40 protein-coding genes and 2 pseudogenes (2 of these 42 cut by a window edge) are annotated in these 57671 nt (G+C 41.7%); 19 read left to right on the top strand and 23 right to left on the bottom strand.

Annotated elements, in window-relative coordinates; genetic code table 11:
• The 4 genes in view from NI389_RS17015 to NI389_RS17000 are tightly spaced (at most 3 nt apart) and all read left to right on the top strand, a layout consistent with a single transcriptional unit that may run on beyond the window.
• Nucleotides 1–149 carry the 3' portion of a PepSY domain-containing protein gene (locus NI389_RS17015; RefSeq protein WP_244369500.1) on the top strand. The gene continues 103 nt to the left of window position 1, outside the view, so the window shows 149 of its 252 coding nt (coding positions 104–252); its start codon lies beyond the left edge, outside the window; the stop codon is at nucleotides 147–149.
• A gap of 3 nt (nucleotides 150–152) precedes the next feature.
• Entirely contained in the window at nucleotides 153–827 is a 675-nt protein-coding gene (locus tag NI389_RS17010) for a response regulator transcription factor (protein ID WP_308360999.1), read from the top strand.
• Nucleotides 821–2161 carry an ATP-binding protein gene (locus NI389_RS17005; RefSeq protein WP_308360998.1) on the top strand — a complete coding sequence of 447 codons (1341 nt, stop codon included), beginning with the start codon at nucleotides 821–823 and terminating at the stop codon, nucleotides 2159–2161. The genes NI389_RS17010 and NI389_RS17005 overlap by 7 nt, the downstream gene beginning before the upstream one ends.
• The gene (locus NI389_RS17000; RefSeq protein ID WP_308360997.1) at nucleotides 2148–2552 is read left to right on the top strand and encodes a hypothetical protein; all 405 of its coding nucleotides are present in this window, start codon (nucleotides 2148–2150) and stop codon (nucleotides 2550–2552) included. The genes NI389_RS17005 and NI389_RS17000 overlap by 14 nt, the downstream gene beginning before the upstream one ends.
• Here NI389_RS17000 and NI389_RS16995 read toward each other — a convergent pair.
• Nucleotides 2549–3586, bottom strand: a complete 1038-nt coding sequence (locus NI389_RS16995; RefSeq protein ID WP_308360996.1) for an AI-2E family transporter — start codon at nucleotides 3584–3586, stop codon at nucleotides 2549–2551. The genes NI389_RS17000 and NI389_RS16995 overlap by 4 nt on opposite strands.
• 129 nt (nucleotides 3587–3715) lie before the next feature.
• Between NI389_RS16995 and NI389_RS16990 the strand changes: the two are divergent.
• Nucleotides 3716–4602: pseudogene (locus NI389_RS16990) on the top strand (TIGR01777 family oxidoreductase).
• A 73-nt stretch (nucleotides 4603–4675) separates the two neighbouring features.
• Here NI389_RS16990 and NI389_RS16985 read toward each other — a convergent pair.
• Together NI389_RS16985 and NI389_RS16980 are read right to left on the bottom strand one after the other, a co-directional pair.
• Complete coding sequence (locus NI389_RS16985; RefSeq protein ID WP_308360995.1) at nucleotides 4676–5071, bottom strand: hypothetical protein; 396 nt, start codon at nucleotides 5069–5071, stop codon at nucleotides 4676–4678.
• Nucleotides 5061–5300 carry a hypothetical protein gene (locus NI389_RS16980; protein WP_308360994.1) on the bottom strand — a complete coding sequence of 80 codons (240 nt, stop codon included), beginning with the start codon at nucleotides 5298–5300 and terminating at the stop codon, nucleotides 5061–5063. The genes NI389_RS16985 and NI389_RS16980 overlap by 11 nt, the downstream gene beginning before the upstream one ends.
• Here NI389_RS16980 and NI389_RS16975 point away from each other — a divergent pair.
• From NI389_RS16975 to NI389_RS16965, 3 genes are all read left to right on the top strand, one after another.
• Nucleotides 5299–6162, top strand: coding sequence for a hypothetical protein (locus NI389_RS16975; protein ID WP_308360993.1), 864 nt, complete (start codon nucleotides 5299–5301; stop codon nucleotides 6160–6162). The two genes, NI389_RS16980 and NI389_RS16975, sit on opposite strands and share 2 nt — an antisense overlap.
• A gap of 213 nt (nucleotides 6163–6375) precedes the next feature.
• Nucleotides 6376–6786, top strand: coding sequence for a hypothetical protein (locus tag NI389_RS16970; RefSeq protein ID WP_308360992.1), 411 nt, complete (start codon nucleotides 6376–6378; stop codon nucleotides 6784–6786).
• A gap of 81 nt (nucleotides 6787–6867) precedes the next feature.
• Nucleotides 6868–7782: a M14 family metallopeptidase gene (locus NI389_RS16965; protein WP_308360991.1), complete on the top strand. Its 915-nt coding sequence runs from the start codon at nucleotides 6868–6870 to the stop codon at nucleotides 7780–7782.
• 75 nt (nucleotides 7783–7857) lie between these two features.
• On the opposite strand, the gene NI389_RS16960 is transcribed toward NI389_RS16965, so the two are convergent.
• Nucleotides 7858–8448, bottom strand: a complete 591-nt coding sequence (locus tag NI389_RS16960; RefSeq protein WP_208841705.1) for a CBS domain-containing protein — start codon at nucleotides 8446–8448, stop codon at nucleotides 7858–7860.
• Between the two features lie 317 nt (nucleotides 8449–8765).
• Here NI389_RS16960 and NI389_RS16955 point away from each other — a divergent pair, with 317 nt between their 5' ends.
• Nucleotides 8766–9722, top strand: coding sequence for an FHA domain-containing protein (locus NI389_RS16955; RefSeq protein ID WP_308360990.1), 957 nt, complete (start codon nucleotides 8766–8768; stop codon nucleotides 9720–9722).
• Between the two features lie 71 nt (nucleotides 9723–9793).
• Here the strand turns inward: NI389_RS16955 and NI389_RS16950 are convergent, their stop codons facing one another.
• Nucleotides 9794–10306: an Mpo1 family 2-hydroxy fatty acid dioxygenase gene (locus tag NI389_RS16950; RefSeq protein ID WP_308360989.1), complete on the bottom strand. Its 513-nt coding sequence runs from the start codon at nucleotides 10304–10306 to the stop codon at nucleotides 9794–9796.
• 366 nt (nucleotides 10307–10672) lie between these two features.
• A complete protein-coding gene (locus tag NI389_RS16945; RefSeq protein ID WP_308360988.1) occupies nucleotides 10673–11272 on the bottom strand; it encodes a hypothetical protein in 600 nt (199 codons plus the stop codon).
• A 1084-nt stretch (nucleotides 11273–12356) separates the two neighbouring features.
• On the opposite strand from NI389_RS16945, the gene NI389_RS16935 reads away from it, so the two are divergent.
• The gene (locus NI389_RS16935) at nucleotides 12357–13643 is read left to right on the top strand and encodes an amidohydrolase (RefSeq protein ID WP_308360987.1); all 1287 of its coding nucleotides are present in this window, start codon (nucleotides 12357–12359) and stop codon (nucleotides 13641–13643) included.
• Nucleotides 13644–13705: 62 nt separating this feature from the next.
• Here NI389_RS16935 and recD read toward each other — a convergent pair whose 3' ends face one another.
• From recD to NI389_RS16905, 6 genes and pseudogenes are all read right to left on the bottom strand, one after another.
• Nucleotides 13706–15595, bottom strand: a complete 1890-nt coding sequence (gene recD / locus NI389_RS16930; protein ID WP_308360986.1) for an exodeoxyribonuclease V subunit alpha — start codon at nucleotides 15593–15595, stop codon at nucleotides 13706–13708.
• Between the two features lie 2 nt (nucleotides 15596–15597).
• The gene (gene recB, locus NI389_RS16925; RefSeq protein WP_308360985.1) at nucleotides 15598–19146 is read right to left on the bottom strand and encodes an exodeoxyribonuclease V subunit beta; all 3549 of its coding nucleotides are present in this window, start codon (nucleotides 19144–19146) and stop codon (nucleotides 15598–15600) included.
• Nucleotides 19133–22398 (bottom strand): annotated as a pseudogene (recC, locus tag NI389_RS16920) (exodeoxyribonuclease V subunit gamma). Before recC ends, recB begins: the two are co-directional and overlap by 14 nt.
• A gap of 66 nt (nucleotides 22399–22464) precedes the next feature.
• Nucleotides 22465–23490 (bottom strand): GGDEF domain-containing protein, encoded by a 1026-nt coding sequence (locus tag NI389_RS16915; protein ID WP_308360984.1) that lies wholly within the window; start codon nucleotides 23488–23490, stop codon nucleotides 22465–22467.
• A 179-nt stretch (nucleotides 23491–23669) separates the two neighbouring features.
• Nucleotides 23670–25715 carry an EAL domain-containing protein gene (locus tag NI389_RS16910; protein WP_308360983.1) on the bottom strand — a complete coding sequence of 682 codons (2046 nt, stop codon included), beginning with the start codon at nucleotides 25713–25715 and terminating at the stop codon, nucleotides 23670–23672.
• A gap of 191 nt (nucleotides 25716–25906) precedes the next feature.
• Entirely contained in the window at nucleotides 25907–26944 is a 1038-nt protein-coding gene (locus NI389_RS16905) for an alkene reductase (protein WP_308360982.1), read from the bottom strand.
• 133 nt (nucleotides 26945–27077) lie between these two features.
• On the opposite strand from NI389_RS16905, the gene NI389_RS16900 reads away from it, so the two are divergent.
• Nucleotides 27078–27668 (top strand): TetR/AcrR family transcriptional regulator, encoded by a 591-nt coding sequence (locus tag NI389_RS16900; protein ID WP_308360981.1) that lies wholly within the window; start codon nucleotides 27078–27080, stop codon nucleotides 27666–27668.
• A 206-nt stretch (nucleotides 27669–27874) separates the two neighbouring features.
• Here the strand turns inward: NI389_RS16900 and NI389_RS16895 are convergent, their stop codons facing one another.
• From NI389_RS16895 to NI389_RS16875, 5 genes are all read right to left on the bottom strand, one after another.
• Complete coding sequence (locus tag NI389_RS16895; RefSeq protein WP_308360980.1) at nucleotides 27875–28129, bottom strand: hypothetical protein; 255 nt, start codon at nucleotides 28127–28129, stop codon at nucleotides 27875–27877.
• A gap of 58 nt (nucleotides 28130–28187) precedes the next feature.
• The gene (locus NI389_RS16890) at nucleotides 28188–31001 is read right to left on the bottom strand and encodes a TonB-dependent receptor (RefSeq protein WP_308360979.1); all 2814 of its coding nucleotides are present in this window, start codon (nucleotides 30999–31001) and stop codon (nucleotides 28188–28190) included.
• Between the two features lie 995 nt (nucleotides 31002–31996).
• Nucleotides 31997–32257, bottom strand: a complete 261-nt coding sequence (locus NI389_RS16885) for a hypothetical protein (protein WP_308360978.1) — start codon at nucleotides 32255–32257, stop codon at nucleotides 31997–31999.
• 498 nt (nucleotides 32258–32755) lie between these two features.
• Entirely contained in the window at nucleotides 32756–35590 is a 2835-nt protein-coding gene (locus tag NI389_RS16880) for a TonB-dependent receptor (protein ID WP_308360977.1), read from the bottom strand.
• 220 nt (nucleotides 35591–35810) lie between these two features.
• A complete protein-coding gene (locus tag NI389_RS16875; protein WP_308360976.1) occupies nucleotides 35811–38150 on the bottom strand; it encodes a DNA polymerase II in 2340 nt (779 codons plus the stop codon).
• Between the two features lie 72 nt (nucleotides 38151–38222).
• On the opposite strand from NI389_RS16875, the gene dinG reads away from it, so the two are divergent.
• Genes dinG through NI389_RS16845 form a run of 6 tightly spaced genes read left to right on the top strand, consistent with a single transcriptional unit; the run spans nucleotide 38223 to nucleotide 43044 of the window.
• Nucleotides 38223–40292, top strand: a complete 2070-nt coding sequence (gene dinG / locus NI389_RS16870) for an ATP-dependent DNA helicase DinG (protein WP_308360975.1) — start codon at nucleotides 38223–38225, stop codon at nucleotides 40290–40292.
• On the top strand, nucleotides 40292–41068 hold the full coding sequence (locus NI389_RS16865) for a TSUP family transporter (protein WP_308360974.1): 777 nt from the start codon (nucleotides 40292–40294) through the stop codon (nucleotides 41066–41068). The genes dinG and NI389_RS16865 overlap by 1 nt, the downstream gene beginning before the upstream one ends.
• Nucleotides 41069–41665 carry a primosomal replication protein gene (locus NI389_RS16860; protein ID WP_308360973.1) on the top strand — a complete coding sequence of 199 codons (597 nt, stop codon included), beginning with the start codon at nucleotides 41069–41071 and terminating at the stop codon, nucleotides 41663–41665.
• Nucleotides 41662–42567, top strand: coding sequence for a histone deacetylase family protein (locus tag NI389_RS16855; protein ID WP_308360972.1), 906 nt, complete (start codon nucleotides 41662–41664; stop codon nucleotides 42565–42567). The genes NI389_RS16860 and NI389_RS16855 overlap by 4 nt, the downstream gene beginning before the upstream one ends.
• Before the next feature lie 37 nt (nucleotides 42568–42604).
• Entirely contained in the window at nucleotides 42605–42880 is a 276-nt protein-coding gene (locus NI389_RS16850) for a late competence development ComFB family protein (RefSeq protein WP_208843060.1), read from the top strand.
• Complete coding sequence (locus NI389_RS16845) at nucleotides 42877–43044, top strand: DUF2496 domain-containing protein (protein WP_308360971.1); 168 nt, start codon at nucleotides 42877–42879, stop codon at nucleotides 43042–43044. The genes NI389_RS16850 and NI389_RS16845 overlap by 4 nt, the downstream gene beginning before the upstream one ends.
• Here the strand turns inward: NI389_RS16845 and NI389_RS16840 are convergent.
• Nucleotides 43041–43475 carry a hypothetical protein gene (locus NI389_RS16840; protein WP_308360970.1) on the bottom strand — a complete coding sequence of 145 codons (435 nt, stop codon included), beginning with the start codon at nucleotides 43473–43475 and terminating at the stop codon, nucleotides 43041–43043. The genes NI389_RS16845 and NI389_RS16840 overlap by 4 nt on opposite strands.
• A gap of 430 nt (nucleotides 43476–43905) precedes the next feature.
• On the opposite strand from NI389_RS16840, the gene NI389_RS16835 reads away from it, so the two are divergent.
• Together NI389_RS16835 and NI389_RS16830 are read left to right on the top strand one after the other, a co-directional pair.
• On the top strand, nucleotides 43906–46359 hold the full coding sequence (locus tag NI389_RS16835; protein WP_308360969.1) for a TonB-dependent receptor: 2454 nt from the start codon (nucleotides 43906–43908) through the stop codon (nucleotides 46357–46359).
• A 29-nt stretch (nucleotides 46360–46388) separates the two neighbouring features.
• Complete coding sequence (locus tag NI389_RS16830) at nucleotides 46389–47888, top strand: tetratricopeptide repeat-containing sulfotransferase family protein (RefSeq protein ID WP_308360968.1); 1500 nt, start codon at nucleotides 46389–46391, stop codon at nucleotides 47886–47888.
• Nucleotides 47889–47954: 66 nt separating this feature from the next.
• Here NI389_RS16830 and NI389_RS16825 read toward each other — a convergent pair whose 3' ends face one another.
• The 5 genes from NI389_RS16825 to NI389_RS16805 form a co-directional block, all read right to left on the bottom strand.
• The gene (locus NI389_RS16825) at nucleotides 47955–49490 is read right to left on the bottom strand and encodes a tryptophan halogenase family protein (RefSeq protein ID WP_308360967.1); all 1536 of its coding nucleotides are present in this window, start codon (nucleotides 49488–49490) and stop codon (nucleotides 47955–47957) included.
• A gap of 3 nt (nucleotides 49491–49493) precedes the next feature.
• Nucleotides 49494–51053, bottom strand: coding sequence for a tryptophan halogenase family protein (locus NI389_RS16820; protein WP_308360966.1), 1560 nt, complete (start codon nucleotides 51051–51053; stop codon nucleotides 49494–49496).
• 213 nt (nucleotides 51054–51266) lie between these two features.
• On the bottom strand, nucleotides 51267–53837 hold the full coding sequence (locus NI389_RS16815) for a TonB-dependent receptor (RefSeq protein ID WP_308360965.1): 2571 nt from the start codon (nucleotides 53835–53837) through the stop codon (nucleotides 51267–51269).
• A 288-nt stretch (nucleotides 53838–54125) separates the two neighbouring features.
• The gene (locus NI389_RS16810) at nucleotides 54126–55646 is read right to left on the bottom strand and encodes a tryptophan halogenase family protein (RefSeq protein WP_308360964.1); all 1521 of its coding nucleotides are present in this window, start codon (nucleotides 55644–55646) and stop codon (nucleotides 54126–54128) included.
• 61 nt (nucleotides 55647–55707) lie between these two features.
• Nucleotides 55708–57671, bottom strand: the 3' portion of a protein-coding gene (locus NI389_RS16805) for a TonB-dependent receptor (RefSeq protein WP_308360963.1). Its footprint extends 688 nt past the window's final position; only the last 1964 of its 2652 coding nucleotides appear in the window; its start codon lies beyond the right edge, outside the window — the gene reads right to left on this strand; the stop codon is at nucleotides 55708–55710.

Below are 57671 nucleotides of genomic sequence, written 5' to 3'. Positions count from 1 at the left end.
CCGTTGAATTAGCACTTAAGGAATACAGCGGTAAAACACTAAAAATTACAGATCAAGGCTCGTACTACATCATTCGAATTCTCGGTTCAAATGGCCGGGTACTTGATGTACAAGTAGACAAGAAGACAGGCGCTGTGCGTAAGGACTAAACCATGCGAATTTTGGTAATTGAAGACGATTTGCATTTGGCAGACAACCTGCGAAATGCTCTAGAAAAAGAAAAATACAGTGTTGATGTTTGCCATGATGGTGAGTCTGGCTTATTCCATATTAAAGAATACCCGCTCGACATGGCGGTTATCGATTTAGGTTTACCTAAACTGGATGGTATTGAACTTATAAAAAAAGCACGAGCGGCAGAAGTTGATATCCCAATCCTGATTTTAACGGCTCGTGACAGATGGCAAGACAAAGTAGAAGGTCTCGACGCTGGCGCTGACGATTACTTAACGAAACCATTCCATGTAGAAGAATTGATTGCCCGCTGTAATGCGCTTATTCGTCGCAGCGCAGGCCAAGCAAACCCTGAAATCATAATCGGCCCAATTAAACTCAATACCCGTTCACAACAAGTTTGGGTGAACGAAGAAGAAATGAGCTTAACGGCATACGAGTACAAAGTACTTGAATACATGATGGTAAACCCACAAAAGGTTATTTCTAAGGCTGAGCTCACTGAACATATCTATGATCAAGACTTCGATTTAGATTCTAATGTTATCGAAGTTTTCGTCCTACGCCTTCGTAAGAAACTTGACCCATCAGGCGAACTTAACCCGGTTGAGACGCTTCGCGGTAGAGGATATAGGTTAAAAACACAGTGGTAATTGGACCGCAAATATCCCTAAAAATAAGACAAGGATTTATCCTTGTCTTTGTTTTAGTTGTTGCTTTACCTTCGCTTTTCTTTTCGATTGGTCGTGCTTATTACGATTCTCTGGTCGAAGCCACGCGCAATACACTTGAAGCACACTTATATTCGCTCATCTCGGAAGTTGAATTTTTGGATGAAGGAATAGGCATGCCCAGAAGCATCTTGGCACCCGAACTCAATCGCCTCAACTCAGATACTTACGCGCTTATTTATCAAGGTAATGAACTTATTTGGTATTCCGAATCAGCTGTAAATCTTTCCGTCTCCCCCGAATTTAGTGACGCACAGGCTGGAAATTCGGATTTTAGGCGCGTTGAATATCAAGGTGTCGCCTATTGGCAACTCAGCTTGACCGTTATCCTTGGCAATGCAGAGCATTCACAGCAAGCCCGCTTTATCTTACTAAAACAAAACTCTGCTCTACTTGCTCAAATGGGTCGCTTTAGGGATACACTCGTCACGTGGATGCTGATAATGGGAATTGTGATTGCAGGACTTATGGCGCTTGGCTTTATCTGGAATGCGCGACCACTACAACGGCTCGATAAAGAGATCAAAGAAATTGAGGCCGGTAATCGAGAACGCGTGTCTGGACTTTACCCTGTCGAACTTCGTAATATCAAACTCGACTTGAACCTTCTCCTGGAATCTCAACAACGCCAGAAAGAGCGCTATCGAGCCTCTTTAAGTGACCTCGCTCATGCGTTAAAAACACCGTTAGCGGTTTTAAAATCGAGCCCTTTAGCAAACGATGTAGACGCTCAAGAGCAGCTCGACCGTATAAACGCGATGATTGAACATCAATTAAAACGAGCAGCAACAGGTGCTTCAGATGCTTGGAAAAAGCAAACTGAAATTGAACCTATTGTACAGTCTATACTTAATGCAATGAGAAAGGTTTATCACCAGAAAGACATTGAATTTACGTTTTCATGTGAAGAGAAAGCCGCATTTCTTGGTGACAAAACAGACTTAATGGAAATATTTGGCAATTTAATTGATAACGCCTGTAAAGCTTGTGCGTCCAAAGTCGATATAACAGTGACTCGTTTGCAAAACAAAGGTGTACGCTTATCCGTTAGTGATGATGGGCCCGGTGTCCCAGAAGACAAACGAGAAGATCTTTTGACCCGAGGCAAACGGCTAGACACATATGAAGCAGGACATGGCGTAGGTATGGCGATTGTGTCTGACTTGGTCAACTCCTATCACGGTAATTTAGTGATTGATCAATCTGGGCTCGGCGGCGCGGAATTTGTGGTAGAATTTAAAAATGAAAAGAACTAATTTAATAGCATTGAGTTTACTTTTAGCGCCTTCTGTACATGCTTTAGACAACTTGCGCGATTGCAGTACTCTCGAAAGTGATCATCCTGAGAAAGCCAAAAAGTATATCCAATGTTTAGATCAAAATATCGAGCTTCTAAAGTCGTCGGAACAGACTTGGTTCCAAAAGCTTAAGTTAGACATTGAAAAAATACAGGAAGATACAGGCAATACTCAACTGCTGCCTATCATTAAACGAGCTGCCAATAATCAAGTTAATTATATGGAAGACACTTGTCGATGGCGTTATTTGCATAAAATGCCCAATCCAACAAAAGCGGCTATTGCCTATAAAACCTGCGAAATTAATTTACGCAAACAAAATTTAGAAACGCTCAAGATGCCCTATTAATGGGCATCTTTGTTTTCATCAACGTTCCCGAGCAGCACAGCAAGCCACTTTCCTTTCTCTGTATTCTCTAATCCTATCTTAACAACCATAGTGAGAGGCACAGATAGCAACATACCGACCGTACCAAGTAGCCATCCCCAAAAAATGAGTGATAGGAAAACAACCAGCGTTGATAGCCCAAGCCCCTTTCCCATAAATTTCGGTTCGATGATATTACCCATCACTGTATTAATGACGACATAACCAATTGCTACAATTCCAGATTCCAATGGTCCGAGTGTAACAAGTGCGAGTAATACTGCCGGTACGGCGGCGATGATTGAACCAATGTTTGGAATGTAATTCAAAAAGAAAGCTATCACGCCCCATAACAGAAAATAATCCAACCCTAGGATCCAGAGGAAAACACTCACCAACACACCAGTGGCAAGCGAAACAAGCGTTTTTATGGCAAGATAACTGTTGATAGACTCTAAGAATCGGTCAATTGCTTTCATTTTCATTTCTGGGTCATCTAATGCGAGATGCACTTTTTGACTTAGTGTAGGTGCCTCGAAAAGCATAAAAATGACAGTTAACATAATAAGAAATATGTTCGCCATCACCCCGCCTAAACTCGACAACGTATTCGTCGCAACATCAAATACTTGGCCTGGATCAAAGAGCTTGATTAGTTGCTGCTTATCAACAGGTACGCCATAGGTAGCCGCGATATTAATCAACCAGACAAACTTGTCTTGCAACTGAGCCTTGTAACTTGGAAGCTGTTTAGAAAAATCCGTTACAGATTGCCCAACCAATCCAGCTAAACTCACACCGATACCAACCACTATGGCGATAATAAGCAAAATAGAAATGCCTTTAGGAATATGAAACCGGGCAAAGAAATGAAGCATTGGGCTACAAATAATGGCGATAAATGCTGCCAATATAAATGGAATAACTATGCTACTAGCAAGCTTAATTCCGGCAAAAACGATAACCAGACAAGCGAGTATTACTAATGTGCGATGTGCAGGTGAAACTTGAGGCATCTATTTCCCTTTCAAACGGTTGTGACACGCGAAGAACACAACGTGTTTCAAATGAATTCGCGAGGCTCGCGCTAATCTAAACCATCCACTATACCGTATATAGAGTATATTTCAGTCGCATAAACTTCTATGAATATATTGATAACGGGTGGAACTGGGTTAATCGGTAGCATGCTTTGTGCTCAATTACACGCACACACGCTTTTTGTGTTAACTCGAAACGTTGACAATCAGCAAATCAACGACTCAAATCATATCACTGCAATCACGCACATTGAAGATGTTGATTTTAATACTATTGATGCAGTCATTAATTTGGCTGGTGAACCTATCGCTGAAAAGCGTTGGCGTGAAAAGCAAAAAAAGTTAATCGTGCAAAGCCGACTTGGAATAACAAAGTCACTTGTTTCGAAAATAAATAGCTGTGAGACCCCCCCAACTGTTTTTATCTCTGGTAGTGCGATTGGCTACTACGGCAGGCAGTCGCCAAATAAGCTGATAGATGAAACATTTGAAGAAGCCTATATCGAGTTTTCGCATGAGCTATGCTCAAAATGGGAACATGAAGCACTTAAGGTCAACCAGAATACTCGCGTCTGCATACTTAGAACTGGCATTGTTTTAAGCGCAAACGGGGGGCGTTAAAAAAACTGCTGCCATCGTTCAAACTAGGCCTAGGCAGTGTCGTTGCAGATGGCCAGCAAATGATGTCTTGGATCCACATCCAAGACATGGTCAAAGGAATTATGTTCTTGCTTGAACATTCAACTGCACAAGGCATTTTCAATATGACCGCACCAAACGCAGTTAATAACCATGAATTTTCAAAAACTCTCGCCGTCCAACTTCATCGGCCTTGCTTGCTTACTATGCCCGCTTGGGCAATGAAATTGCTTTTTGGTGAAATGGCCGATTTACTCATTTATGGACAACAAGTCTACCCTACTCGTTTGCTTGAAGCGGGTTTCTATTTTGACTACCCTACACTTGCTAAGGCATTAAAGAATTTATTGTGAAAGGAAAAAGCGTCTCAAATACATCGTTTCAACGAACGGTGAAAATCATTAGGTCTCACCGTTCTTGTAAGGACTAAATAATTTCGGCTTCAAGCAATGATAAAGCTCTACGTTCTTTATCGTCAATTGTGCCATCCGCTTTGGACACCTCATTGGCCAGTTTCAACGCTAATTCTCGCATTGGTGCATCCACAATATGCTTCAAACGGTGCTGAATAAAGGATTCAACTTCGTTGCTTTGGATGGCAAGAATACACTTCCCTTGCATATCCGTAATGTAATCATCGAGTGGAATGACTGAATGCCAGTTTAAGTTGCGGGCAAACGATTTAACAACAAGCTTTTCTTTGTCGTCAATTGCACCATCCAGCCCCATGAACAAAATCGCAATGTCTAACAGTGATTCTTTTTGTAATTGCTCTATGCTAATGCCCATATCAAAGTGTGTAAGTAGCTGTTCAAATTTCATTTTTTATTCCTTTTAAATTTGAAAAGCCGCACCAGACTATTCTCTCTTTGATGAATGCTTTTCGTTGCAAGTTTATTTTTATAGCAGCTTTTGCCGCGCTCAAAAATAGTATCAGCATATGATTTTTTTTCATTTTGCAATAAACGAAAACTGGTCTAGCAAGTTCATTTTTTAACCAAAAATAACCATTTACGCTACACTCATAAGGGAATAGACGGTACTCTTTCATGCAAAAAACCTACTTAACCTTTTTAATGCTTATTTCGTTAAGCTCATCCGCTTCTGATGGGTTGGAAGTGCCTATAACTATTGAAAAAGATATTTACGAATACGCCCAGACACTTTTAGGTAGTCAATCACCACTTACCATCGAGCATTTTCAACACGAAGTATGTCAACGTGATGTTGTTGACTTTATTCTGGTACAAAGAGCAATTGAATTGGGGGGGCTAAAATTACAGTTTGAATTTGAACTTGGTAATTACGACGCGCGCAATTTAAGACTTTTAAAAGATGGTTTGTTATTAATCAGTTTCGACACAGTTTGGTACAGTGACGCAGCACAATATGAAGACGAAGTTTACATTTCAGATCCCATAATTCGTAAAGGTGAATACTTTGCAGGTATCTTTACCTCCCCTGCTCGAATAGATGAATTAAGTCAAAAAATAACATCCGACTTAAGCCGGGTTTCAATCGTATCTAGCCAAGCGTGGTATGTTGATTGGAAGACAATTAACGCACTCAAGCCAAACACACTTGTCGATGAATCAGATTGGATAGTCATGGCTAAAATGGTTAGTCGCGGCTGGGTCGACGTAATGCTAGTACCGTTTACGAATCATCCCCCATATGAATATCAAGGGACAGGCTATAAAATTGAGGCGATACCACATTTAAAAGTAGCACTCTTAGACAGTCGACATTTTGTTGTATCAAAAAAGCATCCTTTAGGATCAAACACTTTTCAAGCGTTGCAAACAGGATTATCCATTCTTCGTAAGACGGGCTTTATAGAGCGCGCATATCAAGAGTGCGGATTTCTCAATAGAGACGTGAGCCATTGGAAAACGTTGGACCCGCGCAAGTAACATTGCACATTCGAACACAATTACTCATCGCCACCGCTAAGTTTTCGTCGCCATCTGTTCTTTCCCATGCACTTCTAATTTATTATATTTCAATACGTTATAATTTATATCAAAAAAACACTCTCAAAATATAGTCATTTTGTACTACCTCCACATTTCATCCATTTTGTTCCATTAAGCTAAACACAATCAAAAAAGTAGTGAGTTGATGACATGAGAGAATTACAACTAAACATTAATAAATCTTTTTACGTGCTATTGTGCGTATTCGCTGCAGCTATCTGGGGCTTTGGCGCGTTATTGAATGATTTTGGGAAGTCGTCGTTCAATCATTTAGAACTATTTCTAGCACTGGTGATCGTTTTATTTTGCGCTTTCCATTTATCACTGTCTCTTACTGGTCAGCGTAAAGCGGTATTTTGTTCCCAAGGACTTTATTATATTAATGCGCTAGGTAATCGCCGTTATGTTTTGGCTGAACAGATCACTGGGGTAAAAGTGCTTTCTGTCATTGGTTTAAAAGTGACTAAAATATCACTTGTTGATTCAACATTACTTTTCGTCGCCTTCAATCCATGTGAAAAGCAACTTGCGCAACTTCGCATGCAGGGATATTCAATTTAGTCAATCTACCCTATTTTACTTGCTAAGAAGGCGCCGCTTTCTTAGCATATTGGTTACCCGTTCTCAGTAATAACAGCTTAAATGAATATCGTTTACCCAATCGGTACCCCCGGTGAACCATGGCAACAACATCACAAAGAAATGTGGCTTTCTTCACAAGTCTCTCACCGCAGTTATTTTGACGAAGTTGTGTCTAAAATTGATGATTTAACCGAGCACTTTGACAAAGTCCAATATGGAACATTAAATTACGCTCAGTGTTTTCCTCTTTTTATCCTTAAAAGTAAAGTTTGGGATAGTACAAAACCAAATGCACTTATTACCGGTGGTGTGCATGGCTATGAAACGAGCGGTGTGCATGGTGCACTTGCTTTCTTAGCGCGTTTTGGCAAAGAGTACGAAGCTCAATTTAATCTCATCGTTGCGCCTTGCATTAGCCCTTGGGGTTATGAAACAATAAATCGCTGGAATCCAAGTGCCATAGATCCGAACCGTTCTTTTTACAACAACAGCCCAGCGCCTGAAGCAGCGTCATTTATCAAATACCTAGAAGATAATGAACTCACCTTTCTAATGCATATTGATTTGCATGAAACGACAGACACCGATAACTCGGAATTTCGTCCTGCATTGGCAGCCAGAGACGGTAAAGTCAACCACAACTGGAATATCCCAGATGGGTTTTATTTGGTCGGCCATACCCAAAAACCACAACCTGAATTCCAAAAAGCGATCATTGAGGAAGTCCAAACGGTTACTGCGATTGCGCCAGCTGATAGCAATAATGAACTCATTGGAGTACCACTTGATCAGTTTGGCGTCATCAATTATGACGGTACAAAGCTAGGTCTTTGTATGGGTGTAACTAATGCTCCTTATGTCACAACAACAGAAGTTTACCCAGATGGCGAACTTTCCACCCCAGAAAACTGTATTGCGGGGCAAGTTGCAGCAATTGTTGGTGCATTAAACTACGTGGCTAAATTGAATCTATAAGTGTCATGGCGTAAACGTGGATTTGGCTGAACAGTACAGGTTGGAGGTCACCAACCTGTACTGAAATAGATTGAGCTAGGCGTCTAATTCTTCTCTATCGTGGATAATTTCGAAAATCGATTTAAATGACCGAGCTTTTTCTAAGATATTCACCGGCATGTGCAGTGCTCTTGCAATGTCACTTGCCGAAATCATACCTCGCAATGCGCCTTTGTCGTCAACTAATAGAACGTGTTGTTGACCAATGTCTTGAAGTGTTTCAACGACATCACCAATTTTTGCTGATTCAACAAGACGATATGGCATTGCTTGAAGCTCAAATCGCTTAGTCATCATGTCTTCTACCGTTAAATCAGCACGACCTAAGCTTTTCTTTTGTGCTGTTGCTAACACTTTTCGACCCGTTAAATCTTTCGCGGTGATCACGCCAAGAAACGTATCATCGTGATCAATAACCAACTTTGATCTTACATGCCCGTTTATCATCATATACAGTGCATGGTCTACATCCACATCTTTCATGATAACTTGAGGTTGTCTACGAGTGAAATCTGTAACGACTTTAAGTGCTGAACTCGATAGTGAAAGCGGTTCAGAATCATAGTGGTCGCAAAACTGGAAAACCTCGTCTAGTTTTATGGTTTTAATTGCGCGGTATTCACCCATAACGGTACTCCTTAGCGGCAGTGCAGTGCCTTTCAAATCACTGCAAAAAAAGAAGGGAAAGGAAAATTTCGTGGTCCTTCTGACTAAAATATGGTCCATCCTTTTTTTGGTCGCAAGTAAAAAAAGCGCTAATTTGAAACAATCATGGTGTAATCCGCTGTAATCGTATATTCAATAAAATTACGGTATCATCTCTCTAAGACACCAAGAATCAATTTGATTGATACTCTCCATTAACGATATGGTAGCCTCGAATAACAATGTCGACTACTCGGCGTATACAAATAAGGCGCTATTTTTAGATAGAAGGAATTTCAATGGCTTACTTAATTGATGAACAGAAATTAGAAAAGGTATATCTAAAGAGCTACCATACCGTTGGCAGACAGAAATTGAGCGTTGATACCATCATTGATAAACCGACGATTTCTCGACATCATGCAATTATCGAATTGGCTGATGGTAAGTGGCAAATTCGTGATGTAAGCACAAACGGTGTGTGGTTAAACGACAAAAAGTTAGACAAAAACTTAAGTTATTCCTTAGCGGTAAATGACAAAATCGATTTCGCTGTTGCCGGAGAGAACTCCTATGTAGTTGGTGATTTGGATACCAACTGCCGTTATCTTATTTCACAGTCCATTCCTCGCCAAGTTATCGAAGTGACGGATCAACTCGTTATACCAAATGACGACGAACCCTCTTTTATTATTTACCACGACAAAATCATCAATTATTGGTTTATCGAAGACCTCAACACCAATGACCGACAAGCCCTTTTTGATGGTGGAATCGTCAAAGCGTTAGGCACTCAGTGGCAATATATTTGTGCGACTGAGCACCAATCGACTGAGATCATGAACAATGAACACAATATTGCACCTTGTTCGCTGATGTTTAATGTAAGCCAAGACGAAGAGAACACTCAGCTTTCAATCAACGTCGATAACAAAGAATATGATCTAGGTACTCGCAGCCATCATTACCTACTTTTACTGCTCGCAAGACACAGAATAGAAGATAAAGAAAATGGCGTTGAGCTATCGCATCAAGGTTGGCAATATCGTGAACATATGGCAAAAGATTTAGGCATTCAAATGAATCACATGAATATCATGTTGCATCGTGCTCGTAAGCAACTTTCCGATTTAGCGGAACAAGGTGCACCAGACTTAAGCTTTTTGTTAGAAACCTATTTCGGTAAAATTCGATTAAATTGTCAAGACTTAAGCATCATTAAAGGTGCACATTTAGAAACCCGCGTTACTTTTTAGCTCCCTCATTTGACGCATTCTTGGTCGTTCAAGAATGCGTCATTTTCAAACCTTGCTTAGCTTGACTGAATCTAACGGTATTCACCTGCTTCGCGAATAATGTCTTCTTCCAGTGCTTTGTGTAATCCTAAGACAAACAAGAATTCAGCCATCACAAAAAGTGGACCAATAGCAAGCCCAATCAAGTCATCAACAAATGCAGGCTTTTTCCCCTCGTAATAATGACCCACAAATTGAAATATCCAACCCACCACGAACAACACAACGCCTGTAATCGACATACCATAATCTGTAAAAGAAACGAGATAAGGTGCTGAATAACAAACAATCGCATACATCGCAGCAAATGCAATGGCCATCGCGAAACCAAGTGATAGACTGAGCAATATATAGTAAGCAAGTGATAAGGCTATCACGACTAACGTTGCGGTGATGGTGACTGAATCAACCGCCAACACGGGGAAATAAAGCAAATACATCACGGCAATCACAATAAGCGGAATACCGATAAAATGGGTCGCGATGTTTCTTTTATCACGATGATACCGTGCGTACTGACTGAGCTGTTCAACCAACGTTTTCATATTTTTGTTCTTAGAGTAGTTACTTTAAAATAAGGTTAAAACACGTCCAACCTTAAAAGTCAATCGTCGTAAATCTAATCAAGACGCTCGTTACACATACTGTGAAATCAGAATAACGTTGGATACAATCTTTTTTTTAAAAAACGTTCATCATCGAATACCGTTTTGTTCTTAAACATAAAATAAACAAAAGGAATTAACATTGTGCAAAGAAATGACTATTTGGCTTCACAAGATTTAGTGTCGTTCAGGGATATCTGGATCAATATTTATGACGGGCGATGAGCCGCCCATTACGGACTCACATGATGGGTGATGTGGGGACTGGAGGCTAGATACCTCCGACTCCGGCTATCCAATTATGTTTTATTGTTTTAGTTGTTGTTTCATTGAAGAAACTAGGTCGGCCAAGTCTTTAGAGTAAGTCTTTAATTTCCTATGATCTGCATTTATAAGTGCCTGTTCAATATCAGAAACAATATTCTCAACTTTTTCTGAGTTCTCTACGATGAGTTTAGAAATTGAGCCTACTTTATTTAAGCCGTATTCTTCTATTTTATCGCCCAAAAATGGAACTGGCTTAAGTTGAGGTATGGCAATTTCAAGAGTTTTATTTATCTTTTCTATATTTTTGAAGCTGTAGGCTTGGGCAGTATTTGTGAGCTTTGTTAACTGAAGAGATATATCTTGAACAGCATCCACAGCTTCTTTATTGTCTTTAATCGATTTTGTGATCTCTTTATTACCTCTTAAAGTTGTATAAAGAAAAAAGCCTAGACATATAAATGTAAGAATAGCACCTAGTGCAATTATCCATATCGCGTGATCGTGCCCAAATATATTTGCCCCGAGAATTAGGACTATACCCGAAAATCCAAAAGCTAATGCGAAACCGCCAGTTTTATATAATTTCTCAATAGCCAAAGACAGAGAGTCTGTAAATCGCGTGATTTCTTGTTCGGGCATCGGATTTTCCTTTAGATATAATGACTCCCAGACGGTGCCAGACTCCGCATTTTCGTGGGATAGCTAAAAAGCCAAGGCCATAATTAGTTTGTCAAATAACTAAACAGCAGGGGCTAGTCTGAATAAACATAGCATACTTTTTATCGCCTTAGATACTCATAAAGCGTTCGTTGTAGTCGCTTATTGTGAAGAACAACGAGATGCTAAACCCGTTCATTTAGGGCGAATTTCCTCCGCTAAAGTCGCTTCACACATCGGCCGACTAATTTCTTCTACTTTGATTTCTTGATTCTGATATTTAACCACATCCAAGCTTTTACTGCCCAACGCGCCATCATTATGGTCTTGTCACGTTTTATCAATCCCACTTTAACTTTTCGAGTTCTTCAAATGTACTAAGCATTTCGTCAATTTCGGTAAATAAAAAAGCTAAATTTTCGTTCCCAATAGTAATTCCGTTACTTGTTTCGGATAAGTAGTATGCCGATTTCGAGTGAATAGTTAATAGCCATTTACGCGCCAGTCTCGTTTACGCGGCTAACTCTGTCGGATATCTGCCATTGCGTCCTTTTGATTGTGCCTTTGTGCGGTGAACATCAATTTCAAACTCAATCCCACGTATCCACAGACCTTACAGGTCCAATTCGGTAAAGCTGACGGTTTCACTTCGCTTTGGGACGTGGGTTGGACTCGTGCATACCGCGCTAAATTGCTCAGCAGCTAAGGACTATACTACTAGCATGCATTGCTATACATGCACCACTCTTTCCGCGTGATGATTTACACAATGTCCTTGTTCTTGCATACAGTGTCGCAAGTATCTTACCTCTAAATACGCGCGAGTCCTTTGTCGGGGAATCAGTCGCGTTTGTCTATCGTTTACCAGCCCCCTTGTCGCATCGACCCGCAGGAATTAGACAGTGTAAATATTGGCGACACTATTTGAAATCGACACAAACCAAACTTGTATTTTGGCGTTTTCTAAATGAATTCGCTTAGATTGACTCAAAGTTACGACGGTTTAACGCAAATTTCTTTCATGGTTTTCGATTGCACCATAGGCTAAAAAGAAAAAGGAAGCACAATGCGCTTATCAACACTCTCTTTATCTCTAGTTCTTGCTCTTAGTACACTGTCAGTCTCGGCACAACAGAATTCAGCCGTTTCCATTTCCGCCGATTTACAGCAAAAAGTGATCGACTGGCGGAGACATTTTCACGAGTTTCCAGAGCTGAGTAACCGTGAATTTAAAACCAGTCAAACGATTTCAGATTACCTCGAAGCGCTAGGTTTAGAGGTTCAAACTGGCATAGCACATACCGGTGTTGTCGCAATATTAAAGGGGACAAAACCCGGCCCGACTATCGCTTTTCGAGCCGATATGGATGCATTACCCGTCACAGAGCAAGTCGACCTACCCTTTGCGTCGAAACAAACCGCAACATATCGAGGTCAAACAGTGGGTGTTATGCATGCTTGTGGACACGATAACCACGTCGCTATATTACTTGGCGTAGCGCATCAATTAACCACCATGAAAGATCAGCTCGCTGGGAATGTAATGTTTATTTTCCAACCGGCTGAAGAAGGGGCACCAGAAGGTGAAGAAGGTGGCGCAGCATTAATGCTCAAACAAGGTCTATTCAAGGACATCAAGCCTGAAGCCGTTTTTGGATTGCACGTCACCAACCGCCTACATTCTGGGCAAATCGGTTACCGGAGTGGCCCTCTCATGGCGAGTGAAGATTCTTTCGAGATGACCATTCATGGAAAACAAACGCATGGTTCACGCCCATGGAATGGTGTAGATCCTATTGTTACCGCCGCACAAGTCATTATGGCAACACAAACCATCGCCTCTCGACAGGTTGATGTGACCAAAGCTCCATCGGTAGTGTCCTTTGGGGCAATAAATGGCGGGATCCGATCGAACATTATTCCTGACGACGTCTCGCTAATTGGCACTATCCGCAGTTTCGACCAAGATATGCGGGCCGACATCAAAGAAAAGCTCGTGTTTACGGCTGAAACAGTGGCTAAATCGCAAGGCGCAACGGCAGAGGTTAAAATTAAGCATGGCTATCCAGTAACAGTAAACGATCCTACTCTGACCGCAAAAATGATCCCATCGGTAAAACGTGTAGCCGGTGATGAAAACGTCATGGAAGTTCCTCTCGTCACTGGCGCTGAAGATTTTTCTTATTATGCCTTGGAGACACCAGGACTTTTTTTCTTTCTCGGGGTGACGCCAAAAGACACACCGTTGGATAAATCAGCAAGCAACCATTCACCGCGTTTTTATGTTGATGAGCCAGCGCTTCAAGTCGGCGTACGCACTTTGACACAAATTGCAGTGGATTACCTAAAATAACAACCCATTCCCAAGTAAAAAAGTGGGCACATAGCCACCTGTGCCCGCCTATCCTTTATCAATTAACCAATCAAACGTTCATAGAGTCCAGAACTCCGCTGCACCGATTTGCGCATTGCCAGTTTTAATACTTCAGGCTGGGCAACTAATTCGAGTTTATTCTTCGCTCGCGTAATACCTGTGTAGACGAGTTGTCGGTTGATCCCCTGTTGCGCTTTTTGCATAGGAGGAAGCAGTATTGCAGTATGTGGGAACTCAGAACCTTGTGACTTATGTATCGTCATCACGTAGGCCAACTCAAATTGAGGTAACCGTGCAGGATAGAAGAAACGCGTTTCACCTGCGTCGTCGATAAAGCTTGCTTTAAGCTCGCCATCGTCATCTAACATCAGTATACCAATATCACCATTAAACAATTTAAGTTGGTAATCGTTGTGTGTGATCATGATTGGCATACCCAAATAAAACCGCCCTGTTCGCAATATCAACCCTTGTTGAACTAGCGCCTGTTCTATCTTAAAGTTCAACTCGTTTGCACCATACGCGCCTTCTCGCACTGCACATAACAAACGATATTGGTTAAACAATTCGTGAACCTTGATGGGCTTTTCACTCTGAGCTATCGCGGTTAAATACTGTGCGTAGCGCTTTGCTGAACCAAGAATAAGATTTGTGTAACTTTGCTGAGACAAGTTTTCTAGTTGGATGTCCTCAAAGCCTTGTGCCAAGACCCAATCTAGGTGCCTAGAGTCATTTCTGTTAACCGCAAGTGCCAGCTGACCAATGCCACTTTGCTCATTGAAGCGGTGACTTTTTTGCAAGAACGACAAGGAATCTCGAAGCTTAAAGTCATCTTGCTCACTCACTTCAGTCGAAAATACCGCTTCGCATAAGTTCTCTAGTTGGAGTCGGTGTTGCGACGAATAACTGGGTGTTGCGCCTAACGTTAGCTTTTGACACAAATCACCCAACACACAGCCAGTATCAACCGACGCAAGCTGGTCTTTATCTCCCAACAAAATTAAGCGCGCGCCTTTTGGCAACGCCTTTACCAATTTTGCCATCAACGATAAATCAACCATAGACGCTTCATCGACGATCAACACGTCTAAGTGCAAAGGGTTGGATTCATTGTGTCTAAATTTATTTGAAAAAGGAATGACGCCCAGTAAACGATGAAGCGTCTGCCCATCTTCTGGGATCTGCGTAGACAACATCTCTGGCAGTGCTAATTTATGTTTGGCCGATTTTATCGACTCGCTTAACCTAGCTGCCGCTTTACCTGTCGGTGCCACCAGCTTTATGCTAAGTGGTGCACCTTGATATAAAGACTGTAAAATCGCCAATAATTTTGTAACAGTGGTCGTTTTTCCAGTTCCTGGGCCTCCGGTAATAATGGAGAAGCCATTTAAAACCGCATTTGCACATGCGACTTTTTGCCAATCTATTTCATCGCTTTGTTTTGGAAAGTACTCAGCCAATAACCTTTTCAGTTGTTCCGTATCCACTTTGACTTGACGATTCGCCATTTCAAGAAAGCGCTGACTAAGCGTTGATTCGTAACGAGCCTGCCTCGAGAGATAGAGCTTTGAACCAAAGAGGGAAAGCGGTTTATGCTCACCTATCGCCGGGTGTTTTTCGAGTAAATCGACTGCGTCATCCGCGCCCTTAATAGCAATAACATCAAGCGGAAAATCAATGGTCTGATCCCTATCTCTCAATCCGAAAGGGTTCGTCCAGTCAATAAGGCGCAAGTCTAAACAGGTATGCTGTTGTTGCTCAGCAATGAGCAGCAACAAAACTAAGAAATAGACGGCGTCGTTATCAAAGGCGACCATCTTTGCTAGTTTTACATCACTGTGCCTTACTTTTCCGATCGTCAAGAGGTGCTTGGTAAATTGAGCGACATCCACTTCACGTGCTTCGAAATCAAAACCAACTTGCATGGACATTTTTAATCTTCCCCCTCAACAAATAATGCGTCAAATTCGGCCAAATCTGAGTTTGTGAGTCGATTGAAGTAAATTCCTTGGTTATCCGGCAACGCTCGTAAAAACAAGTAGAGTGAACCCCCTAAATGAATGTCAGGGTCATAGTTTGCCACTCGAAATTTAAGTAAGCGGTGGAGAGCCACTGTATAAATGATGTATTGCAGATGATATTGGTGACTATTCATCGCGGTTTGAAGATTTTCAAAATCATAGTCATCAGGGCTGTCTCCCAAATAATTTGATTTATAATCCAATACAAAATAGCGCCCTTGCCATTCGAAAATCAAATCAATAAACCCTTTTAGCAGACCCTGTACCTCATCAAAATGAAGATACGCCGAATGCCCTGTGATCCGAGTTAAAAGCTGATTGAGTTTCAACGCGGTAAGTGGCTTCAATGGCAGATGAAACTCCATCTCAACTAAACACTGTGCCATCGTAAGTTTTTGCAGCGAAAGCGACTGCTCACCGTCAACAAGCAATGTGGCGTTCAAGCACTGTGTGACCCATTTACAGGTCGTTTCTTGCCATTTATCCTCAATTGAATATTTAGTAAGACTCTTTTCTACGGCTTCACTTAAGGTGATTTTTTCGCCACTCGGTGTATTCGGTGCGTTAAAATCAATTAGCTCGAAAATTTCATGCAGGCAACTACCTGCTTTGGCACCTTTAGGAAAGTTGTAACTTGATAATGCGTCGTCAACTTGAGTGGGTAAATCCAGCAGATGATTTTCATCGATCGCTCCTATGGGCCTTTCATCCGAGCTGGTGTGATACGTCAGTTGACTGAAACTGGTTGAGCGCCAGTTTCGTTCAACCTGACCGACAAATTCCCTTACGGTTAGAGGCATTTTGCTTCTCGTTTCAGCCGGTAACGCGACCGCGTCGATTTCCCCCTTCAACAAACGCAGCGTTAGGCCCTGCTCTTTGATGATGGTGCCTAACGCCTGATGCCATTCATCTGCCGCAGAAAATTCTCTGGCTCCAAACAACACAAAACCAAGCGCTGTAGAGGTTATCGCTAATTTTTTACTGCGTCCCATACCGACGTTAAACAGTCCGATTGAACAATGGTGCACAGCTCGCGTTAGCGCAACGTATAAAAGTCGAATGTCTTCTGCCAAACGCTCTTTTTGTGCAGCGGCTAATGCCGCGTCTGATTTCTGAAGGTCAACGAAAGTCTTGCCATCTTTGTGGAACTTCGCTTCATCAGTTTCGCGGTAGCTTGTTGCAAAAGGTAAGTAAACAATTGGATATTCTAGCCCTTTCGATGCATGCATCGTTATAATTTTAACTAAGTCCGCGTCACTTTCTAAGCGTAACTGCATGCCGTCGTTAGCCGTATCTGCAAGCTGTTGATTAAGCCATCGTATAACTCGATGTGTTCCTTCCAGTTCTAGCTGTTTTTGCTGAAGGAGTTCTGCTAGGTGTCTATAATCCGTCAGTATTCGTTCCACATTGAAACCTCGGGTAGCCCAAAGTCGAGGGAGCGCATTGTCGACCAATAATAATTCCAACATCGCCATGGCCCCTTGCCTGTCCCACGACTTTCTTAGCAAAAAGAATCTATCTAAGTAATGTTGCCAAGCACGCTCGTCTTGTTGGAGATTGTAAAGTGCCTGATGAGTTAGACCAAATAACGGGCCAGCTAACACACCTCTGATCAGTCCTTCGTCATATTTACCGTGTAGTACCGAAACAAAGTGATACAAATCCCGAGCAATTGGTTGCTTGAATACACTGTCTCTAGAGAGAAAGACACTACTGACGCCAACCGCCGACAGAGCCTGCTTCATTGCACTGGCTTCCTGCCTATCGCGAACCAAGACACAAATGTCGCTTGCTTCAATAACCTTGTCACCAATTCGAGCATGACCATGCTTCGCTTTATTTAACAAAGCAGCGATGTCTGCCGAAAATGCTTCAGCTAATTGGGGTATAGCTGAACTCTTAGATGTGACATCCTGGTCATCACATAATACATTAAAGGCCAAAGGCGAAGGTTTTTGTCCTTCGATGGTCAAGGTATCAGACTCCGATTTTCCTTGTGCATCTACTTTTTGAAAAGGAATATCACGGTTAAAAATGAAGCTGTTTTCATGCTGTGTAAAAACTGCATTAACGGCATCCACAACGGCTTTATCGGACCGGAAATTTTTCGCAAGTGTAAATTGCCTTTCCACATCAACGGTGTGCTTCGCAGTGATGTAGGTGAAAATATCCGCACCGCGAAAACCATAAATTGCTTGTTTGGGGTCGCCTATCATCGTCAATTGTGGCAAGTCATTAATTTCCACGCTTGAGTTGTAGATAGTGTTAAATATGCCATATTGAATGGGGTCGGTATCTTGAAACTCATCAATAAGTGCAACGGGGTATTGTCCAGCAATATTTTTTGCCAGTGCCTCGCCAAGCATACCATGAAGTGCAGAATGCAATCTTGTTAACAAATCATCTGGTGTTAAGATCCCGAATTTTTCTTTGTGGCTGATAAGCTTCTCGCGGATAGCCGCGAGTGATTCTTGCATAATCGCAATCGGTAGCTGATATTTAACGATATGGTGTAACTTTGCTAAATGATCAAATTGTGCAGTCAGTGGATGGTGAAATGGTTGCCCATTTTTCTTATAGATTTCTGGCTGAGAAACACTCTCCGTTGACCACGTTTCAAATGATTTGTTGCTTGAGCCAAACTCAAACCACCAATCAGTGCTGGTAATGTATGTCTTTAAAGCACTCAGATTAGCTTTGTGTTTAGGCGGTTTATTTCCGCTAATGTCCGATGCTTCAATCGCTTCAATGAAGCCTTGTTCAACGAGGGCTTCTTTAAAATCAATAACGTCATTTTGATAAGTTGTTTTCGCCGCGAGGACTTCTGACAACGTCACTACTGGCTCAAGTACAACTGAAGTGTTACTGATGAAAGGTGCTACCGCTTTTAACAATTGGGCAGGGGTTGCGAAAACATCAAGAATGGTTTTCGTTTTTTCCAAATCTAACGGGTACACAAACTGACGCCAGTAATCATGAACCGCTTGCTCAATTAGTTCTCGTTGATCCAAGATAAATTGCTGATTAAACGCAAGATTGGACTCAAAAGCATGCTGTTTCAACATTCTTTGGCAGAAACCATGAATCGTAAAGATGGCCGCTTCATCCATACTTTTCGCAGCCGCATCCAGTAAGTCAAAGGCGGTATGCTTATTCTCTATGCGCGACAAAATCTCATGGATCAGCGCATCTTTAACTGGCGCACCGATGAGCGCGTCTCGTGCATCAACAATACGCTTTCTAACTCGGTCTTTAATCTCTTGGGTTGCGGCATCGGTAAACGTCACAACTAAAATTTTATCAATCGGAAGTGGCTCTGCACTCTCTCCAGTTACGCCGTACATGCCCAGTAAATAACGCAGATACAACCCAGTAATGGTGTAAGTCTTTCCGGTGCCTGCACTGGCTTCGATGAGCGCGTGGCCGGTAAGCGGCATAGTAGACGGATTAAGCACTCTCATGTTCAATCACCTCACAGACAGCAAGAATCGGTTTCAATAGATCATTTGCAAGTTCAATAAACTCGCTTTCATAGGCTTGCAGCACCTCACCAAAACACAACCTCACATAGGGGTCTTCGCAATCTCCGCGACCAATGTATTGACCACCTTGATATTTCTGCATTGCTTTTCCCATGTCTTCCGATTGTGCGAAGATCAATGACGAGGTCGGAAAAAACGGCTTCGGCGTTTTCATCGCAGACAAATAAAATGTAAGCCAACGGGTTAATTCGAGCATGGCGTCTTTTGCGGCCAATGGTTTAAATTCAGCGCGTTCATCCAATCCCACTACACTCGTCGTCACGGCTTCATTTAGACCACAAGCAACACAATGCCAAATAAATCCAGCAATGAGGTCTTTCGCTTTGATGGATGCACTCCGATAGAACACCTGCTGACGTTCGTAAAGTGAAGACAGCCACCCTTGCAATTCAACGCCCTCTATAGATAACGTTACTTCAACTGGTTCTTTAGGGTCTGCGAGCAAAGGTTTGAGAAAGTTGGCTTGGCGTTCAACTCGTTGATGCATTGTGTTGAGTTGCAACTTGCCAACGTTCGACTGTGGCAGTGCACCTCGTTGTAACCATTGTTCGTCATCAACGTGTTCTCCTTCAAGCATATATTCGAGGTATTCGCTCAGGTATTGGTACCGCGACAATGCATCTAACGAAAATGGCTCATCATCACCCTCTAAATCCTCAATTTGTTGCAAGCGAACACCCAATGTTTGTTGATAAAACAACGCCTGAGGGTTTAACACCCCACGGATAAGTTGGGTAACTTCTAGTTGAGGCAAGACAATGTCCGATAACACTTGATTTAATTGCTCTGCTTCATTTTCACTTTGATCATGAGTTACAAGCCATGTTGGGTTATAACTATGAAATTCGCCTTGTTGGTAGTGCAACGCATTAAAAGGTTGAAGCGGAGCTTGCTTCCAAATACATTCACTGACAGATTTGGCCTCCAGCTCAACATAGAACGCTCTGTCTATGTATTCTAATAGCTCGCTGACAAGCACTGAAGGCACTTGAGGCTCGTTATTAAAACAAGAACGACCGTTAAAACTAATATAAAACTTGTCTCTTGCACTTAACAAAGCTTCCAAGAATAAGTATCGATCATCTAATTTTCGTGATCGGTCACCTTTTTGTCGAATGGACTTCGCAACCAAGTCAAAGCCTATGGGTTGGACTTGACGAGGATAATCTTGATCATTCATACCAAGCAAGCACACGACTTTAAAGGGAACTGCCCGCATAGGCATGAGCGTACAGAAGTTCACTGAGCCGATTAAAAACCGTTGGCCTACTCCTTTTTCATTAAGGCCTTGCTGTACTAAATAAGTTAACACTTTTGGCGAAATTGCATCGACATAATCACGATTACTGTAGTGCCCTTCTAGGCTATCAATTACCTGTTGAATTTGTAGAATATCCCAACTCGATTCCGAGTCTGGATGATAAAAAACACTTACGATCCCAAGTAGGACTTGTGCTTTCTCGGCAAGAGAAGCTTCAAGTGCCAGCCCATTTTTCGCCTCAACAAGTGCGTCGACGAATGCAATGAGTTTGCTGAGCGTGTTAACTGACATGCCTTCAACTTCATCAAGGCCAAAGACACCATTAAACTCAACCGTTTCGTCTGCCATCGCATAACCAAGGAGTAGTTTGTTAAGTCCCAATTGCCACGTATTCAACTCAAGCTCTGGTAACTCAAATTCTTGTTTATGTTGGCCATCAATACCCCATTTAACTGCCGCACGGTCTAGCCACACATTCAGCTGTTCAAATTCTTCTTGCTCGATACAAAATTGCTGTGCAATTGGCTCTACAGATAGAAGGTCCATAATTTCGGACCGTTTAAAGCGACTAAATGGTAAATTCACTAGCTGTAAAAAGGACTGCAAAATTGGTTTTTCTTGCTCCAAAGAAAGATCCGCAATTGCATATGGAATACTGCGTTTACCACCTGCTCCGCCAAAGACCGCTTCAATGTAAGGGCTGTAAGTCCCGACGTTTGGCATCATCACTATGATGTCTTTTGGTGTCAGCGTAGAGTCTTGTTCTAAACAGGACAACAAATAATCGTGAAGTATTTCCACTTCACGAAGCGGTGTATGACAGTCTTGCACTTGGATAGAACTATCACCTTTCTTTATTTCAAATCGACCTACATCTGAAACATACCAATCAGGCTCTTGTCCTATCGATTGGCCTTTGAATGCCAATTCATAGATTTCCCGTTGTACATGACCTAATAGTCCATTATCAAAATCAGCAACAAACCTATCTAGCCAGGTCGCATCCAGTGTCAAAAGTTGTTCTAAATACTCTTTGCCAAGTTTACCCCAAGAGCCTAAAAGCGGATTACCGACTTGAAAATACTCGTCAATTCCCTCTGCGAGATTCGGCATCTTTGCGTACTTCGCTTTGATCTTCGCCTGTGTTTTTTCGTCAACCAAATCGCCCCAATACGAATCTGAGGGATTAAAAAAATACAGCAAAACGTCAATACGACTTGCGAGTTGATTAATAATTTCCAGTTGGCTTGGAGGCAACGCTGAAATACCGAAAACACTGATCCGCTCTGGGAGTTTCGCTAACGGGGCTGATGCAATCGCATCGAGTAAACTCTTATGCATGTTTGCTCGATGCCATGGGCTCTGTCCAAGTTTGTCGGTGTGGGAAACCAATTTGCGCCATAGATCGGGTTGCCACGGCGCGCTTTCAACATCGGTATCATTTAACTCATCAATACCACTTTCCCAGCTCTCTAACCAATTCGGACGGTACATTAGGTATTGGTCAAACACGTCCGCGATTTTTTCACTTAACATGAACGACTTCAAACCATCTTGGTCGTCTTCTAAATAACGCGCAAGCGGCTCATAAAGGGGTCCGATAAACATGCAGGTAAAATAGCGCAAATTTTCCAAGCTAAGTTCGGTTTATTAAATGCCGATTCGGCAGGAATATTTTCCAGTAATTGTTGATAAAGACGCCAAATAAAGCTTGAAGGAAGCGGAAAATCAATTTGCGCTGCGACACCAAGGTCTTCACACAGACCTATTTTCAGCCACTGCGACATACCCGGAGATTGAACAAGCACAATTTCTTTTTTAAATAACGAATCTAAGGGTGCATGCTTAATGACGGCGTTGAACTGAGTTTGCAACGCCTCCATTCGGTTTGACTGAATAATACGCAACATGTTGTGTGCCAAGCTTTTTTATACTTGGCATTAGTGTAAGCAATTTACGGTTAAGACGGTAGCGGTTTAAAACAAGTCGATGTCAGACTGCTCTTGATTCGATTGTATTAATTCCTCAGCCACTAATTCATCATAAAATCTTAACTGATCACGACCGTGATCTTTGGCGTAATAAAGCGCTTTGTCCGCATTCTCAAGGACGGTAATTGGGAAATCGTAAGGGCTGATTGGTGACATGCCAACACTTACCGTAAGCGCTTTAACAAAAGGAAAATGTGTAGTTCGGATAAGCTCCATAAACCCTTCCATTTTGGCTTTAATCGCCTCATAACTGGTTGGCTCAAAAACCAAGACGAATTCCTCACCACCAAAACGGAACAACAGATCGGTTGCTCTGAAATACTGTTTCATTTTTTGTGCAAGTAACAACAAAACTTCATCACCACAGACATGTCCATAAGTATCGTTCACCCGTTTGAAATGGTCGATATCCATGATAGCAAGCCAAGAACAGGCTGCCTGCTGCTTTTTGCGGTTGTCATCATTCCAAACACCACGGTGCTGTTTAAGTACTTGTTTTTCGATCAACTGTTTAAGTTTGCTTTCAAACGTTTGGCGATTAAGTAAGCCGGTTAATTTATCACGTTCGTTTTCATTTAGAATCGTAAGGTAGTTTTCAAAAATACGACAAAAGGCATTGAGCAGCACTTGATCACTGCTTTTAAGTCCTGAACTGACAATCGCAATCGCACCAACAGGCTTGTCGTGTAGATTGATGGGTACCCATCTACGCTCGACTCCATCATTAGATTGTACAGTGATAATACAGGCGCTTTGTAAGCAACTCAGAAGCTCAGGGGGCGGATTTTTAATTAACGTACGCTCACCCCACTCAAACTCACTTTTACCAATCAACTTTAACGATAAACTGAGTTCGACGGTAAGCTCTCCTGGCACCTGCAAGTCTTTAAAAACAGAAATTTCATCGCAGCCAATAAATTCCTGAATCGTTGATATCAAGCTGTATTCTAACGAGTCAATATCGCGATTTTTGGTTATCTTAATAACAGAGTTAAGTAGTTCTTCTTGCATAGTGACCTACCGCATAAGGCACGGATTTATAAGCTTTATAGCCAAGGACTTTATCATTTATGTGTATAACAAACGACATTCGTCCACGAATTATTGTTGCAACAATGCTATGGCTCAAGACGGGTGAACAAGCCAACAGCTTCACACCATGCATAAGAGCATCGTGCTAATGTTCTTCATTATTCCCTAACTATACTCCCTGAATCCCGATTAATGAAATCAATCGCTTCATTTAGCGGTAGCGCTTTCTCAAAATACCACCCTTGGATCTTTTCTATACCGAGACTTTTTACGTATTCGTATTGTTTGTGACTTTCAACTCCTTCAGCAACAAGCCGATGTCCTTGATCATGGAGTAATTTAACAACATTACTATATAGGGTACAGCCTGAGCTTGAGTCACATCTATCGAGGAATTGTTTGTCCAATTTCACTAGACTCACCGGTAAATCAGCCAGCATAGACAAACTTGAATAACCAGAACCAAAATCATCCAGTGCTGTTTCTATAAAATGTTCACGTAACATCTCTATATGATGGATAAAATTAACCCTATCACTTAAATAACTCGATTCGACTACTTCAATAATGAGCTGTTTAGGGTAACGTTTAAAGCGGCGTATTATACGATTTACGATGTCGTCTTTTAGCAGACTATCAGGGTGCAGATTAATGCTAATACAAGGTTGCAGGCCGAGCTGTTGAAAACGTTCTAAATCTTTTGCTGCGGTGTCAATGACCCATAAGTCAATTAACACTGACTGATGGTGAGCACCGAGAACATCCAGAAAATACGGCCCTACTACTTTACCGTCTTTGGTTTTTAGCCGTAATAACGCTTCAAATCCACAGCAAGTGGTTGTTGTACTGTACACTTGTGGCTGGTAATACAACATTAAGGTCCCACGAGAAAGTTCCGTAATAACCTCGCGAATCTCCTTATTAATGTGCCCTTGCTCTGATTGTCTTGCGATATACTTTGACTCCTGTTGCATATTGAATGCATCCGTTAACGCGAGCTGCTCTGATAGTTGTTCCAACGACTGCTGGTAATTCACTCGATTATGATGCCAACTCAGGAATGGGTAATAAATGGCTGTGTTAACCAGTATTAAAAAGCCCTGCAAAGCAACTGCGTGCCAACTATTTCCCACAATCCAACCGTTTACGAGTGTCGGTGTCATCCAACTCATTTCGATGTCATTAAAAGGGATCCACCCAGCCTCCAAAACCCAGTAAGCGACCACGAAATTACAGATGGGTGTCAGAAAAAAGGGAATCATTAGAATTGGATTTAGAAAAATAGGCAGTCCATAGAGAATAATTTCGCAGAAGTTAAACACACTGAAAGGAATTGATAAAAAGGCAATGTGCCTTTCATGTGATCTTTTGGGCAATAACATCGCGGCTAAGACCAACCCCACAAAACACCCTGTTCCTCCAATTAACACAAAGGTATCATAGAACGTTTTTGCGCTTATCCCTGGCAACAAATCTTCCGTTAAAAAACGACTGTCAAAGAGTAAATTATACGTATTGTCGCCGTGCACACCGACAAACCAGAAGGCATGAGAAAGTAACATACGCTGTGCGGTCAATTCAACGACGCTTGAATCTTTCATTAACGATTGCAATCCCGCTGCGATATACGAGCCAAATAAATCAAGTAGTGGCAACCAGAGGAAAAAACTAAAGAAAACGAGCGAGAAAGGTAGAAGCAACAACAACTTTTCTTTAAGAAATGGACTAACACTACCAAGCCAAATTGGAAACTTCGGTGACCACTTTAACAATGCTTTAAGTTGCAAGCTGCTTAAAATAGGGATCACAATTGAATAGGCGCTTGCACCTTGATCGTTGACAATAAAATTCCCGTCGAATTCCGTGACAAAATGCCCATGTATTGCGAAACACAAAAGTGCTAACAGCCCACCAACGATGCCACTCGTTCCATAGTTCTTGGACAGAAAAAAACCAAGAGAAAAGCTCACCATTACGGGAAATAAAGCGAGTATGAGCTCAGCCCCCTGCTTTACCCGTGAGACGAATCCACTGTCGCTCTGATACCAGCCAAATGCTGTAACCGTATTGAGGAGAAGAATGGCAACCGCACTACTGACGAAATAAGGAAGTAAAGCTATGAAGGCTTCACGGACGGAGAGTATAAAACGGCTCTTAAGAAATTGGTCTACCGCACTAAAAATTGAACGGATGAACTTTTTCAATGGACAACGCTCATACAGCTATTACCTCTGAACACTTAATGTCATAGCAAAAAAACAATTTCGCCCCATTCAACGCAAAGACATCGCTAAGTTAAATTACAAGCGATACATCCGTGTTCAAAAATCATCCATGCTTGTGTTCAGTATAATAACTGCTAGAACGTTATAGCAAAAAATTTACAACTTTATTATTAAACCAATGAAGCGAGCATCTCATCAGAGTAAGCAACCAGTTCATCGCCACGTTTTGCTTTTGCTACTAGGTCTGGGTTTGCAATAAATGGACGCCCGATTGCGACAAGATCAAAACGTTTATCTTCAATCGCTTTCGCCCCAGACTCAATGGTGAATCCACCAACACCAACCAATGTCCCGTTATAAACTTTACGCATGTAATCTGAAACTCGGCCATCTAAGTAATCAAACTCCATACCGTCGTCGAAGATACCGACATGCAGGTAAGCTAATTTCACATTGTTTAATTGCGCAATCAGATAATCAAATACTTCTCTATCTTGCTTATCCGCCGGCATATTAAAGTACGCGCCAGGCGACAATCTAAGTGCGACGCGATCATGCCCAATCGCAGACGTCACTGCATCTACGACTTCTAAAGCGAATCGCGCCATATTTTCAGGTGAACCACCATACTGATCAACACGTACGTTGGAAGCATGATGTAGGAACTGATCAATTAAATAACCATTCGCACCGTGAATCTCTACCCCATCGAACCCTGCTTCGATTGCGTTTTTTGCGGCCGTTGAATAATCAGCAACTAACTGTTTAATTTCTTCAACCGTTGCAGCTTTTGGTGTGACATACTGTAACTCTCGCATACGCGGAACTGTTCCTTCCACACCGATTGCAGATGGAGCAATGACATCACCACCAAAGAAATACGGATGTGCTACCCGTCCAACGTGCCAAAGTTGAGCGAAAATCTTTCCGCCCTTTTCATGTACAGCCGCTGTAACCTTTTTCCAACCCTCGACTTGAGCGGCTGAAAACAAGCCTGGCGTGTTTGGATAGCCCTGTCCATCTGGACGAATGATAATGGCTTCACTGATAATAAGACCAGCGTCCGCTCTTCTTGCGTAATATTCAGCCATTGCTTCCGTTGGCACTAGATTGTCATCAGCCATACATCGGGTAAGCGGAGCCATCAGAATATGGTTTTGTAGTTCAATTGATTCGTTTAATTTAAATTTTTGAAACAGTGTATTCATAATACTCGGACTTCTTTATTGAATGTACGTTCAAGATATTTTATTTTGAATACTCATTCAAGTTCTTTTTTTGAATAAGCAATCAACTTTGGTTATGATGTCCATAAGTTAAACTTCAAATCACAATTGAGAAATGAGAACCGCGGAATTCGACAGAACTTTTGTGCTGCGTCAAGCAATGATGACATTCATGCAATTTGGCTATGCCAAAACCAGCATGCAGAAATTAACGGAAGCGACCGGTCTGCACCCAGGTTCCATTTATTGTGCATTCAAGAATAAAAAAGGACTACTTCTCGCATCAATCGAGCAATACCAGATAGACAAACGTGAAAAAATGCAATTGCATTTCGAGCAGTTTACATCCATCAAAGAAGGTTTGAAGGCGTTTTTGTCGACTATCGTGTTTGACTGTACTCAAGAAGAATGTACAAAAGTGTGTTTATTGACAAAAACATTGTCTGAACTTGACGGTCAGGATGATGAGGTCAGCAGCATTCTTTCAAAAAATATGCACCAATTTGAAGAATCAATCACGGCGCTCATCGAAAAAGCGGTAGAACTTGGTGAATTGCCTGAGACGACAAATGTTACCGCCAAGTCTCGTTTTTTAACGATGGGGATACACGGTTTAAGAACGTACGCGTATACCAATCCAAATGTAGAATGTTTGTCAGAACTTGCGGATCAGCTTGTGGGTTATGTGTTTCAAACACCTTGTTAAGTTGAAGCACGAGTGTGTTGCCGAAAAAATAAATCATTAAATTGCAGATACGACCGGCGTAGAAACGTTAAAAGAGAGCGATGCTCTCTCTGTGCGGCAAATTTACCCAACACTAGTTATTTTCAAATTGAAAAATCTACTTTTTTTATTTTAGACTTCTAGACTAAATCAAAATTGAGTTAACCGTGAGGGTGAATCATTTTCGCTTAATTACTGCCGGACACTTGCTCGGTTAGAATTGTACTTTGAGACTGCCTGAGCGCTTCTTTAGAAGCTTCGCGTGCTTCATCTCGTTGTTTCTTAGTTGAACATAATTTTGAAGGAATGGTTGTACCAAGGCTTGATTGCTTTTCACATCGAAATCCTTGATCCGATTTAACTGACGCTGTTTTTTTTGTGTTAGCGCAGCTAGCTAAGACGCTTACACTCAACATAGCTAATAGAATTGTCGTTTTTTTCATCGAAATATCTCCTTTTCAAAAAATAGGCTGCAATGCAGCCTATTTATTAAATCAATTCTTAGAAAGTGTATTCTGCGTTTACGTAGAATGTTCTTAAGAATTGGTCATAGTAACGGCCTTCATAACCAACTAAGTGACCAGCAGGGTCGCCAAGTGACAATGGTGGCTCTTTATCAAAGATATTGTTCACACCAACAGAGATAGTCGCGCTTTCAATACCCGTGTAATCCAACTTGTAGTCAACCGTCGCATGTGATGGGACGCTACGTTGAATTGTTGTAGACGCAAGGCTTCCATCTTTGTTGTAGTATGGGAATGCAATAGAACCAACACCAACAGATTTCTCAGCGTCTGTCCAACCTGATTTATACTTCCAACGTAGTGTGTGAGAAAAATCACCGTGCGAGAACACGTTTTGGATATTAATAATGTTACGGAATACAACCGCATTATCAACGCCGTAACGGCCTAAGCTCGTTGCCCACTCGAATGGAAGTACGCCACCAACGGTGTATTCTTGCTCATCGATGTATGTACCTTGAACCGTTGTTTTAAGAGTACCTAAATCGAAATCGTTACGGTAGGTTACTTTCCAGTCATAACCAGCAGTAATAGACTTACCGATGTTGATTGAACCTTGAACAAGCGCAAGAGTTTGTGATGTAGAGTCAGAACGGTCCGGCTTAACAACAAAGAACTTGTCAAACAGTTCACGATTTTGGAACATAAACGCTTCGTCCGGCGTCTGTACCATGTCTTCAATCTCTACTTTCCAGTAGTCTAATTCAAGAGACAACTCTGTCGATGGTGAGTAGACAAAACCAATTGAGTGTTGCTTCGACGTCTCTGGCTTCAGATCTTTATTACCAAGTAAATATACATCATATTGCATATTATCTGGTGGACAGTACTGAGCACGAGGGTCACTTGATGGAACAGGACAATTGTAATTATCTGATGTTACGCCCCACGCTGATAATGGACGAGCAATTTCAGTCATTGTTGCAGCTTTAAAGCCTGTACCATAAGAGGCACGGAATACTAAATCTTCCGTTGCTTCGTAACGTAAGCTAACTTTGTATGTCGTGTCTGACTCGTCTTCGTTTACTTTACCAGCACTAGTCAAGTTATCTTCAACACCACCGATGCTGTCATAACGTAGTGCCGCATTCATGCTTAAATTCTCAAGAATTGGAATTTGAAGTTCAGCGAAAGCGCCGTAGCTTGAGCGTTCTAATTCATAATCGAAATCACCGCCGCCATCACCGAACTGCGTGTCAGCAACATTTTCTGCTGAACGAGTTAGTGAATAAGTATTATTGCGGTATTCAACACCGTAACCAATGTATGCATCACCTGCTGGTAATTCAAAGATAGGCTGAGAAGCACGAATATCGAAAGACAAGTTTTCGGTCACTGTTACGTTATCGTTGTGACGCCATTGTGCTGCTTCTAATGCATCGATACTCGCTTGATCTTGAGCAAATTCTTCTGGTGTAAGGAAGATATTTACACGACCGCTGCTGATAGCGTCAACAAACTTATCCGCGTAGAAGTAGCCGTTTTTAACGTCTGCTGTACGAGTTCCTTTTGAATAGACAACTGCTGTATTAAAGTCGATTGTATCGAATAACACACCGTCCAATCCAAGAATTGTGTTGTACGTTTCTGTATTGTATTCAGTTGAGCGATTACCACCTGGAAGTGCGCGCCATGTAGCACGGAATCGTGTTGCGTTTGCAGCTTGCTCTTCAGTTAAGTATGGTTTTACATAGTTAGTGTAAAGTACGCTATCTAGTGGAATGTTGATAAAACCAGTCGGGTTCGGTGCAATACGTGGCGTTGTTGTGTAATCAGTATAAAGTGCTGATGCAAACGCTTTAATATCGTCGTTTACTTTGAATTCACCTTGTAAAACGAAAGACTTACGGTCATATTCTGGGTAAATTTCTAATGTACTAGTGAAGTCGTATGAACACAGCGGGCTGTTCAAAGTCGCATTGTGTTCAGCGCATTGACCATTTTTTTGTAAGTAAGGGTTTAACTGAGCTAGCTTAGATACTTCTTTACCATCAACTGTCGTTTTGTAGTCAACGAACGCGTTCGCTGGAATCGCGTTTGAAGAACCATTGATGTCATAATAGTTTTGACCATCATATTCAAACTCAAGGAAACCAGTTTTAGCAAATTCACGCGCTGTTGATTTAAGTGCAGAACGCTCGTCATAGCTAAGTGATGCAACAAGGCTAAAACCATCTGCATCATAATCGCCAAAACCTGTCGTAAGGCTTGCAGAATATGACTCTGCGCCACCGCGAGGTTGATCCGTGCGAACTGAAACTGTTGTTTCACTTACTTCTTTCTTAAGAATGAAGTTAATAACACCAGCGATTGCATCTGAGCCATATAGTGCTGATGCACCATCAGTTAATACTTCAACGCGTTCTACAGCCGCAATTGGAATACTGTTTAAGTCAACAGAACTACCAGACCCTAATGGAGCTAGACGACGACCATTTAAAAGCACTAGCGTGTAACCGTCACCGATTGAACGCAAGTTCGCAGTCGCAGTACCGGCACCGCCGCCGCCAACAGAGTTAGCTGGCGTAGTAAAACCTTGCATTGATGGAATTTGAGAAATCAATTCAGGAACGCTTACTACACCTGTTTTTTTGATGTCGTCTGAACTGATAACACTGATTGGAAGCGCACCTGCAAGGTCCGTACCTTTGATACTTGAACCTGTTACTTCAATACGTTCAACTTTTTCAGCTTCGTCAGCAGCGAATGCTGACATTGAAGCTACTGAAGCAGACGCTGCACCAAACATAAGTGCCAAACGTACCGCTTTAGATACTTGGTTGTTTAACATTAATTATCTCCCTGAATAATTACGTTATAGTAATTAAATATTATTAAAACCCGCTTAGTGTTTTACCCCAGCTAGAAGAAAAACAATTTTATTAATTTATTCACGAGCGAAACCGATACTAAACCCGAACACACTCCACAGTCAACAACCATAAAAAATATAATTAATCACCCACACACAACAACTTTTCATTTATAACCCATTGTAAATACAGCTTTTGAACAACAAGCACACGCCATTAACAAGGATACAAAAAAGAAACAAACCATATTATTTAACATATCAAGATCATTATGACCCACTTTTAGATACATGCAGAATCATCAACAATATGAATTTAACATAGGTTTATTTACTGTAAAAAATTAGTTTACCCCTTATTTAGGTAATTTATTATATAAACAATTTGAGTACACACAACCCTCAGAAGTAACACGTTCTGTTTATATCCAATGACTTATATTTACATTAATATTACACGCAAAGAGTACTTATCACGGACTAACACCTCTAATCATCAATCACATTAAATTTTGCGAACCAAACTCAACAGCCAGCCATAAAGACAATAAAATTAATACATTATGATCAAGCGCTATTCCTACCAATGGAAGAGTGCAAGGCAAAATTCGATTTAATGAGTGGGTGTAACACCTTGAAAGTCGCTTCTTTTAAGAACCAATGATCTCGCAGAATGAAATATGTACCTGCTAAGCTTTTTATTAACAAATGTGGCTTATTCAAGAGTGACGTTTGTGTAGCAATTTGACACTGTTCTATTAGATGTCGTCTTCCTACACATAGCTAGAAACGTAAAGTGCTAAACGAATCCAATCGCTGAATGGAAAGAAATGAGATCACTGATTTGACGAAGGATTGAGTAGGTTTTGGGGTTAGATGCAAACCCAACGTTTACAATATGAAGTGACAAGGACCACGCCACACAATATTCTCAACAAAAAAAGGAGGCTTCAGCCCCCTCTTTTGAATGCAAATTAATTACCGTTGACTGTCCGGCGTTCACTTTTCATATAACGAGCAGCTTCCTCCTCGTCCTTTTTCATCTGAGCTCGTGTCTTACAAACTCGCTTTTTCATGTGAGAACCGACTGAGGCACGTGACTCACAAACAACATCGTTATCAGCCATCTGCGTATTGGCTTCTTTGCCTTCTACTTCAGATTGTGCCGACTCTGTGGACGCACAACCCGCTAAAGCACACAAACTTAGAGCAGTGAACAAAGTTTTCAATTTCATTATTTTTATCCTTACTTGTATTCATTTCACTCAAGACCTGAGTTAAAAATGTCGGCCTTGCAATCCCTAAACATTACCAATTCCAAAATTAGCAACAAATTCATACTACGCCAGTGAAACAGAAAGTCAACAAAAGTTAACCAATAAAGGTACGCGCTAAAATTAGTACAAAAATCGTCTAAATTTTCGCGATCACGAGATTATGCTTAACATTTTAGAAGAGCAGACCGTTAACGATATTTATATTTGAACAACCAGCCTATTTCGGCTAGAAACTGACTGTTATTGCTTCAATATTCACTTTAGTTATCTCAACAGAGAGCCCTTCTATTACATAGAGTTCAGGCTATCGAATTGAAACAAGTTGTCATTGTTGTATTTCAGGCAGGGATTCCCTCAAGAGGGGTAGCTAAGTAAAATGCAACTCAGCGATAAAGCCTAAACAATAAAAAAGGCCAGCTTTGCTGGCCCTTTTCGGTAAACTTCTAACTCAAGTGATTAGAATCTGTAATCAGCTTGTAGGTAGAATGTACGACCGTATACATCAGCATAACGTGGGTCGAAACCAACTTGGTGACCAGCACCACCTGTACGTAGTGACATTGGCGGTTGCTTATCTAACAGGTTGTTAATACCGAACGTAACTGTTGTGTTATCGTCGAAGTTATAAACTGTTTGATAATCCATTAGCGTGTAAGAAGGTACACGTAGTTGTACGCTTACACAGTCACCAAACGCGTCAACCAATGAAACCGCACAGTCATCAGCTGATTGGAATTGGTCTTGGTAGCCAGACTTATAGTTTAGACGTACAGTGTGAGCGAAGTCACCGTGGCTCAACGTAGAAGAAATTTGTTGAGTCAAACGGAATGTAACTTCTTGGTCGTCACCAAAACGGCCTAAGCTAGTGATCCAGTCGTCAGTTGTACCTGGACGAGTATATGTACTTTCGATTGTGTAAGTACCAGACCAACGAGTCTTCAATTGACCGAACGATAGGTCGTTAGTCAAATCAACACTCCAGTCAACACCTGAGTATTTTGCACTACCTACGTTAGCTGAAGATTGGATGATAGCCAATTCTTGGTCACCCGTTGCAGCATTTGTACGTGTAGTAAATAGTTCGCGGTAACGAACTGGATCTGCGAAGATTTGGTCTTCAGTTAACTGAGTAACGCGATCTTCCATTTCTACTTGCCAGTAATCAAGTGTGATACCGAAGCCAGTAGATGGCGCGAAAACGATACCAACAGTTGATTGCTTAGACGTTTCGAATTTCAGGTTTGTGTTACCTTTTTGGTATACACCGTACTGTACGCGGCCACCTTGCTTATCAGGACATGCTTGATATAGCGCGTCTGATGGGCTGAATGGACATACATAGTTACCACTTGTTACACCGAAATCAACTTGTGGACGTGCGATTGCAAGTAGTGAAGGTGCTTTGAAGCCTGTACCGTATGAAGCACGTAGTAATAGGTCTTCAGTTGCCTGCCAACGAGCACTCAACTTGTATGTGAAGTCGCTGTCACCTTTACTGATTTCACCAACTTCACCAGTGTAGTTACCAACTTGAGCAGCATCTACGCCTGAGAAATCATCGTAACGACCAGCGATGTTCACTGTTACGTCATCGATAACTGGCATATCAAGTTCTGCGAAGATACCCATTTGTGAACGTTGCAGATCGTATGAAGTACCAGCTTCTAAGAATAGTAGTCTAGCTTCTTGGTTTGCTTCAGATAGTGAGTTTTCATACGTGTAATCACGGTAATCAACACCAGCAGCTACGTAAGCAAGACCACCTGGAAGATCAAATACTGGCATTGAACCTTTGAAATCCGCGCCTTTCATCGTGATCTTTGTATTTTCCCAGTTACCGTGGTAGATAGCTGGAGCTAGCGCTTGACGGCTTGCATCGTCAAGTTCTTCGTTAGGAACAAATACGTTAACCGCACCAGTACCGATAACGTCTAAGAACTCGTCAAGTAATAACCAACCTGTTGGGTAGTTTTGATCTTGATCGCTCACAGAGTACGTGAACGCACCTTCCCAATCGATTTCGCCAGTTAGACCACGAAGACCTGCTACGATATGTGTCGCAGTTGTTTCGTACTCAGTTGTACGGTTACCAGCAGGAAGTGAACGCCATTGAGCCTGAACACGGTCAATAGACGCGATTTCTTCTGCAGTCATACCTGATGGTAGGTTAGCAAGAACTTCATTCTTAACAAGATCAGAGCTCATATCAAGGTTGAAGAAACCTGTTGGGTACGGAGCAATACGCGCTGTCATTGCTGTTTTTGTGTACATTGCAGTAGCAAAACCAGTTACGTCGTCAGCAACGTTGAACAAACCGTTTAGTACAACGCTGTCCAATTTGTTTTCAGGTACTAGTTCGATTGTAGACGTGTAGTCAAACCAACATGCAGCACCGATTGCAGATGTGTCTTGTGCACAAGCACCCGTTTTGTTTGCATATGGGTTGTAAGTAGTTTGAGTTGAAACTAGCTCACCAGCAGCGTTACGTGTTTGGTAACGGATACGCGCGTTACCTGGAATAGCGTTACCTGAACCGTTGAAGAAATAAAGTGGGTCAGCAAAATCTGGGTGTTCAAAGCTTAGGATACCAGTTTGACCAAATTTACGTTGTTTTGCTTTTAATTGCTCTTGGTCTTCATGAGTGAATGCAGCAGTTAAAGAGAAACCGTCACGGTCTAAATCACCAAAACCAGTAGACACGTTGAAAGTTAACGTAGAACCACCGTCTTCTTGTGGACGGTCGTAACGAGCTGAGATAGTCGTTACATCAACGTTGTCTTTAAGAATGAAGTTAACAACACCAGCAATAGCGTCAGAACCGTAAAGTGCAGATGCACCATCCGTTAGAACCTCAACTTGCTTGATAGCAGAAACAGGGATTACGTTAAGGTTAACAGTACCGCCTGACGTTGCAGGTGCAATACGGCGACCGTTTAGTAGTACAAGCGTGTAAGATTCACCGATATCGTGGATTGAAGCAGTAGAGATACCACCACCACCGCCACCTACTGAATCAGCAGATGTAGTGAAACCTTGCATTGCAGGAAGTTGTTGGATTAGATCAGTTACGTTAGTAACACCAGTTTTTGCAATGTCAGCTGCACCGATAACTTGAACTGGTAGTGAACCTTCTAAATCAGTACGTTTGATTGCAGAACCTGTTACTTCAATACGCTCTACCTTTTCTTCTTCGGCACCTTGTGCTGCAGCACTTGCAGATACCATTGCGGTAGAAGCCGCACCAAAAGCGATCGCTAAGCGAACTGCTTTTGTAATTTTATTGTTTAACATTTATTTCTCCCTGGGCCACTAGCTGTGGTTTTTTAATAATATTTAGCTTTGTTAGTACCTATTGCTTACACAATAGAAACCAGACAAACGAAATACTAAACAAATTAACAACATCAGGTCAACACTATTTAGTTATATATTTGCAACATGCACAAAGTGGCAGTTTTCATTTTGGAAACAAATGAGAAATATTGTCAATGAATCAGAAAGTTATTAACGATTAAAAGCTGAGTACTTGTTGGGCTTCCACAGAGGTCGAAGAAAGGTCAAACGCTTTAACCATGTCAAAAATAGGGTTCAGCTGCTTTTCTATGTAGTAAGTGTAATCTATTGATATTAATGAAGGAAAAAGTCTAGGACCTTGCACAGTTTGAACATATTCGACCATAAACCCTGGTTTTGGAATTGAGATTTCGCCATTTGCGATTGCTTGCTTAAGCGCTTTAATGTGAGGAGGTATATTTTTTGTGTAAAGTTCTAGTGATTGTTGCATCCTCTTTTTGTAAATTAATAGTTCATCAAACTCCCCTGCTGTTAATTTATTTTTGTAACGTAAATAAATATCTGCAAGCATCTTTGTTTCAAATAGTGAAACAAAGAGTTCTTGTTGGAATAAGTGAGCTAACTTTGTCCAGTCACTTCGTACCGTCTCCATACCTTTGAAAACCAAGCCTTTATCACTACTTCCTGCGACTTTTCCGACGTAACGTTTCTTACTGCCCGTCGCGAGGTGCCGAATTGTTGGCATAAAAAAAGGCTGATAATGTACTTCAAACTCAAGCTCTAAATGACTCTCTAGTCTGTGTCGTTGTTGAAGTTCGCATCGCCAATTATGGTTTATTTTTTCAACAATTCCTTCGCCAATCCTGACACAATCTTGATGCTCTAAGTGTCCAGAAAGGTTTACAAATGTACTATCCGTATCGCCATAAATTACTTCGTATCCCATTTCTTCAATCCAATGTCGAGTCTGCTGCATGATTTCATGCCCTCGCAAAGTAATCGAGCTAGAGAGTCTGGGGTCATAGAAACGACAGCCTTTCGATCCAAGCACACCATAAAGACTGTTCATGATAATTTTGATAGCCTGCGACAGTTGTGCGTCTTTTTCGCTTTTTGCTTTTTCTCGAGCCTCACCTAATGTCGCCACAAGGCTCGGTAAATGATGATCAATCCGGGAAAATTGGGCTTGGTTAAAACCCTCGATTGTATCTTCAGAATTATCGTTAGCTAATCCCAATATAAGACCCAAAGGATCAATCAAAAAGGTACGGATAATGGACGGGTAAAGGCTTTTAAAATCGAGCACAATTACATTCTGATATAAACCCGGCTTTGAGTCCATAACGTAGCCTCCGGGGCTGTCGAAGCTGATTCCATGCTCACCTAAATTTGGCGCAATGTAACCGCTTCGATGTAACAGCGGTAAATATAGATTAGTAAACGCAGCAACCGAACCGCCTTTTCGTTCTAGTTCCAGCCCTGTAAGCTGCACTCGGCGAATGGCAAATTCGAGAAGGTGTAGCTTGTTAAAGATTTTTAACACCAAATCACAGTCTTGAAGGTTATATAGTGCGAGAGCCTGCTTATCTTCTTTGAATAAGCGATTAATTTCTTCCATCCGATCGTCATGGCTGATTAACTTATTTTCACCCAGAACTTCTCCGGCGACTCGATTGAGTTTGAAGCTTTCAAATTGGTAAGTTGCGTTTTTGAGTGTATCAATACCATCTAACACGACACGACCAGGCATCGTCAGTTTGACAAATTGGCCTTGCTGTAGATACAAAGGTTCATTGTTACGACCAATAGTGAGAACGATGCCAAGTGCATCGGCACGCTCTTTTAACACTCTAAAATCGAATTCGATTACGTTCCAGCCGATGACAATGTCGGGGTCATGTTGCTGAAAGAACCAATTAAACCGTTCAAAAAGCGCAATCTCATCTTTTACCCATTCAAGTTCACCATCTACAGCATCATCAGGACTGTCTCCAATCATGATAACCTTGTTACCGAACTCTCCTTTCAAACCAACGCAATAAAGGACGCCACTCATACTGCACTCAATGTCTAAAGAAACAACGGAAAGTTTGGGCACATAACGTTCATTAGGCTTAACTCTAGCGTTACGGATTTCTATGTAACCGTGTTTAACCGTCATTTCACCCGCGGCCCAAACTCCGCCTTTGACAAACCGTTCCATTAGAAATCGATCTGCTACACGAACGTCATCTTCATAAATTGGCAATGATTCTTCTAACAACGCTCGAGCTGCGTAAAATTCATTTAGAGCGTCAAAGTAACAAGCTGATACAGACTCGCCATTGAAGTGCTTTAGGTTTAACGGCCGAAAAGTACTCTCAATTCTATTGGTCTGTAGAATTCGCTGTGCTCGTTCAACATGCTTGTTTAGGATAAACAGCACCGCCTGCTGTGGTTCTGAAATAACTTTTATTGGCCCTTGCGATGAATTGAGCCACAGCACAACATACGTTTTACCGTTTGTTGTGACTGTTTGCCTCGATAACACGAACCCTTCGATTACAACTTGTGTCAACTTACTTCACCACCTACAATGTCGAACACTGTAAGTATATACATATTAATTTAAGAACTCGAATTCACACGAATGCTATCCGACAGACTAAAAAAAACGATTCGCGATGCTCATTTACGGATCGCAGAGCAATTACCAGATTATAAAAGTAGACCTAGTCAAAATTTTTTGGTCGCGGAAATCGCCAAGACGCTAGCTGGTGAGTATCACCGCACGCAACGCATCTGTGTTATCGAAGCTGGGACCGGAACAGGCAAATCATTGGCGTATGGACTTGGCGCGATTCCGCTTGCTCTTTCTCAGAAAAAGAAATTGATTATTTCAACCGCAACTGTCGCGCTACAAGAACAATTGATCGGTAAAGAACTGCCTTTCCTACAACAGCATTCTGGTCTGGACTTTAAGTTTGATTTGGTTAAGGGGCGCCAACGGTACATTTGCGCACAAAAATTATCGAGCGTTTTTCAAGAGGATGCTCAAAGTAGTTTTCTCCCAACACTCGCATCACCACTAACAAATCAAGAACAAACCTTGCTTGAAGAACTTCAAAAAAGCTATTTTGGCAAAACATGGAGTGGAGACAGAGACTCTTGGCCAAGTGCTATTCCAGATACGGTTTGGAATCTCATTGTTTGTGATAAACATGCTTGTCAGAGACAGTTGAAGTCGCACCAAACTTGCCCATTCCACCTTGCTCGGCAAAAAATTCTTCAAATGGATGTGCTCGTCATAAACCATGCTTTGTTACTGGCCGATTTAGAGTTAGGCGGTGGGAAGATTTTACCTGAGTTAGAAGATTCCTATTACGTCATTGATGAAGCCCATCATTTACCGACGATTACTCGAGACTTTTCTTCTGCTGCGGCGACTATCAAGGGAACAATAGAATGGCTCGAAAAACTGTTAAAATTTAGCGGTAAGCTATCCGCGCTTATCGTATCTCAAAAAGCAATTGGGCAGAACTTCAAGTTAAACGACGCAATAAATGATGCTTCAAAACACTTAAAACAAGTGAGAGACATCCTCGACAACGCTGACTATGAATACAACGACGATGAGCACTATCGTTTTGCCCACGGTCAAATACCTGAGAGCCTATTAAACCAGGCAAGTAGTATTGCAGAAGCGACATTGGACGCACTTCGATGCCTTACAAAAATGCATGATGCGCTTACCTCTGACATGGCCGATGGTGACGTTAAAAGTCCTATTGGTGAACCCGCGCTATTAGAATCAGGCTTATACATCTCTCGCTTAGAATCTTTAAACAAACTCTGGTTTTGTTACGCATCAAAAGCAGAAAGTAAAACTCACGCACGTTGGATAAAACGGTTAGTTTATAAGAATCATCACGACTATTTGCTCTGTGATTGTCCGATAGAAGTTGGCTTTTATTTAAAAGATGAGCTTTGGCAAAAGTGTGCGGGTGCAATCCTTTGCTCTGCAACATTAACAGCTCTTGGAACCTTTGATCATTTTTCCTATGAAAGCGGATTGGCAAAGGAGCCTGGCGTCAAATTTATCAAAGCGCCTTCTCCATTTGATTATCCGAAACAAGCCATCTTGCATATCCCAAAAATGGATGTTGAACCTACTGACACAAAATACAGCGACTATCTAAGTCAAATATTGCCAAAACATTTAGACAAACAAGGAGCTAACCTAGTACTTTTCGCATCCTATTGGCAAATGGAACACGTTGCTAAAGAGCTTCGGAAGAAAGGATGGTCGCTGCTCGTTCAAGGCGAGGCGTCTCGTGAGTCAACATTACACCTGCATCGTTCGAAAATTGACGGAGGAAATGGCAGTATTTTATTCGGTACGCAAAGTTTATCCGAAGGCCTCGATTTACCGGGTAAATATCTTGAAAATTTGATTATCACCAAAATCCCATTCGCAGTGCCTACGTCTCCAGTGGAAGAAGCACAGGCTGAATTTGTCCAAAGTAAAGGCGGGAATCCATTCTTAACCATTACCGTGCCAGAAGCCTGTAAGAAATTAGTACAAAGTTGTGGTAGACTCCTGCGCAAAGAGTCTGATTTTGGCAGAATTACTATTTTGGACCGTCGACTTATCAGCAAGAAATACGGTCAATCTATGCTGGATTCACTCCCGCCTTTTACTCGGAAAATAGAATATTAATGATAGAATTTGCCTTAGAACCAGCTACTTGGGCCTTGTTATGTGTCGTTGCAATGGCGGCAGGTTTTATTGACGCTATTGCCGGTGGTGGTGGCATGCTTACTGTGCCTGCGTTATTAACCGCTGGTCTACCACCTCACCTCGCCCTCGGCACGAATAAACTCGCAGCAAGTTTTGGTTCAGTGACCGCCAGTTTTGCCTATTATCGTCAACGGTTGTTTGACCCCAAATTCTGGATACAGTCTGTCCTTGCAACCGCAATTGGTGCGCTGCTCGGTACACTTTTGGTGGATCATTTAAGCATCGACTTTCTAAATAAGCTTATTCCCGTCATTATTATCGCAGTGGCGTTTTACAGTTTATTTGGAACGTTAAGTCACTCAGACAGCCATAACTTACCTCGCGTAACTAAATCACTGAAAATTAAACAGTGGACTCAAGGGCTAAGCCTGGGTTTTTTCGATGGTATGGCGGGCCCTGGTACAGGCACATTTTGGACCGCGTCCAACAGCATACTCTATAAAATGAGCCTATTATTGAACTGCGGGTTGGCTCGTTCGATGAACTTTGTCTCCAACTTTATTTCGCTTATTACATTCGTTGCACTAGGGCACGTCAACTTCTTACTGGGTATTTCAATGGGGGCTTTTTTGATGTGTGGTGCGTGGTTCGGCGCACAATCTGCTATTAAGTTTGGTAATAAACTCATTAAACCAATTTTCAATGGTGTAGTTATTGTGCTGGCGATAAAGCTAATTTACGAGGCCTATTTGTAAATGGTGAAAGCGGTCGATAAATTAAAATGGCATGTCGAAAATCTCGTTTCGCAAGCCGAAGAATTTGATAAGGCGAAATGGTTTGATAAAAACCGCTACATTCAGTCGCAACCAAGCCTTTTTAGTAATCGATTGTTCGTAAGTAAAAGTCTTAAGTTACGCGATTACGTTGATGAAATAGTACAATCACTTGCGTCACTACCGCCAGAAACGCATCGTCATGCGTATCAATTTGCTATCACTAAAATCGGCGAACAAATTGAAGCCGTTATTAAAGTACTAAAATCAACACCTGTTTGGGCAAAAGAAAATAAACCAAGCTCTCAAAAACAACATCAGTATCGAAAAGCGATTACGAGAATCATGCAATCATCGCATGAACTCTATCAAGAACTTTCACAGAACCACGAATTTGAAAGACGTTTGATAGACATGATCGAAGAGCGAAAACGGCTCCTCGATGACGCAAATAAAACCGATGTAGAGAAATTAAATAAGGAAATTTTCGCACTGCATATGCGACTAGGTCGATGTCGAAAAGCCATCGCGGCAACCGAGGAGAAAATCCTTTTTGCTGAAAAACAAAGTCGCTCATGATTTTCTATTCCTCCAGTTACTCCAACCTAGACTTACCTGAACGGCATCGTTTTCCAATTGATAAATATCGCACGCTCTATGAAACCTTGTTAGCGTCAGAGCTTTCGTCGTTACTCCTACTTCGTGATGATCCAATCGATGTAAGTAAAATTAGATTATGCCATGCTCCCGATTATGTCGACGCGTTTCTAACTGGATGCCTAAACCCCACAGCGGTTAAAAAAATGGGTTTTCCGTGGTCCCCAGAACTAGTTAACCGAACTCTCATTTCACTTGAGAACGCTCGGCAAAGTGCCTTATGTGCTCTTAAACATAAATGGGCTGTAAATTTGTCTGGCGGCTACCACCATGCTTTGCCCACCGCAGGGGCTGGATTTTGCATATTCAATGATTTTGCTGTGGTTGCTCACGACTTAATCCATCAAGAGTTGGTTGACCGAGTACTTATTTTTGATTGCGACGTTCATCAAGGTGATGGTACCGCTTTTCTGTGTGAGCATAATCCAAATATCATTACCTGTTCTATTCATTGTGAGCAAAATTTCCCACGTTCGAAAGCTCAATCTGATCTCGACTTTCCCCTACCAGTCGGAACGAGTGACACGCTTTATTTAAACACGGTGCATGAAGCTTTAGATTTAGCCATTCGCCTTTATCAACCCGATATTGTCCTTTACAACGCAGGTGCCGATATCTCTGTACACGACGAATTGGGCTTGTTGAAGGTCAGCCTCCAAGGTGTCAGGGAAAGAGACAGCATCGTATTGAACACCTGTTTGAAAACGTCGTTGCCCATCGCGGTTGCTCTCGGTGGTGGTTATCAACGAAATGCGGAACGGCTAAACCAAACCCATAACCAACTTTTTAATGCATTACTCGATAACCTGAATAACTTGGTATAAACTCATTTAGGGTTAAATAGTTAGGGAAGGTTAAAAGATGCGATTACATGATGATGTTCATAACTACTACGAAAAAATCATGCTCGATAAAATCGTCGCGAAAGGACTTGATAAACAATATGACGAAGACGTGATGGCCGACTTCTGTTGTACTGTCTTAAACCAGTTACCGTCTCGATATATTCGTTATGATGTTGATATGGCATTTTACTTGTCACAACACGAACGAATTCAAATGGAGAAGCGAGTCGATGTGGCGATTGACGTTGCTATTTCTCAAGTTGCGAAAAAGCGTACCGAGGTTAAGGAATGAGCGAGTTGAAAAGTGCCCCTGTTCATATTCAACTTGCAGTTGATTTAATCCTATTGCTTGAGCAAAATGACATTCACCCAGCTCAAGCACTGGACGCGCTAGACATCGTTAAACGGGATCTTGAGCGTAAACTCGCACATTCAAGCGCTACAGTTGAGGGCTAACGCTGCTCGTTGAGTTTATGTTGAGCAAAAAAGGCCGCATCTTGTTCACCTTCAGAATCACATAAAAAGTAGGCTATATCATCTCGAGTTGGTGTTGGTTTCTGATGTTGGCCATTTTCCCAATAAAGCACCGCAAACTTGATGAGTTCCCGTAAATAACAATGATCCCAAGCATAGTGGCAATATCCATGATTTGGGCTTAGGTAAGGTTCATAATTAAGTGATACTGAATTCACTCTTCGGCTGTTTTTGAATTCAGCAAACGCTTTTGCGTCTTGTTCAGCTGCTTCACCACAAAAATAAGCGACATCTCGCCTCGGAGGTAAAGCCTGAGGTAAACCGAACTTTTCACCTACTCCCCCACACTCTACGACAATCCATGAGATAAAGTGATGTGCTATCGCATGATCCCAGCTTAGTGCAATAAACATAGTACGACTTCCTAATTGGTTTTTAAAACGGCATTTTAACGAAAAACGAGACTAACGTTTTGAGTTAGCGCAAGTCACAGATAACGTTTCATGCATATCCATATACTAAAGATGAATTTTTAACCGCTTGCTCACTTTGGATGCTTACAACTAAATTCCCACAAAAACGACATTATTATGCAGAGGATAAACTGTTAACATGAAAACAAAACATACCCACACCCTGTTTTACATATTTAACAACATGATAATCCAATAAAAATTTGCAATATTTTTTGCATAAAAAACCTTATAATGCGGGTAAAAATCTATATAATCCCACCCTTATTGCATAATCATATTTGTACCACTTTTGCTGGTCTTGTTTATCTGTTTACACAGTGTTTAGTTATTGGGTTGCTAAAAACAAATAACAGGATTGAGGATTAAAATGTTGATAAAAAAACTACAACCGAGCTTAGTTGCGCTCGCCATCGCTGCGAATATTTATGACGTGCCAAAAGCCTACGCTGATGAAGCGTCGGTAGATAAAGGCATTGAAACTATCCAAGTTACAGCCACTCGTCGTGCAGGTACGGTTCAAGAAGCACCGTTAAACATCACAGCTGTTGATGCCGATGTAATGAGTGATCAAAACATTGGCGATTTGGAAGATGTTGCACGTTGGGTACCTGGTCTAACCGTAACGGATCAAGGTGGCCGAGAAGGTTCACCGATCATTGTCCGTGGTCTTAATACCAACTCTTCTGAACGCGCCTCTGATTCAGGCACAGTCGCAACTTACCTTGGCGAAATCCCACTAAACCTCAATCTCAGGCTAACGGATATCGAACGTGTTGAAGTCTTAATTGGGCCACAAGGTACGCTATATGGTGCAGGTACGCTCGGCGGCGCAATCCGTTATATGTTAAAAGCTCCTGTTTTGGACATGGTTGAAGGCTCTGTTTCAGCCGATGCTTTTTCAATAAATGAAAGTGGTTCAACGGGTAATGAACTCGGTGTGGTATTTAACTTACCGTTGATTCAAGATGAACTCGCTGTGCGCACGAGCTTGAATCGTTATCATAATCCAGGCTTCATTGATTACAACTATGTGTCGAAAAATCCAGGCTTCAGTAATCAAGACCCAAATTGGACCGACAAGCAAGACGTAGCTGAAAACATACGTAAAGTTGAAGATGCAAATGATGAAACTATTACAACGGCACGTGTTTCTGTTCGCTGGGAAGCAACAGAATCAGTCAACGCGACACTAAACTACTTCTACCAAAAGCAAGAAAATGGCGGTAATGCAATAACACAATACCAATCTCTCGCATCAAGCCATCCTCTCAGTGCTACTATTGGTCGTTACGAATCGGCATATCGCGTTGAAGAACCGAATGAGCAAAAAAATGATCTGCTTAGTTTAGAAATTAATGCCGATTTAGAATTTGCAGATTTAGTATCAGCATCCGGTTGGTCTAGCTATGATCAAATAGGTCAACGCGATCAAACTGATCTTCTTTACGATATTTGGCCAGGGTATGCGGACTACCCAACATTTACAGCTTTAACAAAAGATACCAGCAAGCAAGACAGCTTCACGCAAGAAATACGATTGGTTTCAAAGGGTGATAGTAAGCTTAACTGGATCGCTGGAATTTACTACAACAAGGTTGAGAGTAAATCAGATGACCGTGAATACACGCCTGGATTGACTGAATTTTGGGGTGGTGGCATTCCAAATATCGAAACGGATTTAGAATATATTGCGCTGAGCGAAACCAACAGCAAAGAGTCAGCGTTGTTTGGCGAAATTGGTTATGAAATCACGGATGCTTTCAATGTAACACTTGGTGCGCGCTTCTATAAGTATGATGTAACCACGTCATCGGGTTCGGCTACACCTCTTTATAGTGGTGATGTTAGTGATTTTAACCAAATTACACTCGAGTCTATTAATGCGAACGACAACGGGAGTTTGTTTAAATTTAATGCTAATTACACATTAGAGAACGGTGTTCTGACCTACTTTACGGTGAGTGAAGGCTTCCGCCTTGGCGGCGGTAATGGCTTAGAAGCTTGCCCAGAAACATTACCTGACCAACAAATTATCTGTGCTCTGCCTCATGAGTTAGATTACCAGCCAGACACGACGACAAACTATGAGCTTGGTTTTAAATCAACATGGTTTAAAAATCGCCTGCATTTCAATGCAGCTCTCTTTAGCGTTGATTGGAACGACGCTCAAATTTCAGCTGTCACGGTCAATGGACAAGAAATCATTACCTCAAATGCTGGCGCTGCTAATTCAAAGGGGGTTGAATTATCAACTCGCGCAATTCTATCGGATAACTGGACTGTCTATGCAACCTATTCATACGCAAAAGCAGAGTTAACGGAAGATGCACCTGCATTATTTAAAGTGTTTAAAGAAGACGACGGTTACACTCCTGAACAAATCGCGCTTTATCAGCCCTATTATAACGGTAGCAAAGGCGACCGTTTACCTGGGGCGCCTGAACATCAAGCATCATTCGGTGTTAGTTATGAACAGGAAGTCTTCGGTGATACCATGATGAACATTAACTACGGTATTACCGCTCAAAGCGACATTTATACGAAAGTTGGTTTGAAAGCCGATGGTGAAATTTTACCTGGTTACGCGCTTAGTAACCTAAGTGCAAAGTTTGCCAAAGATTCGTGGTCAGCGACAATATATGTCGATAATCTATTCGATAAATACGCGTTTACCTCTGTACGTCGAGATAAATCTTGGGCGGGAATGGGTCACTTTGAAGAGTTAAACAAAGCATTGCCTGAGCTTCAGCGAGTATATGGTCACTATACTACCAAGCCTCGTACGATTGGTGTTAAAGTCACTTATAACTTTGAAATTTAAATGGTGAGGGGCGATAGCCCCTTTCTTCTATGTTGAATTACCAAACCCTGCTAGACGCAATAGAACAAAACAAAATTAAACCTGTACATGAAGCTATTGTGGCACATCTCAGCCATTATCCAGATGATCACGCCGCGTACTATGTGCTCGCGGTACTTAACATAAAATTGAGAAATATTGCGAAAGCCATCGCAATTTTAGACAAATGCATTAGCATCAAACCTTGTTCAAAATACACCGTAGAAAAAGCAAAACTCTTATTGTTTTCGCATCAACCGTTAAAAGCGAAAGCAATGTTAGATGCTATTAAACCTGAGTGTACCTCTGTCGCAGCGGAACTGGATACCATTGCCAACATGCACCTTCGTCTGAGCCAGTTTGAAAGCGCTAGTGCATTTTTTGAGCAAGCTTACAACGCTGCGTCTGATAACCCCAACATCAGTCTTAATTTCGCAATAAACGAAAAAATGCGAGGAAATGTAGAAAAAGCACATAGCATATTGGTCGAGCTGTGTAAAAAACACCCTACATTTATTCGAGCTCAAGTTGCGCTTTCCGAACTCTCTGGCTCAACGAACTCTCGGGAAAGAATTGATGAATTAGAAACGTTGCTATCCCAAAGCAATACAAATCCACAAGCACAATATGACCTATATCACGCACTTGCGCTCGAATATGAAAAACGAGGAGAGCTTGATGCAGCTTGGCATTGTTTCAATCTAAGTAAAGTCGCTGTTGCGAGTCTAATTGGTTTTGACAAAGCAACATATGTTCGTTTTATTGAAGAACTTAAATGGGCTACAAATACCCCTATTCAATTTGACGCCTTTGATGATATTGAACCAATCTTTGTCGTAGGCGTGCCTCGTTCTGGCACAAGTCTTACTGAGCTGCTTTTGTCTCATACAGACCATTTTAAAGCGCTTGGTGAACTCACGACCTTCCCGCAATTTCTAGGTGTAAAAAACAGCCTAATCCAAACTCTAGATGCATTAAAACAAGAATACGTAACCGGTGAGGCATGTCGTCGATATCGCGAAACGTATCTAGCACTAAGCCAAGGAAAATGCGGCATTGACAAGTTTCCATTCAATTACTTGTTTGTCGATATACTCGCAAAAGCGTTCCCTAAAGCCAGTTTTGTCTTTGTACATCGAGACTATAAAAACACGGCTATTGCCAATTTCAGACAACATTATCAGCCAAGTAGTCCTTTTCATCACTACAGTTTCAACTTTGAGCATTGCCAACTCGTCACGGAACTCGCTGACAGTTTAAGGCTACATTTCTCCAATAAACACCAGCAAGTGTTCGATTTGTCTTATGAGAAGTTAGTAAATAACCCAAACGAAGTGTTGACGGAGCTATGCCGCTTTTTGGACACAGACTTTGACCCAGAAATGCTCAATTTTTATCAAAAAAACTACTATTCTGCGACGGCGAGTAAGCTGCAGTTACGTAAACCACTGAACCAAGACGGTCTCACTCGCTATAATGGCTACATAAAAATTATTGGTGGGGAAAATTAAAGACTAAACACGTTCGCGACCCGTTACCTAAAAGTAGCTAGCTCACGAACATGTAAAAGTGTTTACCTACATTTTTTGTATACCGTATTCGCGTATTGCATTTAACACCTGTCGGTTCTTTTGTAACTGTTGTTTCGCTTTGTGTTTTAACTGTTCTACATGGGCAAAACATTGCTTTGCGACGTCATCTCGATGACAAGCAAACTGATAGGCTCGCGCATCAACCGTGAATCCCATACCATTTAAGACATATTGATAACTATCTTGAGGGAATGGTTCAAAAACATGTTCAAAGTCGTATTTGCTCACCGGCCTATCGTGCCAGTCTTCTAACATTAGAAGCAAACTTTGAGGTATGGACTTTGACATCTTATTCGCTTGCCAAAACGGCTCTTGTCTTTTGGAAAGTACGTAGTGCATCTTGATAAAATCGATGGTTCGTTGCCAACGAAAGTGAAAGGACTGATTGTATTTTTCAGCAGAGCGGCTCATCTGACGGTCATTACGAGGGAAAAGTTCAGCGATCATATTCGCCGCAGCTTCAATCAAAAAAATAGCAGAGGCTTCCAATGGCTCCACAAATGCGCCTGAAAGCCCTACCGCAACACAGTTCTTGTGCCAGAACTTTTCTCGATAGCCACAATTCATTTTAATATGCTTGGCGTTTAGTTTCCCTTTATCGTCACCGATGTATGTTCTAAGAATTGATTCAGCTTCGTCGCTACTCATAAAATCAGAACAAAAAACATGTCCCGTGCCCCGCCTTGACTGGAGACCAATATCCCAGATCCAACCAGCAGATTGGGCTGTAGAAATAGTCGCACTCGCAATATCTTGATCTGCTGTTTCATAAGGCACTTGAATTGCGATCGCTTGATCAACCAGTAGCTGATCTTTGATAGAGCAAAACTTTACGCCGAGATTCTGACCAATTAACAGAGCTTCAAAACCCGTACAGTCAATATATAAATCGGCAGTCAGTCGCCCTTTACCATCAGTATCAACCGCGGCTATTCCCGTATCGTCAGAGTGAACTTGCACAACATTTGCAATAAGGTGTTTTACACCCAATTGCTGTTGTGCATGTTCTTTAAGTAATTCCACAAGCTTACCTGCATCTAAATGATAAGCGTAATTCTGAAGTCCTTCATAGGGCCGATTTGTAATGAGCTTGGGTGATAGTCCCGCCTCACTTAATGCGGGTTGCACGCTGATGGAGTCAGCGTAACTTTTACCTTCGGAATACTTATACCAATAGGGTGTAAGGTTGAGCTCTGCACTGTCTAAGATAGATGTAAAAGAATGATAATAATGATGATTTTTGCCATTAATTGGGGCCTGCTGCCAATTTACAAATTTAGTGCCTTGTTTAAATGAAGCGTCTGTTCGATTTAAAAAAGTTGCTTCATCAATTCCAATACTCGCCAACGTTTTCCGCATCGTTGGCCAAGTCCCTTCTCCTACGCCAATCGTTGGTATATCGCTCGATTCCACTAACGTAATTTGGACCCCCTCTGGCGAATTAGCATTGAGTGCACTTGCCAATTTTGCTGCAGTTAACCATCCTGCGGTCCCACCTCCAACAATCAGAATTTTTTTCATGACTTAAATCCTCGTAAATCCATGGAGCTGAACTTTTTTAAGTAAGTCTCGGTGTGACGGAAGATGTTTCACGAGCTTTTCTGATAACTCAGCAACAGCCATCATTTTTTTAGCGGCAAGATGTTCATCGACAATTAATGGGTGGCTTGCTTCAATCTTTGTATCAAACTCCAATCCATAGAGCACATAAAGATAGCTATCTAAATTGAATGGCTCCCACGCTTGCTCGAAATCATAACGAGTAGGTGGACGAGTTTTCCAGGCCTTGAGGTTTTCTTGAAGGTTCACAGGGATAGAATCCGAATTGCAGTTGTCTTGCCAATAAGCAGTATCTCGCCTGTCAGAGATACAGTAGTGTAACTTAATAAATTCAATTGTACGTTTCATTCGCATGGTAAATGAACGATTAAATTTATTTTCTACATATGCCATCTGTTCTCGCGTAGCTGGCATTTGGTCAACGAGCATATTTGCTGCGGCATCAAACAAAAATATGGCAGACGCTTCCAAGGGCTCAACAAACCCTCCTGACATGCCAATAGCGACACAGTTTTTGTGCCAAAATTTTTCGCGGTAACCTAGTTTAAGTGGGATCACTCTCGCTTCACACCCGCTTGCATCATTCCCTATATATTCTCTGAGCGTTTGTTCAGCGGCTTCAATCGTTGTGTATTTACTACTAAAAACGTGGCCAACTCCACGACGATTAGTCAACGCAATATCCCAAATCCAACCAGCGTCTTGAGCCGTCATAATCGTATGGCTTGGGATCGCGACATCATCGGATAAATAAGGAACTTGTATCGCAATCGCTGTATCATTAAAAATCACATCACTAATATCATGCCATGGAATATGATACGTTTTTTCGATAAGAATTGGATTACTTCCGCTACAATCAACAAACAAATCACCGTCAATTGTTGATGCTATATCACTGTCCGTATGAAGCTTTACAATATACTCTTCTTCATCAAGTTCAACGTTTTTCACATTCGCAAGAACATGATTAACACCAAGTTTTTCAACGCAGTGCTTAGTTAAAAATGCCGCAAATTTACCTGCATTTAAGTGGTAAGAATATTCTTGAACTGCCATATACTCTGGCGTGGTCATTTCTTTGGGGCCACAATTAGCATCACAAACATGACTTTGCGATGCAACAGCGTAGTCATAACGCTGTGATGATCTATTCATTAGCCAATAAGGCGCTAAGCTAAAATCGTATGAAGAATGATTAACTGTATTTAGAGGATGATAATAACGATGAATTTGCTCGTCTTTAGGTGCATTCCAGTTAACAAATAATGCGCCTTGCTTGAATGTTGCATCACATTCCCGCATGAAATCCGCTTCAGCAACACCTATTTTTTTAAGAGTTGCACGTAAGTTAGGCCAAGTCCCCTCTCCAACACCTAAAATTGGAATATTTGGCGATTCAACCAATGTGACTTTCTTATTTGAATTTGACGTCACTTTGAGTTGTTTAGCAAGCGTCGCTGCAGTTAACCACCCTGCTGTGCCGCCGCCTACGATAACGATATGATTTATTGGCTGTGTCATTTTAACTCCCTAACAACTCAAGTTAAATTAAAACAGAGTAGATGTAATGTGAACCAAATCTTTTCGATTTATTGGATTGCCGCCGACGAATAATGATGTTTCTATGCCTGTAAAAACGTATATAGTCTCATTGACTTTAGGCTATCCCGAATGGCTTGTCGTCAGTGAAAAGTTTCGTAAAAGGAAGACGTATGCCTTCCTTTCTATACGACCTTAAAAACGATAAGACACTTTTAAGTACGTGTTACGACCATTATCTGCATGCAAACGCATTGCGTTGTAAACGCTGAGACGTTGGACGGTTGTTTCTTCAAGCAAGTTTGTCGCTTCTAAGCTTAAATCTACATTCTCATTTACATGCCATGTCGCAGAAAGATCAAGAAACGCATGCGCATCCCAGAATGCATTACCACCGATGCCTGTACTTTCTGCTATGTAGTCATCGCGGTAGTTATAAGCTAGGCGAAGTGCAACCTGTTCCGTCTCATAATAACCGGTCAAGTTATAGGTGAGTTTAGAAAGTCCTGGTAAACCTTCTTTTTTAACGCCAACAAGCGCCCCGTTGCTATCTAGTTGGTTGGCAAGCCCATAACCCTCGGCATAAGTCACGTTAGCAAGTAAACCAAAATCGCCAAATGACTGCTGATATTGGAATTCTATACCTTCTATCTTGCCACCTAAGCCTTGAACGTTCTCTTTAAGTATTCTGGTTTCACCATCCACTTCTAATTTACTCACCTTACCACCTGAGATAACGAATGATGAGATGTCTTTATTAAAGAGTGTGACAGAGAAAAGTGAAGACTCATTGAAATACCATTCAACACCAATATCCGCTTGCGTGGCGCGATATGGGTCTAAGTCAATTGAACCTCGTGTATAGGTTTTCGTCGTATCGTTATAACTCGACGCAGGATTCATATAACTGTAGTTAGGACGACTCATTACTTTGGATGCAGAAGCGCGAAGAATTACATCTTCCGCTAGATCCACAGCTAAGTTGAAGCTCGGCAACCAATCAGCGTACTCATTCTTTTCTTTTTCAATACTGCTTAAACTCACGAAATCATAATATTGTGCAGAGGCTTCTGTTGATACATAACGAAGACCAACGTTTCCTCGGTAACTTTCCCCAGAAAAATCACCTTGCACATAAGCCGCAAAGATATCTTCTTTAACTTTACCCCAACCTGCTTTTTGAAGCGTTGAACCCGTCTTGAATTTGTCAACGTGAGCCCGAACTTTATCACCATCAACGCGAGCTACATTACGCGGAGAGCCGTCAATTAAACCCACACCAGAGTGGTCAAATGTACCATCCGCAAAATCGGCTTTAGTCAGTAAATTACCATTGGCATCGAGATTGACTCCAGCGCCTAAATCCCACTTATTTGCATAACTAGAAAATTCGTGGTCACGGAATTTTAGACCGGATTTGATATTAGTCACGGCGCCAAATTCAACAGGGAAATCGAAATCAATTTGCGCAAAGGATTCTTCGTCTGAACGAATTGTTTCAACAACGTTAGGCACACCCATCACGTATTCTGCATGATTACTCGCATCGGTTCCAACAGGCTGAAGTAACATGTCTTTTGAGTGAGTCATGTCAAAGATGATTTGTTGGTTAGGGGCTTGAGATGTCCAACCGATCCCATAGTTGCCGCCATCGCCACCGGATGCTTCTGTTTTACCAATCTTTGCGTTTAGTGAGTAGTTGTCCGCTTTATAGTCGACATCAACTGAATACACTTTAGTGTCCACTTCTGCATTTCGTGTATTTTGGTCATCATATGGACCACCCGCAAAAGTACCATTTACAGCGAAACCTTCTGTTGGAGAAAGACCTGTAGCACCGGTAACTTTACTATTGAAATCAGCAGCATCACTGCCCGCGATAATCAAATAGTTTTGGTTCGAGTTACCAGCATCTAAGTCGACGCCGAAATAGTTTAACGAAATGTCTAAATTAGCGCTTGGGGCGAACTGGACAACAAAATTCAGCGCATCACGTTTACGAGTTTGGTTAAATTCAGCAATACCTGCACCCGCCCAACTGTCGTCTAAATAGTTCTCTGCTTTATGCGCACGGCCAACCGTTTCAAGCGTCGATAGTGCCCCTAAGAAACCCCACGTTTCTTCATCGTTTTTCCAACTTACAAGCCCTGTACCACCGTAACCTGTCCCGTCAGAAATGCTATTATCTTGTGCTTCAAGTGAACCGAAAATAGTTAATGAATCTAATTGCAGGGGTTTACGTGTGCGCATGACCACCGTACCACCTACACCACCTTCATCAATAGACGCGGTAGGAGATTTATAAACATCAACGCCCGCAACCATTTCCGTCGGCATGAGATCCATGTCAAATGAGCGCGTCATTGCTTGTTGAGAAAACCAGCCCGTCGATGCTACGTAATTCCCATTTAAAGATACATTGGTTAGCTCAGGATTTGTTCCCCTAATTGAAACTGAACCACCTTCACCCGCAAAGTTACGCGTAATCGATACACCCGGAATACGTTGCAGTGACTCTGCAATATTTTTGTCCGGCATCTTACCAATGTCTTCTGCCGTAATAGAATCGACAACTGCATTAGCAAATCGTTTTGTATTTAATGACGCTTCCAAAGAGCGTCGAATACCGCGAACTTCGATAACTTCAACACTTTCGCTAGCTTGGTTTTCGTCTGCCGCATAGGCGATGTTAATTGATGCTGTACCAGACAAAATCAACCCAACGTTTACCGCCAGTAAGCTTTTCTTAAAATTATTGGTAAACACAGAATTCCCCTTGTTATTTTTGTGCATTCAACCTTGCAATAATGACAACGCTGTCAATCATGCTTTGTACAACATAGCGCCAAAAGAACAAATAATCCACAACTTGACCAAATAATTTATTGTAATTTTTTCATCTTTAACATTTAAGTATCATTTTTTAGGGCGGATCATTGAAAAAACGATTAGAACTTCAGAATAAAATGAACAAAAACTGCACTATTCAATGAGAGAAAACCGCTTTAGCATTATTGAAAAGCGGTCATTGCTGCAAAAGGCGTTTATGGATGTTCAACGATTCAGCCGAGACATCGCTTTGGCAAGCCCATCGAGCCATTGACGGTGCGGCATTAAATTACGCTTTGCGTTATCTAAGAGTAGCGAATTTTCCCCAAGTATCTGCTCGCTTTTCTTAAATTCAATATTGTTCATATTAGGTAAGTCAGTCGAGTACTGCATGCCATACAACACATACTGGAAGTTTTTATCATCAAACAACTCAAAACGACTAAAAAAATCGGATTGGATGGGAGGCCGTAGTTTAAATTTCTGCAACTTTTGAGTTAGTTCCGGTGACCACGTTCGACTATTCCTATTTTCTTCCCAAAAACCACTATCTTGTCGGTCAGAAATACAATAGTGCAGTTTGATAAAGTCCACTGTTCTATCCCACGCATATCTTGTCGCTCGATTAAAATCTTCTTGAAACGTAGGCATATCTTCAATTGTTCTTGGAAAGTTGCGGCACAATAATTCAGCAGAAAAGTCTGTCAATAAAATTGACGTTGCTTCTAATGGTTCAACGAACCCCTGTGCCAGACCCAACGCTACACAATTTTTATTCCAAAAATACTCTCTGTAACCAACCTCCATGGGTATTTTTCTCGGATTGAAATCAGCTTCAGGGATCTTTAAATACTGCGCGTATTGTGTCTTAGCCTCCTGTTCACTCATATATTTGCTGGAATAGACAAACCCTGTACCACGCCTATTCGTAAGGGGAATATCCCATATCCACCCAGCTGCATGGGCAGTTGCTGTCGTGTACGGTCTTATCGCTTCATTCTCGGCCAAATTCACTTGTTGAACGAGCGCTGTATCTACAATGAGTTCTTCAGACTTAGAAACAAAAGGGGTATGTAGTGTTTTGTCAATGAGAATGGAAGAAAACCCACTGCAGTCAACATAAAAGTCAAACTGAAGCTCCTCATTGTCTCGCGTGACTAAACTTCTCACATTGCCAAATTCATCTTTTGTCGCTGATTCAATTGTCGCGATTAAGTGCTTAATACCGAATCTTCTTTGTGCATTGTTCGATAACAGCTCGGCAAATTTAAGTGCGTTGAAATGATATGCATAGGACGCGACTCCCTCGTAATCACCATTGGATTTATGCTTTGGAGACAACCCTAGTTCACATAGATCTGCTTGAATACCTACAGAGTCAAAACGCAACCCTTTGGTCAACATATATGAGGTGACATTAAATCCTTTCGGGTAAGGCACATCAAATGGGTGATAGTAGTGATTCTCACCATGAATATTTGTGTCTAACCAATTTACAAATTTTATGCCTTGTTTGAAAGTTGCATCGCATTTAAAAAGGAATTCAGCTTCAGAAATTCCAAAACGCTTTAGACTGTTCATAATATAAGGAACAGTCCCTTCACCCACACCGATAGAAGGCACATCCTGAGATTCAATAACGGTGATTTCCAACAGTGGGTTGTGGCTTAATTCTGCACCTAGATGATTTGCAGCTAACCATCCTGCCGTACCGCCACCGATGATAGCTACTTTATTTATTTGCATACGCTATCTCCTTTCAAAAAAAAACCCAGCATACACTGGGTTTTTCTTAAAGTTCAAATAATTAGAACTGGAAACTTACACCAACACGGTAGATAGCTTCACCACGGAATGACCACGTTGGGAAATCATCTTGCAGTGCTGGCTTAACGTCTGTACCAACACCAGCTGCACCATATTGAACATCATCTTCCTCAGTTAGGTTAACGATTTCAAGACGTGCGACTAGGTTTTCGTTAATATTCCAACCAAAGGTCAAATCAAGAGTACCGAAGTCATCATGCATACGGTTACCATAGTACGCACCATATTCACGGATCATGTACTCTGAACGCCAGTTATACGCTGCACGAGCTGAGTAGACATCGTTTTCCCAGTAAGCGACAAGGTTGGCACTGTGCTCAGATGCTTCAGTGAATTTGCTTAAGTTATCAGTGTAAACTTCTGCAGGAGCTTGCGCATCAGCATAAGTATAGTTTACGTTAACACCAAAGCCGTTATCCCATGCATGATTAACCTGAAGTTCAAGACCGAAGATTTCACCGCCACCAGCATTCTTATAGTTGTTTACCGTCCAAATGTCAGCTGGTGTAGGAATATCATTGTTAATTACACCAATTTGCTGATTCGTTTGAGTTGTAGCAACGATAAAGTTTGAGATGTCTTTGTAGAACAACGTTGCAGATGCGAGGTTGCCATCACCATAGTAGTATTCGAAACTTAAATCAGCTTGAGTTGACTTCATTGGTTTAAGGTCTGGATTACCATAGGTGATCTGTTCGTTGAAATCACGGTCATCTGGGTAACCCGTTGACGCAGACAAGAACAGGTTATCGTAGTTAGGACGTGTAATTGCCTGACCAGCTGCAAAACGAATAATCTTGTCTTCTGAAAGGCTGTACGCAACGTTCAAACTTGGCAAGAAATTACTGTAGCTACCATCAACCGAATGAAGTTCTTCACTCCATCCCGCGTTTACACCTAAAATATCTGCTGGCGAGTTATCGATTACATGGCCGCTCGATGTTACGTCAGTCTTAACATAACGTACGCCGAAATTACCACGGTAGTCTTCAGAAGCAAACGAGAACATACCGTATGCAGAGAAGTTATCTTCTTCTATTTTTCCGTAAGCAGGACGGCTATAAGCAAATTGATCAACTAGTGACAACGTAGCATTAATCATTGCGTCAAGGTTTGCTTTAGGAATTGTCCAACCGTCATAACCTAAAGGCATTGTGCCACTGTAAAGATCCGACGTTTGGAAACTATTTTCTTTGTTTGCATCGTAGATAGCGCGGTATTCTTGCTTAACAAATTCATGTTTAGTAACACGTACACCAGCTTCAAACTTGTTGATTACATCAAAATCTAAATCAAGATCTAAATCAATTTGAGCGTAAGTTTCTTTATCTTCGTTTGGACCTTTAATACCTGTCCAAGTTGACGTGCCGACTGTTGTATCAAGTTGCTCACGTGTAAAACCCATGTCTTTACCATCGATGCGGATTTGTTTACCTGTCGCATCAACAGTACCACTCCATTTTACCGCGCCAAACTTGTCACCCCACCAACCGTAACCGAAGTTCGCACTCATTTGAGTACCACCTTCCGCTTTTGTGCGGCCCACTGTTGCAGCGATTGAATAGTTTTCGCCCTTGTAGTTTCCATTGAACTCATAAGTGTCAGACGTCATTTCGCCTTGACGAGCCCAGTTTTGGAAGAAAATTTTAGACGCTTTGTCTTCAGGCGTTACGCTAACTGTACATACACCTGCACCATTGAATTTTTGACAGAATGAATCACCGTCGCCCCAATCCGTGTCAGTATTGATGTACATGTTAGCACCAATACTATCTGCACCCAGCTTGAGTTTTAATACATGGAAATCAAAGTCTAAGTTTTCAGAAGGACGGAATTGGAAAGTTGTATCTAGCGCTTTGCGCTCTTGTGATTGTAGGAAGCTTGAAGGCTGGATAGACGAACGACCACCCCAATCTAAGTCCGCTTCTGTACCTTGGCGTAGAT

Origin of the sequence: Pseudoalteromonas xiamenensis, from assembly GCF_030994125.1 — a bacterium.
In the GTDB taxonomy this organism is placed as follows: Bacteria; Pseudomonadota; Gammaproteobacteria; order Enterobacterales; family Alteromonadaceae; genus Pseudoalteromonas; species Pseudoalteromonas xiamenensis_B.
Note: the sequence above shows the minus strand (reverse complement) of the source record. Positions and strands in the feature narration are given on the sequence as shown.

Bases quoted from the DNA above. Each gene is read 5' to 3' on its own strand.
- NI389_RS17010 (WP_308360999.1), top strand. From the start codon at position 153: ATGCGAATTTTGGTAATTGAAGACGATTTGCATTTGGCAGACAACCTG.
- NI389_RS16860 (WP_308360973.1), top strand. From the start codon at position 41,069: ATGGTGAAAGCGGTCGATAAATTAAAATGGCATGTCGAAAATCTCGTT.
- NI389_RS16915 (WP_308360984.1), bottom strand. From the start codon at position 23,490: ATGCAAGAAGAACTACTTAACTCTGTTATTAAGATAACCAAAAATCGC.
- NI389_RS16850 (WP_208843060.1), top strand. From the start codon at position 42,605: ATGCGATTACATGATGATGTTCATAACTACTACGAAAAAATCATGCTC.
- NI389_RS16985 (WP_308360995.1), bottom strand. From the start codon at position 5,071: ATGAAATTTGAACAGCTACTTACACACTTTGATATGGGCATTAGCATA.
- recB (WP_308360985.1), bottom strand. From the start codon at position 19,146: ATGAGAGTGCTTAATCCGTCTACTATGCCGCTTACCGGCCACGCGCTC.
- NI389_RS16900 (WP_308360981.1), top strand. From the start codon at position 27,078: ATGAGAACCGCGGAATTCGACAGAACTTTTGTGCTGCGTCAAGCAATG.
- NI389_RS16945 (WP_308360988.1), bottom strand. From the start codon at position 11,272: ATGCCCGAACAAGAAATCACGCGATTTACAGACTCTCTGTCTTTGGCT.
- NI389_RS16835 (WP_308360969.1), top strand. From the start codon at position 43,906: ATGTTGATAAAAAAACTACAACCGAGCTTAGTTGCGCTCGCCATCGCT.
- NI389_RS16995 (WP_308360996.1), bottom strand. From the start codon at position 3,586: ATGCCTCAAGTTTCACCTGCACATCGCACATTAGTAATACTCGCTTGT.
- dinG (WP_308360975.1), top strand. From the start codon at position 38,223: ATGCTATCCGACAGACTAAAAAAAACGATTCGCGATGCTCATTTACGG.
- NI389_RS16845 (WP_308360971.1), top strand. From the start codon at position 42,877: ATGAGCGAGTTGAAAAGTGCCCCTGTTCATATTCAACTTGCAGTTGAT.
- NI389_RS16830 (WP_308360968.1), top strand. From the start codon at position 46,389: ATGTTGAATTACCAAACCCTGCTAGACGCAATAGAACAAAACAAAATT.
- NI389_RS16885 (WP_308360978.1), bottom strand. From the start codon at position 32,257: ATGAAATTGAAAACTTTGTTCACTGCTCTAAGTTTGTGTGCTTTAGCG.
- NI389_RS16820 (WP_308360966.1), bottom strand. From the start codon at position 51,053: ATGACACAGCCAATAAATCATATCGTTATCGTAGGCGGCGGCACAGCA.
- NI389_RS16865 (WP_308360974.1), top strand. From the start codon at position 40,292: ATGATAGAATTTGCCTTAGAACCAGCTACTTGGGCCTTGTTATGTGTC.
- NI389_RS16960 (WP_208841705.1), bottom strand. From the start codon at position 8,448: ATGGGTGAATACCGCGCAATTAAAACCATAAAACTAGACGAGGTTTTC.
- NI389_RS16840 (WP_308360970.1), bottom strand. From the start codon at position 43,475: ATGTTTATTGCACTAAGCTGGGATCATGCGATAGCACATCACTTTATC.
- NI389_RS16980 (WP_308360994.1), bottom strand. From the start codon at position 5,300: ATGAAAGAGTACCGTCTATTCCCTTATGAGTGTAGCGTAAATGGTTAT.
- NI389_RS17000 (WP_308360997.1), top strand. From the start codon at position 2,148: ATGAAAAGAACTAATTTAATAGCATTGAGTTTACTTTTAGCGCCTTCT.
- NI389_RS16810 (WP_308360964.1), bottom strand. From the start codon at position 55,646: ATGCAAATAAATAAAGTAGCTATCATCGGTGGCGGTACGGCAGGATGG.
- NI389_RS16950 (WP_308360989.1), bottom strand. From the start codon at position 10,306: ATGAAAACGTTGGTTGAACAGCTCAGTCAGTACGCACGGTATCATCGT.
- NI389_RS16970 (WP_308360992.1), top strand. From the start codon at position 6,376: ATGAGAGAATTACAACTAAACATTAATAAATCTTTTTACGTGCTATTG.
- recD (WP_308360986.1), bottom strand. From the start codon at position 15,595: ATGTCCATGCAAGTTGGTTTTGATTTCGAAGCACGTGAAGTGGATGTC.
- NI389_RS16890 (WP_308360979.1), bottom strand. From the start codon at position 31,001: ATGTTAAACAACCAAGTATCTAAAGCGGTACGTTTGGCACTTATGTTT.
- NI389_RS16905 (WP_308360982.1), bottom strand. From the start codon at position 26,944: ATGAATACACTGTTTCAAAAATTTAAATTAAACGAATCAATTGAACTA.
- NI389_RS16855 (WP_308360972.1), top strand. From the start codon at position 41,662: ATGATTTTCTATTCCTCCAGTTACTCCAACCTAGACTTACCTGAACGG.
- NI389_RS16955 (WP_308360990.1), top strand. From the start codon at position 8,766: ATGGCTTACTTAATTGATGAACAGAAATTAGAAAAGGTATATCTAAAG.
- NI389_RS16825 (WP_308360967.1), bottom strand. From the start codon at position 49,490: ATGAAAAAAATTCTGATTGTTGGAGGTGGGACCGCAGGATGGTTAACT.
- NI389_RS16880 (WP_308360977.1), bottom strand. From the start codon at position 35,590: ATGTTAAACAATAAAATTACAAAAGCAGTTCGCTTAGCGATCGCTTTT.
- NI389_RS16965 (WP_308360991.1), top strand. From the start codon at position 6,868: ATGAATATCGTTTACCCAATCGGTACCCCCGGTGAACCATGGCAACAA.
- NI389_RS16935 (WP_308360987.1), top strand. From the start codon at position 12,357: ATGCGCTTATCAACACTCTCTTTATCTCTAGTTCTTGCTCTTAGTACA.
- NI389_RS16975 (WP_308360993.1), top strand. From the start codon at position 5,299: ATGCAAAAAACCTACTTAACCTTTTTAATGCTTATTTCGTTAAGCTCA.
- NI389_RS16895 (WP_308360980.1), bottom strand. From the start codon at position 28,129: ATGAAAAAAACGACAATTCTATTAGCTATGTTGAGTGTAAGCGTCTTA.